We start from the raw sequence: 57,224 nt of genomic DNA, 5'->3' as shown, positions 1-57,224 counted from the left end.
TGGTTTGCGCTGCTGATGCTCGTTCGGGTTGCTCGGGTCCATCGTCTGGAGGGGCTGATAAGCAGGGGCGATGTCGGGTGACCGACCGTTCGACGGCCTGGACCAGGTTGTGCCACAGGTGCCAGCGATCAGCACACTGGGTGGCCTGGGGCGCGCCTTTGACGGCGCCCTCGGCATAGGCGCTGGCCCGGTCCCGGCAGATCACTTCCACGTCGGAGTGAGGTCGGAGCCAGTCGGCCAGGGTGTCGGCCTGGCGATCGGGCAGCAGGTCGATGGGCCGGCGGGTGGTCATGTCGATCAGGACGGTGCCGTAGCTGCTGCCGCGACGCAGGGCGAAGTCGTCCACGCCCACCGCGGTGAGCTGGCCGATCTCGGGATCCGGGAGGGCATGGATCAGCCGGATCAGGGTGGAGCGGCCGACCGCCAGCCCCAGCACGGACGCCAGCCGAGCTCCGGCGCGTCCGGCCAACGCCAGGGCGATGGCCTCCAGCGCGGCACGCAGCAGCGGCGTGCGGCGGGCGTGCCGCTGGGTCAAATCAGGGATCTGCTCGACGAAGGTACGGACGACGCAGGTGGGGTTGTCACAAAAGAACCGGCGGACCTCCAGCTCGATCAGTATGGGCCGACCTGACACTGGAAGATCGTGAAGACGACGGCGGTAGCGGCTGTGCCGTCTGCCTGCCGAGATGCCACATCGCTGACATATCGCGTGGGCGGTCCCGCTCCGAGCCGTGATCAATAATCTCCCCTGATCGTGCTCGACGGCGTCGACATGCACCTGGCTGAGATGCGGGAACAACAGAAGAACGCAACAGGCTTCCTCGCCTGCCTGGGCATGCTGCACAATGACCTCGCGGCCGCTCGTGATGATCAGTTCCGGGATGAACCGGATCATGACGACGCGGCCGCTCTTCTGTGTATCGAGTTACGAAATCGCGATCAACCTGACCATCGCCTGCCCCAGCGACGCGATCACATATCGTCACCGCTTCACGGACATTGAGCCAGATCCTCTGAACTGGCAGCGCTTGCAGGTGAGCTCTGACAGTGCCCGCTCCGCCGTGATCGTGCGGAAGCGGGCACTGGATGGTCTTCGGGTGCCACCGGAATACGGCGGAAACGGGCCGCGGGACGACATAACCGCAGGTCAGCGTTGAGCCAGCGCTTCGTACGCAGTGGAGCGACCGATCTTGAGCGTGCGGGCGGGCCTCAGTGACCGAGTCGCCGTCGGCGACCACGGGGCTGGACTGGAAGCTGCGGACAGCGGTTATCGCTGAGAATGATCTTGGTCGTGGGGTATTGGTGATCCGTCGGTTCATCGCCCGACGGTTCGGCGTCGTCGGGCTGCGCGGATCTCGGCATCGGCGACCTCGTCGGCGAGCAGGGCGTACAGCTGCGTCGTCTCGGCAGAAGCGTGGCCGAGGCGGCGGCGCACGGCCTCGATGGACACGCCGGCGTTGATGAGTTCGGTGGCGTGGGCGTGGCGCAGCTGGTGGATGTCGATCTCGACACCGGCGGCGGCGCAGTAGCTCTGCCAGCGGTGGTGGGCGGCGTTGTAGGACAGGGACCCGCCGCGGCCGTTGATGGAGGCGCGGAACAGCGGCCCGGCGGTGTAGCCGGCGCGGGCCAGGTAGAGCTTGAGCAGGGCGACGTACCCGCGGTCGTCGAGCAAAACCGTACGTACGCTGCCGCCCTTGCCGTGGATGCGGACGTGTTCGTCGTCCAGGCGCAGGTCGAGGTCCTCCACGTACAGGCCGCAGACTTCGGAGGCGCGGGCGCCGCACACGTAGGCCGTCTCGAACAGCACCCGATCCCGCAGCCGGTCCAGCGGCAGATCCTTGCGCGGCCGCCGCGAGCAGATCACCGCCAACACCTTGGCCACGTCGGCGGCCGCCGCCGGACGCGGCAGGCTCTTGGGCACCTTGACGCTGTCGATGCGGTCCATCGGGTTGGCCTGCAGGAGGTCGTGGCGGACGGCCCATTTGGCGAAGGAGGCGACAGCGGCGCGCTTGCGCTTGCGGCTGGCCGGCGACAGGTCGACGAGCTCGGCCAGGTAGGCGCGGATCGGCGCGGCGGTCAGCTCGGCGATCTCCTCGCCATGGTGGGCGGCGAAGGCGATCAGGTCGCCGCGGTAGGCGCGCCGGGTGTGCGCGGAGGCGCCGGCGTTGGCCAGATCGGTGAGGAAGTCGTCGAGGTGCCGGGCGAGCAGGTGGCCGCGTCCGAGTTGCTCGGCGATGACCGGATCCACCGTGTCGACCTCCCTGATCCGCAAGGTTGCCAGATAACCGGGAAACGAAGCGTGCGTGCCGGACAACAGCCGCCCAGCTCGCGTTACGCCTGTGATCGCTATCTTGCCAGATAACGAAGGTTATCCCGCAACAAAATCGGCATCCTATTCCCGAAACCGACCCCCAGCTACAAGTAGTGATGGGGGCGTAGGTCGCCGACGGCGGTCGACAGGTAGCGGCTGTTCCGCAGCGCGACGGACTGGATCAGGCGAGCAGCCGGTCGACCAACCCGTCGAGGTAGTCAGGGGTGAGCGGGCCCGCGCCGAACAGGACGCGCATGTAGATCGGCGCCAGGAGATGGTCCAGCACCTCCAGTACGTCAGGCGGGTCCTCGCCGCGGCCGCGGGCGCGGTCGAGCATGGCCTGCAACTGTCTGGTGCGGTCGGCCAGGAGCTCGTCGCGCGCCTGAAGGCCCTGCTGACCCTCGCCTGACAGCGCGAGGGTCAGCCGCACCAGCGCCAGACCGTCGGGTCCGGTGACCTCGCGGGCCACGTTGGCGGCGTGGGTCCGCAGGTCGCCGGCCAGGCTGCCGGTGTCAGGCATCGGAGACTGCGCGTTGAGCCGGGTCAGCAGCACATCGCCGAGCAGGGCCTGGAGGTTGCCCCACCGGCGGTAGAGGCTGGTGTCGGCCACACCCGCGAGGGCCGCGATGTCGCCGACTGTGAAGTTTCCGTAGCCGCGCTCCCTGACCAACTCGGTAACGGCCTGGTGCACTGCCGCGCGGACCCGGGCGCTGCGCCCGCCGGGCCGCCTGGCCCGCCCCTGCTCATCCATACCCCCACCTTAACGCAGTTGAGACTTGCGTTAGAGCCTCTGAGGGTCTACGTTAACGCAGTCACAAACTGCTTTTAGGAAGGATGCGTGTGAAAGCGTTGCTGACCCTGACCTGCGCAGGTCAGTTCATGGTGCTGCTCGACAACACGATCGTCGGCGCCGCCCTGCCCGATATGCAGCAGCGGCTCCACACCGGGCTGACCGGCCTGCAGTGGATCGTCGACGCCTACGTGCTGCTGGTGGCCATGCTGCTGCTGTCGGGCGGCGTCTTCGCCGACCGGTTCGGCCGCAGGCGGGTGTTCCTGGCCGGGGTGGTGGTGTTCACGGCCGCGTCGGTGGTGTGTTCGCTCGCGCCCTCGATCGGCTGGCTGATCGCCGGGCGGGTGCTGCAGGGCGTCGGGGCCGCGGCGCTGAGCCCCGCCTCGCTGGCGCTGCTCGCCGCCGCGTATCCCGCCCCGAGGGAGCACGTCAGAGCGATCGGGTTGTGGGCCGGGTTCAGCGGCATCGGCCTGGCCGCCGGACCGCTGGCGGGCGGGATCTTGGTGGAGGCCTTCGGCTGGCCCGCCATCTTCCTGGTCAACGTGCCCATCGGGGCGGTCCTGCTGCTGGCCGGGCTGCGTGTGCTGGGGGAGTCCCGCAACCCGAGCGCGCCGCCGATCGACGTCCCCGGCACGGTCCTGTCCGTCGTGGGCGTGGGCGCTGTGACCTACGGCCTGATCGAGGGCGGTTCCCGAGGCTGGACCTCGCCGGTGATCCTGGGCAGCTTCGCCGCCGGACTGGTGTTCCTGGCCGCGTTCGTCGTGGTCGAGGGTCGTGTGTCGATGCCGATGCTGCCGCTGCGGCTGTTTCGTCAGCGGCTGTTCACGGTGTCCAACACGGCGATGGTCGTGGTCGGGTTCGCGCTGATGGGGTCGTCGTTCTTCTTCTCCCAGTTCTTCGTCTACGTCCAGGGCACTTCGATCCTGGTCGCCGGGCTGCGGACCCTGCCCACCTCGCTGGCCATGGTGATCGTCAGCCCGTACGCGGGCCGGTTCGCGGCCAGGTACGGCTTCCGCGTCGTCGTCAGCATCGGCCTGGCGCTGGCCGGGCTGGGGCTGCTGGCGCTGGGCTTCGTCCACGCCGATACCGGCTACGGGAACGTGTGGTGGCGGCTGGCGGTCGTCGGCATCGGGTTCGCTCTCACCATGTCGCCGCTGACCGGGGCCGCCATCCAGGCGGTCAGCCCGCAGGAGGGCGGCCTCGCCTCGGGCGTCAGCAGCACCACCCGGCAGATCGGCGCGGTGCTCGGCGTGGCGGTGCTCGGGGCGATCGTCCACACCCGGGAGACTGGCGGCGCCTCCTTCGAATCCGGCCTCAACAGCGCCTTCCTCGCGGCAGGTGCCGTGACGCTGGCCTGCGCCGTATTCACCGGCCTGTGGCTGACCACGGCCCGGACGCCGCGGGGCGTCCGGGCCGAACGGTCAGGAGGTCAAGCAGTCAGTGAGCCGCCGCTGACAGCTCCTCCCAGTCGGCCCACGTCTTGAGCCGCTCGGCGTAGGCCTGCTGGGACATCCGCAGCCCTTCGGTGCCGAAGAACACCCGCAGCGGCGAGCGAGCCGCCGGTTATGGGGCGAAGAGGACTTGGGACTCGAGGTCGAGTCGGGTGGCGGGGTTGGCGGCCGGCGGGGTCAGGTTGAGGATCCAGTTGCCGAACCGGCGGATGACGTGGGTGATGTAGGGCGAGATGGTGGCCAGGTCATCGAGGTCGACGGGGTGGCCGTCGGCGGCGATGGCGTTGGCCGCGTCCGTGATGTCCTGAGCGGTCGAGTAAATGACGCAGTTGGCCAGCAGTTCGTTGAACTTGATGATCTTCTCTTGGTAGTCGGGGTCGTTGTGGCCGATGAGTTTGCCGCCGAACATCAGCCAGTCGGCGAAGTTGTGGAAGGACTCGTTGCGGTTGGTGACCTGGGTGATCTGCTCGCGAAGGTCTGGGTCCGACAAATACCGCAAGAGCGTGATCGTCCTGACCGCCCGGCCGAGCTCGCGGAAGGCTCGGTAGAGCCGGTTCTTGCGGGAGTGGTTGCCCAGGCGGCGCAGCAAAGTTACTGAGGACAGCCGGTTCTCGCGGATCGAGATCGCGGTGCGGAGCAGGTCCGTCCAGTGGGTCTCGATGAGAGCCCAATCGATCGCCTCGTCGCCGAACAGCGAGTCGATGTGCTGGTACCGGGTGCCCGGGGTGGGCCGATAGAAGATCAGGTCGTGCCAGTTGCGGATACGGGGCAGCAGGTCGAACCCCATGAGCGCGGCGAGACCGAAGACCGGCAGCGACTGGCCCTGAGTGTCCGCATGGATGGTGTCGGGCTGGATCTCCGAGGCGTTCTTCAACAGCCCTTCGATGATGTAGACCGCCTCCCACACGCCACATGGGATGAAATGGGAGAAAAGCGCCACATAGGTATTGGAGATGTGTCTGTAGGCCAGACCTCCATATCCTCCATACCGAATGTGGCTCTCCGCAAGGAGATTGTTCTCCCACGTCTCGATCTGGGAGCCGTCGGCGGCCACGGTCTTGCCATCGCCCCAAACCGAGGCGATGTCGAGCTTGTTGAACTCGTTGATGACATCAGTCGAAGCTTTGGAGATCTTGTCGCTGGTGGAGTGCTTGTTCGCGGTCATGGCGATCTCGGCGGCGCTGACCTTGCCGCGCATGTGCGCGGCAACCTGGGCCGGGCCGAGCAGCGTACCGTAAGTGAACACCATCAGCACGTACCGGCCGAGCGCTTCCTTGATCTTCGGATCAGAGCCTGAGGCCGGGCCGAGGTGCCGGGTCCAGCCTGTCTGGTAGGCGGTGCGGGTGAGAATGTCGAGCAGGTCCCGCTGCGGGAGCCGTTCGTGCACAGCCTCCTCCAACTTGAGCGCTTCCTTGCTCCGCTCGACGCCCTTGCGCCGCTTGAGCACCGGCCGTCCGCCCTCAAGGGTCAGGTCCGTGTTGGCCGGGTACCCGGCGTCGACCCCGGCCGCCGTGTCGGCCAGGAGCTGCCTGTAGTGGCGAGTCAACTCGCGCGGGTCGGTCGGCAGGCCGGCCTCGGCGCAGAACCCCTCCACCAGCGGCTCGCACTCCTCCCAACTCATCAGCTGATCGTGCAGGTTGGCATAAGAGTCCGACCCGGCCACCGCGATGTCCCCCGACTTCAGCTCCGAAGCCAGATAGGAGAACACGCACACCTCCAGGTGACGGCGCACCAGCATGCCCGGCCGGTCCGGATCCTTGAGGATCTTCCGCCACATCCCCGAAGCGAACGCGTCCACATCCACCACCAACTCCACCGAGACCGGGGCGCCGTCCGCGCCCGTGCGCTTCACGCTGATCCGGTCGGGGACGAACGTCGCCCGCGCGTTGCGCTGGGCTTGCAGGTACTCCACCGCGTCCAGCACACTGCGCTCGGCGTTGGTCGACTCCAGGTCGATCGAGTCAACCAGGGTGAACAGCGCCGAGCGGTGGGACCGGTAGTGCTGGTCGAGCAGCGGCAGGTAGTTGTTGCCGTGATAGGCCGACACCGCCTCGTACGCGGCCGCCAAAACGTCCAGGCCGCCGGCCTCCTCCAGCGCCTTCAACACCAGCCGACCCGCCCGCTCGGCCACATCCCCGGATCCGGAGCCCGCGCTCGCAGCAGGATCGGTACTCGCGCCGTCCGGCAGCGGGCCGACCGCGCCGGGCTCCGCGGGTGTGACGGCCTCGCGGACGCCGTCCAGAACATCGCCGAACACGCCCAGCAGGCGTTCGGACTCGGCCCGGTGCGCCTCCCGCAGAGCTTCCAGCTGGTCGCGGCCCTTCTTGTGGATCGTCGCGATCCGCTTGCAGAACATCGTCACCACGTCGTCCCGCACCCCGGTCCGCACCATGTGCAACAGACTCACGATCAACGTGAGGCGCTTGTCCTCATCCAGCACCTTCCGCAGGTCCGCAACGTCGAAGCGTGTGCTGGTGGTGAGATCGCCGGTGTCGACGGTGTCCCAGCCCAGCTGGTCGAGCAAGGTGGTGACGGCGGCTTTGGCTTCGGGGTCGTCGCCGGCGATGGGAAGCGCACTGCGATCGGGTGCACCCGCCGGTCGGGCGAGCAGCTCGATGTGGCGGGCGAAGATGCTGCTGAAGACCTTCACTACCCGTGTCTTCGGCAGATGCCTTTGCAGCAGGAGGGCTGGAGGGTTTTCGGCGTCCACCTGCGCAGCAACCTCAATGTCGCGCCCAGGATCGAAGTTCATCGCATCGAGCAGGATGGCGTCCTCGAAGGCTGACGCAGGAAGCTCGCGATAGCGCCAGAACGGTATCGCCACGAGCACCCCGTCAGCAGCGCCCGCCGCCTGCGCCACCGTACCGGCGCGCGCAAGCTCGCCGAGCTCCGCGTCGCAAGCTGGGCGAGCTGCGCGATCCTCCAGGCGTGGATCTGCTCCATGCCCCTGGCCAGCTTGTCAGCGAGGTCTCTGCCAGACAGATGAATGTACTTCATCGTGGACTCGGTGGACCGGTGGCCGGCGAAGGAGGCGATGGTGTGCAGTTCCCAGCCCATCCGGGCCAGGTCGGTCAGGCAGAGATGCCGAGTCGTGTGCGTCGCGAAGCGGGGCAGGTCAGCGGCCAGGCCCAGACGTCTCACGATCTTCGACCAGCTCCACAACGTCAACGGCTGGCCGTGGTTGCGACGCGATTCCGGCAGGAACAACGGGCCGCGGGCCCGGCTGATGGTCGCCCGGTGCCGCAGGTAACCGGCCAGCAGCGCACCGGTCGAGGCCGAATACGGTACGACGCGCTCGTACCGGGGCATGACGAGCATCCGAACGAAAAGTCCCGTTAGCAGAGCTGGGTTGAGCGGCTTATCGTGACTTTCCGTTCGAATGCGCCCCACAAGAGCGTTTTCGCAGGTCACGATCTGCAGGTGGGCCGGTGGGCTGTGACGTGCCACCTGGGCGGAGCGGACCGACGCGGCACACGGCGACCTCGCCAGCCTGGACTGTGGACGGGGGGCTTACGATCTGGACCGAGCTGCTACGCCTGACCCGCAGCCTGGCCATCCGCTTCGCCACGCTCGATGTGCAGCCCATAACCAGCAGTCAGGGGCAAATCCGTCCGTCCGGCGCCCTGCACAAGACCGAACGCGGTCAGCTGACCGGCTGGATGACGCTGACCATGCGATCGAGCAGGCCGAAGAGATCCTGCGCCGTCCCTGCGGTGTACACGGCAAGCCGTGCCGCGTCCGCCTCGAGCACGGGCTCCTCACTCGCCTGCGTGCCGCGCCGCGCCTTCGTCTCGGTCGTGTCCTTGTGCATGCCGGTGCCTGCTGGCCAGGCCGGCGTCGGGCCCGAGGTCGCGTCCGATGATTCTGCATCGACCCCAATCCCAAATTCGGGTGGAACTCTGGCTAATCACCGCCCGTTCCTCAAAAGGCGACACATCAGCGGGGGACAGTGAAGCAGCGTCAACGACGGCTCAAGCAGCAGCAGCGGCGTCACCACCAGCTCACCACCAAGGGGCCATCGCCACGGCCCTTCAAGCTCCGCGACCTGCGTGCACTGTTCCAAGCGCTGGCACTCGCCGTGTGCGCGCTTGCCATGGTCGGGGTCACCATCTTCTCGTTCTATGAGATGCGGCAGACCCGACAGGCCCTCGCGCGCGGAGTGCGGACCACGGCGACCGTCGTTGAGTCTCAGCATTACCGGAAATTTCCAGATCATGTGGTCGTGGAGTTCACGACGAGCCGCGGAGAAGAGGTCAGTGCCGCTCTGTCGGATTCGGTCGATGCGCGCGATAGCCCCGCTGGCAGCTCACTGGATGTCTTATATGACCCGGAGCGGCCCGATTACGTCATCAACGCGAAGATCACCGACATCAGCCACTACTACTTCATCATCCCCTTCGGGATCGCGATGACGATCGGGTTCGCGTGGGGAGGACTGCACTTCTGGCGCCGCCATCAGAGCCAGGCGCGGTTGCCGTCATCGACGGCCGTACACAAACCGTGATGAGCCGCAGGTGCTCACCATGCCGCCGATGGTGCTGTTTGCGGGCACCCGCCTGGCGTCGTAAGTTGCAGGCGGATTCGGGTTCCGGCGGCATATCCGCCAGGCAACCAACCCCGCTTGGTCGGGCGCCCCGCGGTGGAGGGCGGAGGGCAGACCGTCCGTTCCTGGTGACCGTCACCGGACCCGCAAGCGGCGCCCTGGAGCAGGTCGGCGCCTACGCGGTGGCGCTGAGGTCGGCCGGGATGAGGGTCGATCCGGACTCCGGCGACGACCAGATCCCCTGCAGGTTTGGCTGGTGGCATGAACACGTCGGTCACGCCGCGGCGGGGCGCTCAGCGGGGACTGCGCCGCTGGCCGGGGTCGGCTTCGGCGGTGACACGGGCGGCGTAGGCGCGGTGCGCTTTGCGCTCGGCCGGTCCGGCGCTGTCAGCAAGGGCGGCGCTCTGCTCCAGCGCGGCCCGGTGGAGCGCAAGCGGAGCCGTGAGGCGGACCGAATAGGGGTGCCGTTAACGGACGTGTCACCAACCGCCAAATGCGGGCGGCCCCTTAACTGACCTGCTGTAATGCCCTGCCGCTGGGCGGATCCATAAATATGGAGCGTCCGCCGTTAGACATGGATGAACTGGTCGACCACTGGACGGTGCTCAGCGACGAGGCTGACCTGGTCAACGCCAAGCACGAGAACACCCGGCTGCCGTTCGCGTTGCTGCTGAAGTACTACACCACCCAGCACGGGCGTTTCCCTCGTGGCCGGAGCGACTTCCCTGACGAGGTGGTCGACTACGTCGCGCGCCAGACCAAGACGTCGCCCGGCAGCGTGGGCCTGTATGAGTGGTCGGGCCGGACGATCGAGCGACACCGCCGCGAGATCCGCGATCATCTCGGTTTTCGGGAGTGCTCGGTCGCCGACGCTGACAAGCTGATCGACTGGCTGGCGGTCAACGTCGCGCACGCCGAGCGGCAGTCGGACCGGGTTCGCGAGGAGCTGCTCAAGCAGTGCCGGGCTGACGTGCCAGTCCGGTTCGACTTTGCGCCAGATCGCGTGCCGGAAGGCCAGCGCGGTGGTCAACGCTGAGGGTGCTTCCAGGTTGACGGCGTATCCGTCGATCGCGCGGGAGTGGTCGTCCTCGATGGCGGTCAGCCACGGCCGGGCCGGTCGGCCTTTGTCGTCGAGCACCCAGATGTCCAGCTCGGTGTGGTCGGCCTGCCAGATCTCGTTCGGAGCCTTGGCTTCGCGCCGGTACACCAGGTCGTAGGTCTCCCGGTACTTCTTGGTGCCCTCAAGACCGAGAGTGACCAGCGCGGGGTCCAGGTCGGCGACGATACGGGCCACGGTTCGGTAGGCGGGCGACGGCCAGCCGTGCGCCTTGGCGATGCTTTCGGCCTGCCGGTGAATGGTGGCCGCGCTGGGGCGAGGCTTGCGCAGGGCCAGCCCTTCGATGAACGCCACGAGCTCGTCGGGGAACCGACGCAGCCCCTTGTCGCGGCGGCCCGGCCGCGACAGGGCGTCCAGACCACCTTGCCGGTAGTCGGCCAGCCACCGCTGCAGCGTTCGATAGGAGACGCCGCCCTCGCCCTGGGCAGCGGCCAGCTGCGCCAGCGGCACTTCCTCGTGCAGGTGCGGCGCAAGCATCTCGTACCGGCTCTTGGCCAGGGCGCGCCCGGCCAAGCCGCCGGACACGCGGCCGGAGCTCCCGCTGCCCGGTCTGGCCTGTGCGTGTTGTTCGCTCGCGGTGCTCACCCCGTTATCGTCCGTCCCCACGATGACCGCCCACCACACTCGCGGGCGCCACGGTTGCGACTACCTTCACATAGCGGGACCCGCTCAGTCCGCCGCTGCAACGGGTTGCTGATCAGCCCAGTCCTGGTCGCGCTACCAGGCACACGTCGAGGTGTTCAGCGGTCCCCCCAGCTTGAACCCGACTCCGGTTGTCGCAGCTGTGGTCGACGGGGACGTTCTGCCCCGCCGCCACATCCGCATCCGTCGGGTGCCGCGGTGATGTCGTGGCGCTTGCTCACGGCCTCGAGTTCCGGCGCGATTTCATGCCGAGCCTGGTCGAGGGCGGGGAGCCGGCTGTAGCCCTGTGTGTCAGCCGGCCCATGTGTCATGGCTACCGGGGCAGGACTTATTCCTTGATGACGTTGTCGCGTGGACCAGCGTAGACAGGGTTCCTGTCGAAGCGCTTGTCGGTGACGAGCAGGCGGATCAGTTCCGGGTTGCGGATGGACTCCTGCGCCTCCCAGACGATCCAGTTGTCGCCGACGGGTTTGGTTTGCGTGCGAAGCTCGCCGAAGCCGCCCGGGTTGTCCGGCGCGACCGCCATGATCAGGTACTCGACCTTCAAACCGCGCCTCTTGAGCTCGGGCAGGACCTCGCCGACGGTCTTCTCATCCACCCGGAAGCCGGCGAGTGAGCGGCCCTTCGTGGTTGCCAGCCGGTAGTCGGACTTGACCCCCGCCTTCGGCTCGTGTGACGTGTCGGGCACGAGAACGCAAGGGGCGACCGGGCCGCTCATAAGGATCGTGCTGGTGCTGTGGTCGCTGATCGTCCAGACGAACGTCTGGCCGGGCTTGAAGAGCTTGGTGTCGATCCGCATCTGCCAGCCCTGGCTGTGTTCCTCCCCGGGGATGTTTTCCGGCACGGAGTACAGGCCGCGGGGAATGTCCTGCACCAAGGTTCCGCGCGGTTCCTGGCACCACTTGCCCGGGGGTGCGTAGTCGACGGTGGCCGGGACGTTGAGTTCCTTCAACCGCTTCGCCAGCCCCGCCTTGTCGCGGAAATCCCGGATCTGGACGTACACGACACCGTCGGGTTCCTCGGTGACCGCGTAGGAGGGGGTGCCGCTCTCCTTCAGCAGGCTCGGCCCCACCACGATGCCCACGGCGAGCAGCCCCGCGCCCGCCAGCCCCAAGGCCAGCCGCCGGGCAGGGCGCCGACGGGGGCGGACGCTGGACGGGTCGCGCTGCTCGGCGGCGATTGAGGCGAGCAGCTTCCGCGCCCCCACATCAGAGGCGCGCCCTCCCGGCTTGCCCGGTTCCACTCGGGCCAGCGCACGCGTGATCTCGTCGATGTTGTCGATGTTCTTCATCACAGATGTCCCTCCGCGGGGACCAACCGGCCTTCCGATGTGAAGTGCACGTCCGCCTCGGCGAGCGCGCGGGCGAAGCGCCTGCGGGCGCGGTGGAGTCTGATGCGTACGGCGTTGCGCGACATACCGAGCACGGTGGCGATCTGCTGTCGGTCCAGTCCCTCCCAGGCGACCAGGGACAACAGCTCCCGATCGGTGTCCGGTAGGGCCCGGAAGATCTGCGCGATCGCCGTCAGCTCGACCCCGCTGTCGGGCGCGGCCTGGTAGAGGTCGGCCATTTCGGCGTCGAGCTCCACGCTGAGGGCCTGGCGGCGCGCCTCGACCCGATAGTGGTTGGCCAGCACCTTGCGTGCCACGCCATACAGCCACAGGGTGGCCTGCTCTCCATCCGGCACTTCGCCCATCCGCCGCCAGGCGATGGCAAAGGTTTCCGCCACGACGTCCGCCGCATCCTGCGGCGAGTGGCAGCGGCGGGCCGCGTATGCCGTGATCTGGCCATACGTCTCCTGGTACATGGACTCGAACCTGGCCAGCTCACTACCCACGGGCTGGTCCCGCGTCCGGTCTCCTCGGCATCCCCATGGCCGCCTCCTTCATAGCTTTGATTTGCGGACATCTGTGCCTATGTAGAGAGTCGGGCCATCATTTCGTTCCAGGGCGGAGAAAATTGCGCGGCTATCCCGCCGCAGCGAATAGGGGCCGTACCTCGGATGGTCCCGTCGGCGCCCCCTGCCGGGAGGTCGGTTCACTTCAGGAAATGGCCCTTCCGTGAAGTAATGTGGCTGCGTGCTGTCCTCCACCCACAGCTCGGCGTCCCTGCCGACCGGGCAGGATCACGCCGAAATCACTTCACGAAAGGTGGTCAGGCTTCCCGAACGCCTCGATCCGGCCGACGACAGTCTCCCAGTCTGGACGGAGCGCTACCTCGATCTCGCCGTGCGCGGAGTCCGCTCAGTTGAGGTCACCGCCAAGATCTCCCGGCATCTGAAGCGCTTCGGCGCCTGGATCACGGGCGGCCTGGGACATGACCGGCTCTCGGCCGTCACCTCGCGCGAGATCATCGCCTGGCGCGACCATCTGGCCGCCGCCGGCAACCGCGGCCGCGACAACACGCCCGCGCCGATGGCGCCGGCGACCGTCAACAACCACCTCGCGCACCTGTCAGCGCTGTTCACCTGGATCACCGCGCACGCCCCCGAAGGGCTGCTGCGCCACGGCGACCCGACTAAGAAAGTCGCCCCGCTACCACTGCCCGCCCCGCAGCCGCGAGCGCTGGCCGCCGCCCAGGTTCGCACCGTCAAGAACGTCGTGGACCGGATCGAGACCTTCCACAAGCTCAAGGGCCGCCGTCACCGCGGCGCCCGCCCGCGCACCCATGCCCACGCCCGCCCGCTGCGCGACCGGGCCATCATCTACCTGCTGTTCGGCACCGGACTGCGCCGCGCGGAGTTGGTCGGCCTGAACCTGGACCAACTGGAGCCGGCCGACCCCGAGCGGCTACGCCAGGTTAAGAAGGCCCGCCTGACCGGCGTGCGCGGCAAGGGCCGCACCAGCCGCACCGTGTTCCTGGGCCGCGACGCCCGCCAGGCGCTGGCCGACTGCCTCGACCAGGAGCGGCCCGGCGACGCCGCCGCCAGCACCGGCCCGGTCGCGCTGCTGCTGTCGGCCGCCTCTCGGCCCGCTCCATCAACACCATCGTCGGCGAGATCGGCCGCCTGCACGACGCCCAGATGCCCGACCCCGACCGCAAGCTCGGCACCCTGCGCCCGCACGACGCCCGGCACACCTTCGCCTACGGTCTGTCGCAGGCCTCCGGCCACAACCGCGCCGAACTCGAACGCCGCCTCGGCCACGCCAACGACCGCTACCTGCGCCTCTACACCAACCCACCCGACGACATCGCCGCCGACTACGTCGAAGACCTATGACCGCCAGACCTGGACACCCCAACACGACGAAAGCGTGGCAGGAATAGCGACGCTAACTGTGGCACGTCACACCACCAGGACCGGGATCTCCTCCCGCTCGGGGTGCGACAGCGGCAGATGGGATCGCCGGAACTTCTCGACGATCATCGACTTGCCGTTGTTCGTCGGACCGATCAGCAGCAGATTCGGCATCCGCTGCCGATCCGGCCAGGTCAGCAGGTTCTCCAGCTTGGCGAGCGCCTGCTCGGCGCGGGTATAGCCGATCCACCGATCCGCCCGCACATACCGCAGCCGTTCAGACGTCGGCAGCCGCGCCGCCCGTCGCGCGGCCTCGGTCAGATGCGACAGCTCCTCCGGCACACCCACCTCAACGGTCACCACTGCTCGATCACCTCAAACGGCTTGGCCACCGGCCCCGCGGCCATATCCCCGCCCACGATCGGGGGTGGCGGCACGACCGCGGCCCGCCGGGGCTACGGCGTGGCGGACCTGCGCTCCAAAGAGCGGCGGGCCTTGCGAGTCTTGACCGCGGCGTCCTCGGTGATCTGCCGCATCTGCTCCACCATCGCGAACAGCGAGTTCTCATCGACCTGCTCGCGGCCCAGCTCCCGGATGCGGGCCACGGCCGCGCGCTGCTCCCACAGGCTGATCGGCGGCCGCGACATCGTCCGGTACGGCACCTCCAGGTAGGAGGTGCCGTCGGGATCCAGCGCCCAGATCCGGGAGATGTCGCGCGGGTCGCGCCGCAGCACGAACTTCCCCCACTCACCACGGTGAGCGATCCACGGCTTGAGCCCGTCACAGAAGTACTGGACATGATCGAGGGTGAAACCCGCGCGGGTCAGCGTCCGCCGCTCCACCGGCAGGAAGTCGACCAGGAACGCCGTCTCATTGGCCACCGTCGCGGGACGGCCTGCCTCGGCGACGCCCTGCTCCCACCTGCCAGCCGGCGTCTGCTTCAGCGTGCCGTGCACCTGGCCGTGGTAGACCCCCACCGCCAGCGCCAGCCACTTGTTCAGCTCAGCCAAGGTCAGGACCGCGGCCGCCTGGCTGTCGTGCCGGCCACGCTCGGCGGGGCTGGAGAACGTGGTGCCCGGCAGCTCGTGCACCATCTCCATCATCGTGCCGATCAGCCGCTCCACGATCCCGCCGAACTGCGGCTGCCCCAGCGGCCGCCAGCTCTGCTTGATCCCATGCTGTTCACACCCCCGCTGCAGCGCCTCGCTCTTGAACTCCTGGGCGTTATCCACGAAGATCTCGCGCGGCTTGCCCGACATCGGCCACGCCATGCGCGCACCGAGCCGCTCCAACCACGGCCGCTTGTCCGTCGCCATGTGCGCCAAACACGGCCCCACCGACAACGCCGACGGCGCCTCCAACGTCACCACCAGCCCGCACACACACCGCGACGCCACATCGATCGCCACCGTGACATACGGCCGGCCGATCGGCCGCCGGTGCCGCTCGTCCACCAGCTCCAGATCAACCACCGTGTGGTCGATCTGCACCTGCTCCAGCAACCCCTCGATCACCGGCGGCTCCCCACCCGCCGACGACAGCACCCCCGCCGCGTCCACGCCCTGTCGCGCCGTCACCGATGCGGCCCTCAGAGTGTCGAGGAACGGAAACGTACGCTAAGCCGGTTCGCCCAGCTCGGCGATGGTGTGCGTGATCATCTTCCGGGAAAGGACTGGCGTACGTTTTCGTTCCATCGCACCAGCAAGTAGGGCCTTGGCTCCCCAACAGATGAGAGCTGCGGCGTTGTAAACGTTGTGGCTATTGGGACGTCCATTCAGGGCCTCCTGGGCACGTGCGTGAACGGTGGTTTGCCGGGCAGACGGACCGCCCCGTTTCCGCATGATTCACGCCCGCCTGCGGTTGCCCCGCCGGAGAGGGTCGCGCGCGGCAACGTGGGCGGCAACGGCGTCGACGCCGGGCTTGGCATAGCGCTCCAGGGAGCGGACCGAGGCGTGCCGGGATCGGGCCAGCAGGGTGGGAGTGTTGGTGCCGTCCTCGGCCTCGTGGGTCAGCGCCGAGTGGCGCAGCTGGTGCAGCGTCCACCCGCCGCATGCCTCGAGCTCGACCGGGTCAGTGATGCCAGGGTTGGCCAGCGGTCGGGTGAGCGTTTCGAACAGCTCGGCGGCGCGCCGGTACGACAGCCGGACCCGCCCGGTCACCGGGCAGACATCGTCGCTTGGGGTGCGTGCGGGCGCGCGGCGGTCGGTGAGGAAGACGGGGCCGCGGGCGCGCCCCTTCAGCAGCCGGGGCAACAACTGGGCGGTGCCGGACTGCCAGTGCACCCATTCGATGGTGCCGCCCTTGGAGGTGACGCGGCCGCGCTTGTCGGCCAGGAGTAGGTCCTCGATGTCGAGGCAGAGGATTTCCTCGGCCCGCGCGCAGGTCTCATACAGGGCCTTCCAGAGCGTCCGTTCGCGTAACGGAGCTTTGAGGTCGAACAGGTCGGTGATCTGGTCGCGCGACAGTGCCCGGGTCCGGTCCGGCGGCGCAGGCCGCCGCTCGATGCCGATGATCGGGTTGCCGGCCAGCCAGCCGCGATCACGCCACCAGGCGACGGCGGCCTTCATGACCGACAGCTCGCGGTTGACGGTGTCGGCGTCGACCAGCCGGGCCCGCTGTGCGAAGGCCTCGGCGAGCACGTCAGCGGCCGGCGTCGTGCCGTCCGTCTCGCCAAGCGCGGCGAACGCCACGACGGGCGGGACGGCACCGCGCCGGGCGCGGCCAAGAGGCGGCTGCTGTCCGGCGGCCAGCCACGCCCAGGTGAGTAGCGAGATGCGGTAAATCCGCTTGGAGGAGGCGGCGATCCCGGCCGAGCGGAGATAGGCATCGACGGCGTCGGCGTAGGTGGCCGGGCGATCGGCGTGCAACGGGATGACGGCGCCGGGCGTCGGGCTGGTCTGGCTCATGGTCACACCTGCGGGAGGGCGCCGTCGGGTTGGCTGCACCAGCGCTGCACGCGCCAAGTCTCCTCGCCGCAGCCGTTGGCGGCAGCGTTGCGGATAGCCCAGGTGTCGGCCGCGTCGACTGCCTCGGAGGCGCCGAGCAGAACCCGGGCGGGCTCGTTCTCCCATGGGTCGGCCAGCAGGTCGACGCCCGCCCGGCGGGCGATGTCCTCGGCAGCGCGCAGATGCAACAATGCCGCCTTGACATGCCGGGCGAGCTGCCGGGCCTGGACCCTCGTCATGACGGCCGCGGCCGGGACCTGCTCGTCGGCGAGTCGGCGCAGTTCGTGCCCGGCATCCTCGCCGCCCAGCCGAAGGCCGATCGCGGCGATCAGCGTTTTGCCGAGGTCGCCGGTGGCCATCGCCTTCAGCCCGGCGGCCGCGCGGTCGCGGCCGGAGGTGACGCAGGCATCGACGTACTGTCTCGGCGTCGGGTCGTCCATGACGATCAGCTTTCTGTTTGCCGCAGTAAATGCGTACACCTCGACCATGATCACCGGTACGGGTGATCCAGCTCAGGATGACACGGCTCGGGCGGCTGCCGCAGTAAATCCGGTATTTACCGCGGCAGGGTTCCCGGCTGTCGTTCGGCGGCGGCAGCGAGTTGATCCGCCAGGTCCTTGAGGGCTTGGCGGAGCTCGTCAGGGCTGTGGATAGTGAAGGGCCACTGGAGTGAGGCGAGCAGGTGTGCCATGCCGTCAAGGCGTTCCGCCCGTGCTTGCATCAGCACGCCGATGGGTTGGGCGGTGAGCGTGACAGCCGTGTGCGGAAGCCTTCGGGCGATCTCGTCAAGAGGGCCGTGGATCGTCACTTCGACCTGCCAGCGGTATAGCCCCTGAGCGAGGGTCGAAGTGAGGTGGGCGACCGGGTCGAAGCCATCAGGGGTGGCGAAGGTCCGTGGCCGGGGGGTGATGGAGGCGATCCGGTCGATACGGAAGGTCCGCAGGTCGTCGCGGAGGTGGTCGTGGCCGACGAGATACCAACGGCCGGTGTGGAAGACCACGCCATAGGGGTCGATGTCGCGCTCGGTCTGGTCCTGCCGCCAGGACAGGTAGGCGATGCCGACGGTCGTCTTGGCACGCGAGGCCTGGGCCAGGGCCAGCAGGACACCGCTTCCGGGTGCCTGCGCGCTCACAGCATTAGCGGTGAAGTGCAGAGTCTCCTGCATGGCGGCGAGCGGTTCTCGCAGAGCCTGCGGAAGTACTCTCTCGATCTTGGCCCGGGCGCCCGCGCCGGCCAGCACCCTCGTACCCATCCCGAGCCGTTCGGCCGCAAGGAGTCCAAGAACGACGGCGAGGGCCTCGTCATTGGTGAGCACCAGGGGCGGCATCCGGTAGCCACGGGCCAGCCGGTAGCCGCCATGGCGACCGCGCTCGGCCTGCACAGGGATGCCCAGGTCGCGCAGGTGGGCGACGTACCGACGGACCGTACGCACATCGGTGTCCAGCCGGACGGCCAGCTCACTCCCGGCGAGTCCGGCGTTCGACTGGAGCAGTTCCAGCAGGGTCAGCACACGGGTCAGGGGATGTGACACGGATCACTCGACATTTCAGGGCTGATTCTGTCCTGTATGCACTCTACGCTCCCCGCAGCACCTCGATTTCAGGGAGATCACATGACCACCTTCGTACTCGTTCCCGGCGCCTGGCTCGGCTCATGGGCCTGGCAACACGCCGTCGACGCGCTGCAGGAGCACGGCCACACGACGCTGACGCTGACATTGACCGGCCTGGCCGAGCGCGCGGAGGAGGGCGGGCCCCAGACGAACCTGGACACACACATCGTGGACATCACCGACTTCGTCGAGAAGAACGATCTGCACGACGTCACCCTGGTCGCCCACAGCTACGCGGCCGCCCCCGTCACCGGGGCAGCCGGGCGACTCGGCGACCGTCTGGAGCGCGTGGTCTATGTGGACAGCGCCCCGTTCGCTGCGGGCATGCGCATGCTCGACCTCATGCCACCGGAGGCAGCGGACCAGTTGAGCCAGCAGGTCGCGGCCCATGGCGACGGCTGTCGGCTCCCGATGCCTCCGTTTGAGATCCTGGGCCTGTCCAACAGCCTCGACGGCCTCGACGAGGATCAGCGGAGCGTGCTGAGCGCACGTGCCACCCCTCAACCCTTCGGCACCTACACCCAGCGACTGGCCGGTCCGGTCGAGCCCGGCCCCGGTGTGGACCGTGTCCTGGTCGCCTGCCGCGACTTCCAGGGCCTGCTGGACGGCGGGGTGGCGATGCTGGCCTTTCTCAACCACGCGCCGTGGCGGCGCTTCGACCTGTCCACCGGACACTGGCCGATGCTGTCGGCGCCCGCCGATCTCGCCAACATCCTGCACACGGCCGTCTCCTGACCGAGATTGATCGCCAAGCCCATGCTTGACCACGAGATCGTCCGCGGGCTGCGGGCCCGCGCGCAGGCTCTGGCCGACGGAGTGCGGGAAGCCTCCGCCGCGGCGGTCGTCGGCCGAGTCTTCGCGATCCAGTCCCAGGACGCCGTAGCCGCCGACCTGGGCATCCGAGTGCGAGGGCGGGACATCACGGGCTCCGGCATCCGCGCGGCATACGAGGACGAGCGAAGCATCGTGCGCGGCTGGTTCATGCGGGGCACCCTGCACACCATCCCCAGCTCGGATGCCCGCTGGGTGCTGCGGCTGCTCGCTCCCCGTATCCTCGCCGCAACCGTCCGCCGCTACCACCAACTCAGCCTGGACGACGACCTGCGCCAGCGATGCGACCGTCTCATCCGGCGTGCCCTCGCCACCCACGGACCGCTCACCCGGCCCGAACTGACGGAGCACCTGGCCACTGCCGGAGTTCAGCCGGACGGGCAGGTGCCCTTCCATCTGATCCGCCACGCGGCACTCACCGGAGTCCTCTGCCACGGTCCTCGCCGCGGCGATAAGGCCACGTATGTCCTGCTCGACGACTGGCTGCCGGCTGGCGCTGGGGACTCACCGTGGCAGGAGGACGCGGCCATCGCCGAGCTCGCCCGCCGCTACGTTCGCGCCCATGCGCCCGTAGGGATGGACGACTTCGCCACTTGGTCGGGTCTGCCGGTCACCCTGGCCCGCAGGGCCTGGAAGACGCTGGCGCAAACCGGCTCGATTACCAAGTACGGCGCGCTGAGCGTGCCGACCGAGCTGGAGGAACTGCGGGACAGCCCCGGCATCCTTGATGTGCGGATGCTCCCTGCCTACGACAACTACCTCATCGGCTCCCGCAGCCGAGAATTATCCGTTCCCGCCGCTCACCAAGGCCGGGTCTGGCCGGGCGGCGGCGTCATCCGTCCCACGGTTGTCGCCGATGGCCTGGCGATCGGAACGTGGGCCCGTCAAGATGCCGGCCGTGTTGTCCAGATGGACGCGTTCGAACCCTTGTCGTCGCAGGTCCAGGCGCTGGTCAATACGGAAGCGTCAGCAGTCACCGCTTTCTGCGGCCACTCGCCGGCACGCCAGGGGCCTCCCGATAGGCGCACATAACGCAAGAACTGTGCATACCCAGCTCAAGCGGGCGTGTAGTGGGGAACATGAGCTCACCAGCCCGCCCCGCTCCGCGGCTGCCGGGCTTGGCCATAAAGCGTCGGGAAGTTCCGGCCATTCACCTGCGGAACTTACAGCCTTCGGCCGGCGCGGAGAAGGAGATGGAGTAGCGGCCCAGGACGTTGAGGTGGGCGTGGCCGAGCGGGGACAGCCGGGCGGCGTCCTCGTCCTTGTCGCTGCGAGTCTGGCCTGCTCCGGGCGTGCTCGCGATCGACTTCGATGTCGACCTTCGTGAACTGCAAGGTCAAGAAGGGGTCGACACACTCTGCGACTTCCTCCGGACGATCGGGAGCGAACTCGGCAAGCCGGTGCTGATGACCCCGGAAGGCGGAAGCCAAGAACACCCGGTCCTCGGCTTCGATCCCGTTGTCAGCAAGGTCGTCCTGCTCGGAGATCCGGCACCCTACTGACCAGACTGATCGACGCGGCTTGACAAAACAGATTCCACATAATCGCCCGCTACTTACGCGATCGCGACCTGCAACGGGAGATCGAGGAAGGGCTGAACGTGGTCGAGGCGTGGAATCGCGCCAACGCGGTGCTGTGCTACGGCCGCGGTGGCGAGATCTCGACCAACCGGCGCGATGAGGTGGAGATGACCGCGCTGTGCCTTCGCATCTTGCAGGCCTCGCTCGTCTACGTGATTGTCCTGATGCTTCAAGACGTCCTGGCCGAACCCGAGTGGGCCGTCCTGCTCACGCCGGTCGACCGGCGCGGCCTGACCCCGCTGTTCTGGCTACACGTTCGCCCCTACGGCGAGGTACGCCTCGACCTGAACGCCCGCCTGAGCATCGGCGATCTCGCCTTGCTGGGCGGCGGGGGTAGACCGAACGGCCAGTAGCGTTAAGGAGCCCGCGGGGCTCGTGTTTTATTTGTGGTTCGAGAACGACGTGCGCAACCGAGGCCGGCCGCTCCCTCATTCCCACCCCTGGTCGTTCACCGCCTTCCCCCTGGCGAACGGTGACGAGGAACACAGGTACCATCGTTCGGCCGACGGGACGATCGACCTGGAAGTCCTCGACCACCAGATCGGCGGCGGCAATCACCTGCCCCGCGAGACCCACCACGAGGTCACCGCCCTGCACGGCGTCCCCGGCACGCTGACGGCGCTGATGGCCGAAACGGCGGCGGACGGCCTGTACGCGGTCGGCTCCGGCTGTACCCGTTGGCGGGTCAGTGCGCGAGCACGTCCGGGAAGCCGAACGTCGTGACCAGCGCGGGATCGTGGAACTTGATCACGCGTGAGACGCCGGTGGCGGTGGGGGCCAGCACCACGGCGCCGTCGGCTCGGAGCGCGCCGTCCGAGTCCCGGTGGTACACGACGGCGGCGGGTTGGCCGTTGGCGGTGGTCGCGATCATCCGCCAGTCGCCCGGTGTGCCCAGCACGTACGCGTCGAGCATGTGGATGCACATCGCCCGGCCCGACTGCCAGTCGCGGAATGGCGTCGCCTCCAGCGTGGCGTCCGTGCGCAGCACCTGTTCCAGCAGGCCGACGTCGGAGCGCTCGAAGGCCGCGATGTAGCCGTCGAGCAGCGCGCGTGCCCGTTGGTCGGTCGGCTCGAGCAGTTCCGCGGGCTCGGGCTCCAGTTCGTCGAGCCGGGCGCGGGCGCGCTGCAGACCGCTCTTGACCGCCGCTGTGGTGGTGTCGAGGATCTCTGCGGTCTCGGCCGCCGAGAATGCCAGCACCTCGCGCAGGATGAGGATCGCACGTTGGCGGGCGGGCAGGTGCTGGAGGCTGGCGATGAGCGCCAGCCGCAGCGACTCGCGTTCGACCACCACCGCGGCCGGATCGTCGGCGGGCGGGGCGATCCATGCGTCCGGCAGCGGTTCCAGCCACGAGACCTCGCCCGGCGCGACGGGACTCGGCGGGCGATCGGGTCCGTCGTACGGGCCTGCCAGACCCGAGGGCAGCACCCGGATCGGGCGCGGCTTCAACGCCGTCAGGCAGACGTTGGTGGCGATCTTGTAGAGCCAGGACCGAATCGACGCCCGGCCCTCGAATCCGGAGTAGGACCGCCACGCCCGCAGATACGTCTCCTGAACCAAGTCCTCGGCGTCGTGCGCCGAGCCGACCATGCGGTAGCAGTGCGCCAACAGCTCCCGGCGGAACCGCTCAGTCTCGGCGGTGAACCGGTCTTGATTTGGTGCCGCCCGCAGATGCGATGTCACGCCGAGAGCCTAGTACTGCAACACGCCTGGGCGTGTTCCACGTGCCGACGCCGCCGACAACGCCAGGCCCGCCTCAGCCACCATCGCCGACGCGGGCACCCTCTCGCAGAGGTGGCGTCCGCGATCAGACCTCGTCGAGTTGCAGGATCATGCCGCGGAAGGTCGCGTAGCGGGCCAGGTTCGCTGCGGCATCCTCGGCGGTGCGCTGGCCGATCTCGGACCCGAGCGCCGCTTCCAGCGCAGCCATGTCGTCCCAGTCCAGCATCACGAACATATAGCACGGCTCGCCGATCACGGCTGCCGGCTCATGACTGCGCGTGTAACGACGCAGGCCCGGATACTGTTTCGCCAACGGGATGTGGACATCGTTGTAGTGACGTTCGAACGCGTCGACGTCGGAGGGGGTGTCGTACATCACGACGAATCGCGCCATCTGCTTAGCGGCCAGGTCCACGGTTGCGGTCATCTGTTTCAACTCCTGTCATGGGCACCTCCGGTGTGCGGCGTCACCGGCTCGGTACAAGGGGGCTTTCTCAGGGCAGCAGGGCCAGTTTGCCGACGGTGGCCCTGGCTTCCAGTTCCGTTAGCGCTTTCGGGCCGTCGGCCAGTTCGTACACGGTGGGCAGGCTTGGGGCGAGCACGCCAGCCGCGATCAGCGCGGACAGCTCACCCATGAGCTCGCCGAAGATCTGCGGTGCAGCCTGGATCAGCACGCCGATATTGAGGCCGATGATGTGGACCTGGTGCTTGTACACCAGGTCCCAGTTGGTGATCGGGGCTTCGCCGCCTGCCACGCCGTAGACGACGACACGGCCGGTGACCCGCTTGGCCGCGGCCAGGCTGGCGTCGAAGGTGGCGCCGCCAGCCGACTCCAGCACAATGTCGGCGCCGGAACCGCCGGTCAGCCGCAGCACCTCGGCGGCGAGGTCGCCGCCGAGAGAGTCCAGGACGTGGTCGGCTCCCAGTGCCCGCACTGTCTCGTGCTTGCCCGGCGAGGCGGTGGCGATGGCCGTCGCACCGTAGTGCTTGGCTATTCTCACCGCGGCCTGGCCAGTTCCGCCCGCCGCGGCGTGGATCAGCACAACGTGCCCGGCAGCGATGCCGCCGAGAGGCTTGAGCGCGGCCAGCGCGGTGGGCCAGTTCACGACGAGACCCAGCGCCTGCTGCTCCGTCCAGCCCGAAGGCACAGGCACCGCCGCAGCCGCGGGCAGGACCATGTACTCGGCGAAAGCGCCGTCTCCGACGCCGACGACGCGGACCCCCGGTTGGGGGTCGGTCACCGCCTCGCCCACCGCGACGACCTCACCGGCGGCCTCGAAACCTGCCAGGTACGGTGGCCGCGGGCCGTCCAGGAACGTGCCGTGGGCCTTCGAGATGTCGGCGAAGTTGACCCCGGCGGCGGTGACGCGGATCAGGACCTCGCCCTGGCCGGGGCTCGGCACCGGCGCGTCAATGATCAGGCGCATGTCCTGTGGGCCGTTGAGGGAAGTCTGCTGCAGCGCGCGCATGGTCGCGGGAATGCTCATTGGCGATCAGCTTTCTTTCTCGGCGTACATGAGAGATCGGCCCGCGCGCGGGCCGATCTCTCATGTAGACCCCGGCCACCACAAAAAGGAATCGGCCGCTCCCGAACGGCACGGGGTTCAGCTTGCTGATCACGTCCAGCAAACGATCGATTCTCGACACCACAGCCCGACGGGCTCCGGACCGTCCCTTCCCGCCTTCGCGACTGTTGAAAAACGTGTTGAGAAATCTGGGTGTTCAGCAAGTACGTCAGCACCCTTTTCTCTACGCTTTCGGGTCATCGAGCCCTTCGCCGGGCCCGTGCTGCCCTACCCCCACGCCCGTAACGACTGCATCTTGTGCCGGGAGATGGACGCCGACTTCGAGATCGTGGAGGAGGCGCTGGAACCACCGCCCTGGACGCCGGGCCGCCCACCTCGCCGGTTCTGCCAGGGGTGCATCGGCCGATGGATGGTCACCCAGGCCGCCTACGGCCGCAGCAGCCAGCCCCCCGGTGAGCCGCTTACGGTGACCATCACCATGCCGGCTCCCGGCGGCGGCTCGTGGTGAACACCGGGGTTGAGGAACCTGCGGACAGCCGTTGGCGGTACCCGCAAGTAACTTAGCGGGATGCCTCGGCAGGGCCCTCGGTCGGGATGAGCGCGGGCGGGCCCGACTGGCCGGGCAGTAGCCCGATCAGCGCGGTTCGGATGGCGGCCCGGCTCACTCCATGCGCACGTGCGAGAGCCGCGATCGAGGTGCCGTGCTCGGTGAACGTCGATCGCACCTCTTCAAGCCGGGTGCCGGTGAGCGCGGGCGGGCGGCCGCGATAGCGACCTTCGGCCTCGGCGGCGGCGATCCCCTCGACGGTGAGCTCGTTCTGGATGTCACGTTGGAACTGGCCGACTGCGGTGATCACGTTGATGATGACGGCGGTGGTGGCGTCGCCTGCGGCCAGATCGTGGAAGTTCGACAGCGGCCCGGACAGGACTCGCAGGGCGACGCCGCGGGCCTGGCACCAGTTGCGGACGGCGTGGATGTCGAGAAGGTCGCGGCAGAGCCGGAACAGCTCCGAGACCGTCAGGGTGTCGCCGGGGTGCGCCTTGGCGGCGATCTTGCCGAACGCGGGCCGGTCGAGGGCGGGGATCTTGGAGGTGGTGGCGGGGTCCTCGAAGAGCAGGACGCCGTCGGCAGGCCGGAATCCCTCGGCGACGCCTTCGGTGCGCACAAGAAGGCCGACCTCGGTGAGGATGTGGCGCTGCCGCAGCAGGGACTGGGTCGCGGTGGAGACGCGGGAATAGACGATCTGCACCGGGCTCTCCTCGGGAAGGGACGGAGCCCCGATTTTCCTGTCGGAAAATCCTGTCGTCAATTCGGGAGCCGAATCGACCGCGCGACGCCCTGATTCGTCCCTTGGTGCCCGATTCTCCGAGGGGTCGCCGGTGCTGGTTCGATGCCTGTCGGGAAACCGTCTAATCCCGACACTCCGGCGAGGACCCCGAACGCCCTCAAGGGGTGCGGCCGGAATACGCCGCAAACAGGCCGCGTGGGTTACGGTGCATCCTCTGACCTGGGGTTTCGCCTCGCGTCAGGGGAGAGCTACTCTCGTCCATCCGAGCAAGCAGCAGTTCTCATGGCGGATCTCGAGATGGTCAATCAGACTCAGAGGATGAGCGCGGAAGGTAGTCAGTATGCCTTCGTGATCCAGACGAGGGACGACCTCGACCGATCGTGGTCATGGATCATGGATTACGGCAACGGGGACAACCTGGTGGCGGGACGCGGCATGGTGGACGATGTCTCGGGAACCCCGCAAGACTTCTGAACCGACTCCGTGGGCACGCACCTCTGCGCCCCCGCTGTCATGGGCGGGCGACAGGCGGGGTCGCGTTACGAGTTCAGATTCTCGGTGGTGCCGTACTCTTGCGGACGGTGAGAACGGTGGCGATCTCCACCCCGGCCTGGCGAACCGGTTCACCGCGGCCGAGGGTGAGCGCCAGGTCGATGGCGGCGCTCGCCATCTCGAACAACGGCTGGTGGACCGTCGTCAGAGGTGGGTCGGCCCAGTCTGAGACGACGATGTCGTCGAAGCCCACCACGCTCAATTCGCCCGGGATCGACAAGCCCAGCTCCCGAGCGGCGCGATAGACCCCGAACGCCTGCATGTCGTTGGAGGCGAAGATCGCAGTCGGCCGGTCAGGGCGGGAAAGCAGTTCGAGGGCCGCGGTGTAGCCGTGCTCGCGGGTGAGGAGGGTGCGGACCACCAGCGAAGAATCCGCGGCGACGTCGGCTTCGGCCATCGCCGAGAAATATCCGGCCATGCGCGCCTGGCAGAACGGATAGTCCGGCCCATTGATCATCGCGATGCGCCGGTGCCCCAGGTCGAGCAGGTGCCGGGTGGCCGAGTGGCCGCCCCGCCAGTTGGTGGTGCCCACGAAGGGGACGTCATCCGGCAGTTCGCCGGCCGGGTTGATGACGACGAACGGGATGTCCTTTGCCTTCAGCTTCGCCTGCTCGGGCGCCGAGATCTCGGAGACGAACAGGACGCAGCCGGGGCGGCGGCCGATCGTCTCGTCGATGGAGGTGGCGGGTGAGGAGTCGGGGCCCAGCTGCGACACCAGGACGCCGATCCGGTTCTGGCGCGCCACCCGTTCGACCCCGCGGATGACGTCCACGGCCCACGTGCCTTCCATCTCGCGGAAGACGATCTCCACGGTGCTGCCCCGGCTGCCGGAAGGGCGGCGGTAGCCGTACTTGTTGATCAGACCTTCGACTCGGGTACGGGTCTCCTTCGAGACGCCCGAGCGGCCGTTGAGCACCTTCGACACGGTGGGGATCGAGACGCCCGCGGATTCAGCGATGAACGCGATGGTGACCGCGGGCGGCCCCGATGGGTTGTCGGTCACGTTCGCCTTTCCGCCGCCATGGTGTGTCCATGGAAACTATAGAGCAACTCCGAGGAAACTTTCTCAGCCCGTCCGGCCTGCCAAAGGCCGAGCGTAGAGCCGGTTCCGTGCCTTGCCGCAACATGCGTTCGATACTACGGTTTCGCGCGAAACTTTATCACTGGAAGAGGAAAGCGCGTGTACCTTGAAGACTTCTCCCCAGGTTATGGCAAGCTCGCGCCGCGAGCCGTCCTCGCTTCTGACGCCCCGCGGCTCGACCTGAACGGTGACTGGGCATTCCGCTTCTCTCCCATCGGCCTCGGCGAGCCGGACGGCTTCCCATGTCCCGACTTCGACGACGAGGAGTGGGATCGGCTCGCCGTCCCCTCACACTGGCAGCTCCACGGGTACGGCAAGCCCGCCTACCTGAACATCCCCTACCCGATCCCGATAGATCCGCCGTTCGTCCCGGACGAGAACCAGACCGGCGACTATCGCCGCGTCTTCGAGCTGCCCGAAGAGTGGGGTGACACCCCTGCCGTGCTCCGCTTCGAGGGCGTGGACTCGTGCGCGCGGGTCTGGCTCAACGGAGTGGAGCTGGGGGTGACCACGGGCAGCCGCCTGCCGACGGAGTTCGACGCCACGAAGGCGCTGTGCCCGGGCCGCAACGTCCTGGCCGTCCGGGTCCACCAGTATTCCTCTGGCACCTATCTGGAGGATCAGGACACCTGGCGGCTGTCCGGGATCTTCCGGGACGTAGCGCTGCTTGCGCGGCCCGTCGGCGGAATCCGGGACGTCTTCGTGCACGCCGACTACTCCGACGGAGGCGGGCGGGTGCGATTCGACGTGGCGGCGGACGGACCTGCCGAGGTCAGCATCCCCCTGCTCGGGGTGGAGGCCGCCGCCGCCACGCAGACGTTCGTCTTCGACCGGGTACGGCCCTGGAGCGCGGAGGATCCCTTCCTCTACGAGGCCGTCATCGCCACCCCGAGCGAGCGGGTACGCGTGCGGTTCGGCTTCCGCACGGTCGAGATCAACGGGGACGGCGTGCTGACGGTGAACGGCCGGCGGATCGTGCTGCGCGGTGTCAACCGGCATGAATTCGACCCCGATCACGGGCGCGCGGTGAGCAAGGAGCTGATGCGCCGCGACGTGGAGCTGATGAAGCAGCACAACGTCAACGCCGTCCGGACCTCGCACTACCCGCCCCACCCCGCTTTCCTGGACATCTGTGACGAGCTGGGCCTGTGGGTCGTGCTGGAGTGCGACCTGGAGACGCACGGGTTCGAGCAGCCGCGGCCGGAGCCCTGGACCGGCAACCCCTCAGACGATCCGCGGTGGCGCGCGGCCTACCTGGACCGCATCCAGCGAACCGTCGAACGCGACAAGAACCACCCCAGCGTCATCATCTGGTCGCTCGGCAACGAGGCGGGCGACGGGGACAACCTCAAGGCCATGGCCGACTGGATCCACGAGCGCGACCCGTCGCGGCCGGTCCACTACGAGGCCGACCGGCTGGCCCGATACGTCGATGTCTATGGCGAGATGTATCGCACCCCCGCCGTCGTGCGCCGCATCGGCCAGGGCGCGCTGCGGCCAGGGGAGCTGTTCTGTCCGCTCACCGAGGGGGCGGGTGACCCGGCGGATGACCGGCGCAACCGCATGCCGTTCATCTACACGGAGTTCGCGCACGCGATGGGCAACGGCCCGGGCGGCCTGGCGGAGTACATGCGGCTGTGCGAGGAGTTCCCGCGGGTCCAGGGCGGGTTCGTGTGGGAGTGGATCGATCAGGGTCTGCGCACCACCGACGCTCAGGGCCGGGAGTTCTTCGCCTACGGCGGCGACTTCGGTGAGGAGCTGCACGACGCGAACTACATCTGCGACGGCCTCATGTTCCCCGACCGCACACCGTCCCCGGGCATGCTGGAATACCAGAAGGTCAACGAGCCCGTCGTCATCGAGCCCGGCCGCCCCGGACACGTCACGATCCGCAACCGCTACGCCTTCCTGGACCTGTCCCACCTGCGCTTCACCCATTCCCAGGGTGAGCTCGCGGTGCCGCCCGTCGGACCGGGGGAACGCGTCGAGGTCCCTGTCCCTGACGGCGTGACCATCCAGGCCGAACTGGCGGAATCCACCGCTTGGGCGCCCAAGGGCCACGTCGTGGCCTGGGGTCAGCTCCCGCCTGCCGCGCCCGCCCCGGCTGTTCTCGCCGAGGTACGGCGGGCCGCCAGGCAGTCCGCCGAGCACATCCACCTCGGCTCCGCGCGTTTCGACCGGCGAACGGGGAGCCTGGTCGGCCTCGGCGACCGGCCGCTGCACGGCCCGCGGCTGGCACTGTGGCGCGCGCCCACGGACAACGACCGCTCATGGGGGCAGGGCGACGCCGAGTACTGGAAGGCCCGCGGCCTGGATCGGCTGCTGCACAGGACCGTCTCCGTCGAGGCAGGCGACGTGGGCCTGACCGTCGTGGTCCGCAGTTCGGCGGCCAATTCCACCTGCGGCTACCTCAGCACGTACCGCTGGGACAGCGACGGGGAGCGCCTGAGGCTGCGGGTGCACGCCGAGCCGCTCGGCTACTGGCCGGAGAGGAGGTTCTACTTCGCCGAGGACATGGTGGACCACGACCTGCCGGAGGAGGAGCGCGAGGAGCTCCTCCGGCGCCACAGAGCGCCATCCCTGGCGCGGATCGGCCTCGTGTGGCACCTTCCGGAGGAATGGTCGCAGGTCCGGTGGTGCGGCGCCGGGCCCGGCGAGGCGTACCCCGACTCCCGGAAGGCGGCGCGGATCGGCCGCTTCCACGCCACGGTCGACGAGCTGCAGACCCCGTACGTCCGCCCGCAGGACAACGGCACTCGCGCCGACGTGCGGTGGGCCGAGATCACCGACCTGGCGGGCGCGGGAATCCGCATCGAGGGTGAGCCGCTGTTCAGCCTCGCCGCCCGGCGCTGGAGCGACCGGCATCTCGCGGCGGCCCGGCACCAGACCGATTTGGTCCCCGAGCCGCTGATCTACCTGTACACCGACCATGTCGTCCACGGCGTCGGATCCGGGGCGGTCGGTCCCGGCGTCCTCCCCCGGTACCGGCTCGACGTCAGGGCCGCCGACTTCTCCTTCATCCTGTCGACGACGTCCTGAGCAAAGAGCCACCGCCCCGCACATGCGCGGGGCGGTGACCTCGGATCACAAGAGTCAGGACGCGGTGCCGGTGACCGTGTCGCCGGACTTGGTCACCTGGTAGGTGACCTTGGCGCCACTCCAGAAGTGGAAGGTGAGCGTCAGCGGCGTGCCCTCGCGCATGACGCCGAGGAAGTCCTTGAGGAGGCGGATGGAGTTGCCGGCGTAGTCGGGAGAGTAGGTCCTGCCGTACTCCTTGTAGGACGTCCAGTCGTGGGGTGCGGCGTTGGTGCCGTCGGCGTACTTGGCCTCCATCGTGGCGACCCGGTCACCGTTGAACTGCGTGGGGATGGTCAGCGACTCCGTGGTGCCGGTCGCGTTCGACAAGACCGGTGTGTCGTAGCTGATCACATAGATCTTCCACGGGATTCCCGAGGAGAACCGGGCCTGGATCGTCGCGTTGACGCCGTGGGACCGGTCGCCTGCCAGCCGGGTGAGGGCCGCCGCCGTGAGCGTGAGCTTGTCGCCGGAGACCGTGTAGTCCCGGCCCGGGTAAAGCCTGGTGGAGCCGTGCCAGAGCCCGCGGAACGAGGTCCCGTTCAGGTTCAGGGTGAGCGTCCTGGCCTCGATCGCGCCCGACTTCGGCAAGAAGATCGAGTCACTGGAAGTGGTGCCGGAACGGGTGGTGAAGCTCGACTTGATCTGGGCGAACAGGCCGGGGTCCTTCCACTCCTGCAGGGTCTGCCGGTTGAGGTGCTGGCCGTTGTCCCACCACATCGTGGTGAGCTTCTTGGTCCGCGCCTGGTGACCCAGCAGCTCGAAGAACTTCAGCTTCTCGCCCTGCTGGACGGCGTTCCAGTCCACGTCGAAGCTGAGCAGGCCGTACTCACCGACGATCACCGGGATGCCGCGGTCGACGAAGGTCTTGGCCGACCTGTCGAAGTAGCCGATCAGGTCCTGCTGGGTCTCCTCGTTGAAGGTGGTGACTCCGGCGATGTTCACGCTGAACGGCCAGTAGCCGTAGAAGTGGACGGTCGCGGCCAGGTTCTTGTCGTTCAGCGCGGTGATCTCGTTGGAGAGTCCGTCCAGGTACTTCTGGTCCGCGCTGGTGTGAACGGTGGGCAGGACCAGGATCCGATCGGCGTTGCGGCCGCCCGAGCCGCGGACGATGCCGTGGAAGGAGCGGTTGAGCTCGGCGAGGAGGCTCATCTTCGCCTCGTCGGTGGCGTTGTCGAACTGCGGCTCGTTGACGCTCTCGAAGAGCACCTTGCTCGGCGCGTCACGGAACGCGCCGGCGATCTGGGTCCACGAGGCGTTGAAGCGGGCCACCACCTCGTCGTGGTTGGTGGGCATCTTGGAGATCCACTGCCACGAGTCGTGGTGGACGTTGATCAGGACGTAGAGGTCGGAGGCGAGCGCCAGGTCGACGACCTCCTTGACCCGGTTCATCCACTTCGCGTCAATGGTGTACGGCGCGGTGGCGGACTGGTGGTCGGTCCAGGTGACGGGGATGCGGACGCTACGGAAGCCCTGGGCACGGACGGTTTCGAACAGAGCCTTGGTGGCCGGCGGGTTGCCCCATGAGGTCTCGTCGGGGAACGCGTCCAGCGTGTTGCCCAGGTTCCAGCCGGGCTGCATCGCCGCCACGACATCCATCGCGCTGCGGACGCCCTTGTCGGTCGAGGCCGCGGTGGGGCTGCTGACCAGCCCCACCACGGTGATCAGCGCGATGAGGAGGCTCGCCGCGCGTGAGAGGGGGGGTTTCCTCATTTCTTCCCTTCCATGAGTCGCCACTGCGTCTGCTGCGCCGTGGGGTGGATGCGGTGGTGAGCAGCTTCGGATCCTGGTTCGGCGCCGCCCATTCATGGCCTGCCCTCGTAGTCAAACCAGTCGAAATGCACGGCGCCGGTCGCGGCGTACATGCCGACCACCCGGCCGGTGAAGCCGCCCGCCACCTCGGTGGACAGGTAGCGGCCGTCAAGCGTGGCGAGCGCTGGCAAACCCTCGATACCGAACGCCAGCGTGTCGGGCCCGGAGCACGGATCACCCGGCCGCCGCGGCTCGCCGGTCTGGACGGAGAGCACCATCGGACCCGCCGGAACCTGCTGCTCAGCCACCACGGTCCACACCGAGCCGATGCGCGCGATCACCCGGACCCGGCCCTCGCCCGCTTCGATCTCGTAGTGGTGGTCCTCGTCCAGCCGGACCGCCAGCCCGCCGAGGCCCTGCGAGGGGTCGATCAGGGTGCGGGCGTGCCACCGCAGGTGCTGCGCGCGGCGGCCGAGGAAGGTCACGTCCCGCTCGTCCAGCGAGGCGCCGCGAGCGTGGAGGGTGAGCCATCCGGCGCGCTCTTTCGTGGTGGCTTGGCGGCTGCGCACCGAGATCCATGAGGTGTCGAACCCGGGCAGGTCGAAGTCGTCCATGAATGGTCCCGCCGGAGTACCGGAGACGATCTCGCCGACGACCGGCCAGCCGCCCTCCCAGGTCACCGGGGCGAGGAAGGTCTCGCGGCCCAGGACGTGCCAGCCGGGGGTGCCCCCGCCGGGCCGTACCCCGAGAAAGACCATCCACCAGGCCCCGTCAGGGGCCTGGACGAGATCGGCGTGGCCGGTGTTCTGGACCGGGTGGTGGGTGCCGCGGTGGGTCAGGATCGGGTTGGCCGGGCACGGCTCGAACGGCCCGTCGGGCGCGGGTCCGCGGGCGATCGAGACGGCGTGACCCCGCTCGGTGCCGCCCTCGGCGATCATCAGGTACCAGTGACCGCCGATCTTGTAGAGGTGCGGCGCTTCCGGCGCGAGCGCCCCCCGCGTTCCTGACCAGACCTGATGCGGCTCGCCGAGAGTCTGTCCCGTCCGCGGTTCCAGGCGTACCTGCGCGCCTCCGGCTGTCGTGACCCAGCAGGTACCGTCGTCGTCCCAGGCCAGGTCGGGGTCGATGCCGTGGACGCCGGGCAGCGGGATCGGGTCGGACCAGGGCCCGGCCGGGTCGGTGGCGGTGAACAGCACGTTGCCGCCTGCGGCCACGACGGTGACGATCAGCCAGAACTGGCCGTCGTGATGGCGGAGCGTGGGCGCGTAGACCCCGCCCGACGAGGGGATTTCCGTGGTGAGGGGTAGCTGGCTCGACCGCTCCAAGGCGTTGCCGAGCTGAGTCCACCGCACGAGATCGCGGCTGTGGAAGATCGGTATGCCCGGGAAGTACTCGAAGCTGGAGCAGGCGAGGTAGTAGTCATCGCCGACCCGGCAGATGCTGGGGTCGGGGTGGAAGCCGGGGACGATGGGATGGTGTGACACCCCTCGGGGTCCTTTCATCGGAGACGGAGCAGCACCGCTGATGGGGCGGTGGGCAGGGTCAAGGTGTGCTCTGTCAGGCGGGCCTTGCTGTCGGCGGGATAGAGCAGCTCCGCGCGAGGCACGTGGATCGTTTCTTCGCCGCCCCGCCGCCAGAGGGCGAGATAGGTGGCCGCCGGGGTGCGCAGGGACAGCGCGATCCAGGGGTCGTCCCAGGCAGGGAGGCCGAGCGGCCACGAGGGCACGGCCCGCGGCAGATCGGCCCGGATGTGCTTGTAGACCGCCACGGCCTCGTGGACGAGGGCGCGGGCACCTGAATCGAGCTCCGGAACCGGACCTGAGAGGTGGATCCGCCCGAGGAGCGCGCTGACCATGGTGAAGGCCACCTCGTCCGGGGAGTTCTCCGGCTGCGGGTAGGCCCAGACCGCTCCCTGTTCGGGCGGGACCGCGGTGGGAGCGGAGGCGGCGATGGGCGCGTAGAGCCGGAGGTTCTGCTGGTCGCTGGTCGACTGCAGCTGCAAGCGGGAGAGCAGGGCGTAGTCGGAGCGCATGCCTCCCGAGGCGCAGTTCTCGATCACCAGGTGCGGGTACCGGTCCAGGACGCCGTCGAGCCAGTCGAGGTGGGCACGGTTGTGACCGAGCAGCCCGGCCGCGGGAGCCTCGCCGGGGTGGCTGCTCGTGCCGGAGCCGGGATCGATGTTGTGATCCAGCTTGAGGTAGCCGACGCCCCACTGTCCGACGAGACGGTCGACGACCCCGTCGAGGTGGGCGCGGGCGGCCGGGTGGCGCAGATCCAGGTGGTGGCGGTGGTTCTCGACGACGCGGATGCCGTCGCGGCGGAAGAACGCCTCGTCGGGCAGGGAGGCGGCCAGGGGGTTGCGGGTTCCGATCACTTCCGGTTCCAGCCACAGGCCGGGGATCATGCCGCGCTCCCGGATCCGGTCCAGGACTTCGCCGATGCCTCCGGGGAAGCGCGTGGCGGACGGCTCCCAGGCGCCGACGGTGTCCCACCAGCTCGCGTCGAGGTCGGCGTACCAGCCCGCGTCGATGACGAAGTACTCCGCCCCGGCCTCCGCCGCCGCGTCGATCAGGGGAAGCAGCTTCTCCGTGGTCGGGTCCCCCATCAGGCAGTTCATGTAGTCGTTGAAGATGACCGGCAGCCGCTCGTGGTCGTGGTGCGGGCGGCGGATGGTACGGCGGTAACGGGTCAGCACGGCGAACGCCTCGTCGTGCTCGCCCACCGCGAGCGCGACGGGCACGGTGCGGAAGGTCTCGCCGGGGTTGAGGCGATGACGCCAGCCGTGCCGGCCGTCGCTGGGTCCGGACAGCGCCACGTAGGCCGTGCCTTCGCGCTCGCCGCACTCCCAGCGCCAGCCGCCGCCGTTGTGCTCGATCTGCCACAGCCACGTTCGGCCACTCTCGCGATCGGACAGGCCGCCCATCGGCAGGTGGCCGCAGCTCGACCAGACGCCCTGCCCGGCCAGGGTGAAGCAGTCCTTGCCGTTGCCGTACCTGACCCGGTCGCTGAGCTGGGGGGAGGTGAGCCGCAGCGGGCTGCGCCGCCACCTGTATTCGGCCAGCCAGTCGTTCTCGGCCCACATCAGGTCCGCGCCGCCTGCCGGGAAGCCGCCGGCCACGAGCGAGGTGACCGACTCCAGGATCAGCGGGTGCTCGCCTTCGTTGCGGAGAAGCACCTCGCTGCGGAGCACGGGCAGACCGTCCGGCGACCGGTACCGCACCTCCGCGGCGAGGCCGGTCTCCGGGTCGTGGAGTTCGACGGTGAGCTCGTCGTCGGTGACATGCTGCCGCCGGCGGAGCATCCGCGCGCCGATGCTGGTGTCGATGAGCCGATGGCTCGACCAGTGGTGGCCGTGCCCGGTCGCGGTCACCTCGACGAGAGGCAGTCCCGACTCGAGCAGCTCGAGTCGCAGGGCGTCGATCACGGTGTTCTCCTTTTCCGCAGTACGGCACAGCCGCCCGCCGGCAGCTCGGACACGTTGGCTCCCGTCAGCAGGTCGAGGCCGGGCTCGGGCAGGCTCACGGGATCGACGTCGTGGTTGAGGAAGAACTGCCACCGCGTGCCGTCCTGGGCGTGCCGGGTGACTGATTCGAGGCCGGGCGTCCCGGAGCCGACGATCCGGGCGATCAGGGCGGCGTAACCGGAATCGTCGAGCCGCGTGGAGAGGTACCAGCCCTCCCCGGCGCCGAAGCGGTGCCGGGTGAGCGCGGGTTTCCCGGCGAGCATGCCGTGGGTGTAGGTGACGAGCGCTTCACCGTCGGCGCGCAGGGACTCGCTCCAGACTGTGGCCCGCGAGCCGTCCGACAGGGCGATCATCTCGTCCGGGCGGAGCGGCCGGTGTTCCTCGACGCGGATGCCAAGCGCTTCGCGCAGCGGCAGCGCCGGGTAGCCGCCGAGCCGGGCGTGGAGGCGGTCGTCGACGACGCCGCTGTAGTACTGGACGAGCAGCCTCCCACCGCCGGCGACGTAGTCGCGCAGGTTCTCCGCCCCGGCGTCGGAGAGCAGGAACAGGGACGGAGCCACCACGAACCGGTAGCGGCTCAGGTCGTGCTCGGGGTGGGCGAAGTCGGCCGTGATCCCGGCATCCCACAGCGCGCGATGGGCCCGGCGGAGCGCATCGTGGTAGTCGAGGTCCTTCGAGGGCAGGCCGTCGACCTCCATGGCCCACCAGGCGTCCGCGTCGTGCAGCACGGCCACCTTCGCGGTGACCGTCGAACCCGCGATCTCACCCAGCCGCGCGACGATCTCGCCGGCCTGCTGGACCTCGCGGAAGATCCGGCTGTCGGCACCCGCGTGCGGGACCATCGCCGAGTGCCAGGTCTCGGATCCGGCCCGGGACTGCCGCCACTGGAAGAACAGGGCGCCCTCCGAACCGCGGGCGATGTGGCCGAGGGCGTGGCGCAGGATCTCCCCGGGCTCTTTGCCCAGGACCCGGCCGCCGGAGTAGACGGTGTTCGTGCCCTGCTCCATCAGCAGCCAGGGGCGTCCGCCGGCGAACGAGCGGGCGCGGTCGGCGGCGAAGGCGGTGTCGGCGGCGGCGTCCAGGCCGGGCGCGTCCGGGTAGTGGTCGATGGCGACCAGATCGACCTCCCGGCCCAGGGCCCACAGGTCCACGTTCTGGTAGCCGGGAAGCATCATGTTGGTGGTCACCGGCCGGTCGCTGTGCGCGCGGATGGCGTCGCGCTGCTCCCGGTACGCGGCCAAGACCGTGTCCGACCAGAAGCGCCGGAAGTCCAGGTGCTGGCCCGGGTTCTTGTGCCATTGGGTGGCCCGCGGCGGCAGCACCTGCTCCCAGGCGCCGTAACGCTGGCTCCAGAACTCCGTGCCCCAGGCCTCGTTGAGCGCCTCCAGCGAGCCGTGGCGCTGCTGGAGCCACTCCCGGAACGCGGCCGCGGTGTGATCACACCAGCAGAGCGTCGTGTACTCGTTGTGCACGTGCCACATCGCCACGCCCGGATGCGCGCTGTACCTCTCGGCCAGAGCTGTGGCGATGTTCCGTGCGGCGGTGCGGTAGGCGGGGGCGGCCAGGCAGTAGGTGTCGCGGCTGCCGTGGACGAGCCGGGTGCCGTCCGGCCCGACCGGGAGAGCGTCCGGGTGGGCCAGGGTGAACCACGGCGGTGGGGAGGCGGTGGGGGTGGCCAGGTCCACCGCAACGCCGTTGGCGTGCAGCCGGTCGAGGTGGGCATCCAGCCAGGCGAAATCGTAGCGGCCCTCCTCCGGCTCCAGCAGCGCCCAGGAGAAGACGCCGACGGTCGCCAGGTTGACGTGAGCGCGGCGCATCAGCGCGTCGTCTTCCTTCCAGACGGCCTCGTCCCACTGCTCGGGGTTATAGTCGCCGCCGAAGAACAACATCACACCTCCAGGTGAGCGTCGTCGCGCAGGAAGGTGAGCCGCCCGGCGGCATACGGGAGTTCGGGGGTGAGCCGCCCCGCGCTGTCGGCGTCGATGCGGACGGTCAGGGCGCCGTTGACCATGGTCGCGTGGTGCTCGGCGATGTTGATCTGCGCCTTCGCCCCTGGAGGCGGCGCGTCGAGCAGCGCTCCCGGCAGGTCGTCGAGCAGGGGCCCGCCTGGCGTGGCCCTGACCCGGACGGCGTCCGGGCCCCACGGCTCGACGCGCAAGGTCTCGCCCTTGGCGCGCCATTCCAGTGCGTCGCCGAGGTCGCGAAAGTACATGGAGGTGCTCCTAGATGGGGCCGGTGCTCTCACGGATGGTCAGGGTGGGGGTGAGCAGCACGAGTTCGTTGGCGGGCTGCTCACCGCGCGCGGATGCGGAGATCCGGGAAACGACCTGCTCGACCGCGATACGGCCGAGCTCCATCGCCGAGCCGGTGACCGCGGTGAGGGCCGGGGTGTACTGCTCGGCCACGCGCTCGGGGCACAGGGCGATCACCGAGGCGTCCTCGGGGACCGTCCGTCCGCTGGTGCGCAGGAGGCTGAGGAGCGGCCCGATGGCTCCTTCGTTCTGCACGACGAAGCCGGTGGTGTCGGGTCTGTCGGACAGGATGCGGCCGAGCGCGCCCGCCGTACCCTCATAGGTTCCCTCGCACGGGCGGTGCAGGAAACGCAGACCGCGCTCCTTCGCCCGCGCGGCGAAGCCCGCGAGGGTGCGCTCGGCGTATGCGGCGTGGCGCTGGTAGGTGCCGGGGGCGTAGCCGATGAAGGCGATCTCCCGGTGCCCCAGGTCGGCCAGGTGATCCGCGCAGAGCGCGCCCGCGGCCTGGAAGTCGTTGTCGACGCAGGACAGCCCGCGGGGATCGCGAGGCATGCCGATCAGGGCCGCCTGGAGATCTCCCAGTGTCGGGATGCGCCTGTCGTCGAGTTCGACGTCCATGAGGATGACGCCGTCGGCCAGGCCGCTCGCGGCCAGCCGGCGGATTCCGTCCGGGCCCTCGTCGTTGGTGATCAGCAGGACGTCGTAGCCCTGCTTGCGGGCGGCCACGGCGACGGAGGTGGCGATGTCCATCATGACCGGCACGTACACGTCGGTGCGGAGCGGCACGGCCAGCGCGAGGATGTGCGATCGCCTGCCGGCCAGGGCGCGGGCGCCCGCGTTGGGGTGATAGCCGAGCGCGGCCACCGCCTGCTCGACCCGCCGCCGGGTCTCGGCGGATACGGGGCGTTTGCGGCTGAGCGTGTAGCTGACCGTGCTCGGGGAGACGCCCGCGGCCTTCGCCACGTCTGCGATGGTCGCCAGCCCTCCTCCGTCGTGTCGGCGACCAGGTCGCTGTGCTGATTGGGCGCCCTCGCTGCGCTCGGTCGCCATGCCTCAGCCCTTGATGGCGCCGGTCAGGACGCCGGTGCGGAAGTGTTTCTGGACGAACGGGTAGACGATCACGAGCGGCACCAGGGTCAGGACCACCACGGCCATCTGCAGCGAAAGCGGGGCGGTCTGCGCGTGCTCCATGCCGAAGCCGGCGTTGACCGAGCCGGGCATGCCGACGCCGCGGTTGACGTAGGTCAGCAGCACATACTGCAGCGGCCACTTCTCACTCTCGGTCGGCATGTAGAGCATGACGTTGAAGAATGAGTTCCAGTAGCCGACCGCGTAGAACAGGGAGATCACCGCGGTCACCGCCCGCGAGGTGGGCAGGACGATCGACCAGAGGATCCGCCACTCGCTGCCGCCGTCGATCCGGGCCGCGTCGATCAGCTCGGCCGCGGTGCTGGAGTAGAAGGAACGCAGGATCAGGATGTTGAAGACCGAGACCGCGCCAGGCAGGATCAGCGCCCACCACTGGCCATACCCGCCCAGCCCGGTCACCACCAGGAAGGTCGGGATGAGGCCGCCGCTGACGAACATCGTGATGATCAGCAGGACCAGGATGAACCGGTGCCCGAACGAGTCCGACCGCGACAGGCCGTAGGCGCACAGGATCGAGACCACCATCGAGATCGCCGTGCCGACAATAGTGATGCCGAAGCTCACCAGCAGGGCGGTGCGGACAGTGGAGTCGGTCAGCATCTCCTCGTAGGCCTCGAAGGTGATCCCGTCGGGCCAGATCACCAGGCCGCCGGCCCGGTTGATGGCGCCCTTGGTCGACAGGCTGGTCAGCACGACGATCCAGAGCGGGACCAGCACCATGAGCAGCACCCCGCCGAGGGTGAGGCCCTTGGCCGACTGGCCGGCCAGGGTCGGTGGCTCCTGCCAACTTGGTCGTTGCGTCATTTCCGGTACAACCCGTCCTCGCCGAAGGAGTGCGCCAGCTTGTTGGCGCCCCAGATGAGCAGGAGCGAGATCACGCTCTTGAAGAGCCCCGCCGCCGCGCCGAAGCTGTAGTTCGTCGTGGCGATGCCGTAGTAGAAGGCGTAGGTGTCGAGCACCTCGGCGGCGTCGTGGCCGACCGCCTCACGCTGGATGAGGAACTGCTCGAAGCCGACGGACAGCGCTCCGCCCAGGCGGAGCACCAGCATGAGCACGATCACCCCGCGCAGGCCCGGCAGGGTGATGTGCCACATCCGCCGGAAGGGTCCGGCGCCGTCGGCGGCCGCCGCCTCGTACAGGCCGGGGTTGATGGCGGCCAGCGCGGCCAGGAAGACGATGATCCCCCAGCCCGCCTCCTTCCACACGCCCTGGAAGGTGACCAGGAGCGCGAAGGTGTCCGGATTGGTCATCACGTCCCAGGTACCGAGGTTGTGCGAGCGCAGGAACTGGTTGAGCGCGCCCGCGCCGCCCAGCATCTGCTGGAAGATCGTGATGACCAGCACCCACGAGAAGAAGTGCGGCAGGTAGACCACGGACTGGACGAAGTTGCGCACCCGCTCGCTGAGCACCGAGTTGAGCAGCATCGCCAGCGCGATCGGGATCGGGAAGAACAGGATGAGCTGCACGAAGCTCAGGTAGAGCGTGTTGGTCAGCGAGTCCCAGAAGCGCGAGTCGGCGAAAAGCTGCTGGAACTGGTCCAGGCCGGCCCAGTCGCTGTCCCAGATCCCGATCAGCGGGTCGTAGTACTGGAAGGCGGTGATGACGCCGACCATCGGGACGTAGTTGAAGATCAGCAGCAGGACGACTGCCGGCACGACCATGATCAGCAGTGATCGGTCGCGGAGAAGTCTCTCTTTCACTGGCCCGTGCCGTACTTGTTGAGCACGTTCTCGGTCATCCACCCCTTGAGCCGGTCGAGTCCGCTCTTCTTCCAGGAGTCGATGACCGACTTGACCTCGGCGACCGTCTTCTTGCCGCGAACGCAGCTGACGATGGCGTCGTCGATGGCCTGCGAGGTGTTCAGCAGGGCGATCTGCTGCGGCATGCTGATGTTCATGCTCCAGAACGCCGGCTTGTAGAGCGCGTTGACATTGGCGGCCTGCCAGGCGGCGTAGTCCTTGGTGACCTGGTCGGCTCCGAGGTTGCTGATCACCCCGGTGGGTCCGGTGAGGAAGGGGAAGGTCGCCGCCTGGACGAACTTCTTGCCGTCCTCCGTGGCCGCCGGCACCCCGTTCTTCATCGTGTAGTGGACGCCCTCCACCCCGAAGGTGATCAGCTTGTACTCCGCCGAGCCGTACGGCGCCGCCAGGTAGTTGGCGATCGCCAGGCATTCCTCGATCTGCTCCGGCTTCAGCTTGATGTTGAGATAGCTCACGATGCTGGTCGTGGGGCCCAGGAACATCCGCGCGGGGCTCTGACCGTCGTGGGAGATGTAGTTGAACGCGCCGCGCCGGTAGTTCTTCTCGGCCGCGACCCCCGACTGGTAGTCGCCCAGGTTCCAAGCGCCGGTGCCGCCGCCCTGGATCAGCTCCTTGCCCGAGTAGAAGCGGGCGTTGCTGTTGGCGTTCTGGCCGGCCAGGGCGTCCGGGTGCACGTAGCCCGACTTGGCCAGCTGGTAGTGCCATTCGAGCGCCTCCAGCAGCTGCGGCAGCTCGTACTTGTGCAGCAGCTTGCCGCCCTCGACCTTCCAGTTGGGCGGCAGGTCCCAGGAGAAGGCGAGGTAGGTGTAGACGTCGCCGAAGGCCCACACGCCACGCTTGGCGTCGGTCAGCTCCTTGCCCAGGCTCAGGTAGTCGGCCACGGATTTGACCTGGTCTGCGGTGATGCCCTTGGCCTCCAGGATGTCGCGCCGGTAGAAGATGGCGCCGGCGACGGCGAAGTTGTAGGCCGAGCCGGGGATGCCGTAGAGCTTGTCGCCCCACACGCCGGCCTGCCAGGCGCCGGTGGGGATGGCGGCGAGGTTGGGATACTTCTTGACCTTGTCACCGGCCAGGTACGGAGTCAGGTCGGCGAGCTGGGTGCCGACCAGCCGGTCGGTACCGAACTTGGCGTTCCACCAGCTGGGGAGCTGGATCCAGTCGGGCAGCTTCTTGGCCGCCGCCATCGGCGTGACGATGGTGTCGTAGTTGGCGCCGTCCGCCGGCTTCATGGTGAGGGTGGCGCCCAGCGCCTTGTTCATGGCCTGGTAGAAGGAGTTGTTCGCGGGCGGAACCGTGCCCCAGAGCGGGGTGATCGCGGTGTAGCTGCCGCCCTTGCCCGGCACGCCGGTGACGGTGGCGACCGGGTTGGCCGGGTAGCTCAGGAAGCCCGGATCGGTCATGGCCCCGCCCGAGCCGGCGACGGAGGCGATGTCCGGCTTGACGGCGGTGCTCGGCACGTGGGCGGGGAGCGCGGCCTTGAGCCCGGCCTTGGAGTTCGTGCCGACCTTCTGTGCCGACCGGGGAGTGTTGCTGCTGCAGGCGACGAGCAGGGGGGTCATCGCGGCTGCGCCGAGGAAGCCTCTGCGGTTCAACATGGGGGGTTGCCCTTCGAAGCGCTTCAATGTTGCCGCGAGACTAATGACCTGTTTCGGAAGACGCAAGGGCAAGCGTTAAGAGAAACTTTCCATTTTGTTAGCGTTGACATTGTGTCGCGGGCGTGTCAGCGTCGATGCGCTTCGATCTCTTCGACCTTTCTGTCTGTGAGCATGCCCTGTGAGCGATACGTTTCCTCTAAACGATCCGGCGCTGCCGGTTGGCAAGCGCGTCGACGACCTGCTCGGGCGGTTGACGCTCGACGAAAGAATCGCGATGCTGCATCAGTACGCGCCCGCCCTACCGCGTCTGGGCGTGGCCCCCTTCCGCACCGGCACCGAAACCCTGCACGGCGTGGGATGGCTGGGTGTGGCGACGGTGTTCCCGCAGGCGGTGGGCCTGGGGGCGACGTGGGATGAGGATCTGGTACGGCTGGTCGCCGAGGCCGTCTCCGTCGAGCTGCGCGCCTTCCACCGGCACCGCCCGCCCGCGATCGGTTCCGGCGCCAACAGTCTGCAGGCGTGGGCGCCCGTGGTGAACCTGCTGCGCGACCCGCGCTGGGGACGTAACGAGGAGGGCTACTCCGAGGACCCGGTGCACACCGCGCGGCTCGGTGCTGCCTACTGCCGGGGACTGGTCGGCGACCACCCGTCCTACCTGCGCGCCGCGCCGGTGCTCAAGCACTTCCTGGCCTACAACAACGAGGACGACCGGTGCGTCACCTCCTCCGGCGTGCGCCCCCGGGTGCTGCGGGAATACGACCTGGCGGCATTCCTGCCGATCGTCGCCGGGGGCCTGGCCACCGGCGTGATGGCCGCCTACAACCTGGTCAACGGGCGTCCCTGCCACGTCAGCCCGCTTATCGAGACCGAGCTGCGGCGGCTGAACCCGGACCTCTTCGTGGTCAGCGACGCCGAGGCGCCCTCCAACCTGGTCGAGCTGGAGCACTACTTCGACGACCACGCCGAATCCCACGCCGCCGCGCTCAAGGCCGGCATCGACAGCTTCACCGACCACGGCGAGGAGAGCGAGGTGGTGATCGGACGGCTGCGGGAGGCGCTGGAACGCGGGCTGATCGACGAGGACGACGTCGACCGCGCCGTGCGGCGGCAACTTGCGCTGCGAGTCCGGCTCGGGGAGTTCGACCCCGATCTCGACCCGTATGCGGACATCGGCCCCGAGGTGATCGACTGCGCCGAGCACCGGGCTCTGGCCCTGCGCGCCGCGACCGAGTCGGTGGTGCTGCTCAAGAACGACGGTCTGCTGCCCTTGGCCGGCACCCCTCGCGTGGCCGTCATCGGGCCTCTGGGAGACACCCTGTTCGAGGACTGGTACAGCGGCACCATGCCGTACCAGATCAGCGTCGCCGCCGGGCTGGAGGAGGCGCTCGGCGAGGTCGTCCGCGTGGAGGGCTGCGACCGGATCGCGCTGCGCTCGCGCTCGGGTGCCGAGCTGGTCGCCGATGTCACCGACTGGGGCGCCGGGATGCTGACGTTGCGCAATCCCGACACCGGCCGCTACTACAGCCTCCAGGAGGACGGCTCCCTGGCCGCCGACCGGGAGGTGATCAAGAGCTGGTTCGTCAACGAGACCTTCCACCTCGAACCCGCTCCAGGCGGCGTGCTGCTCCGCAACGTCCGCACCGGCCGCTACGCCGCGGCCGACGGCCGCTTCACCGCCTCATCCGCCGCCGACGCCGAGTGCTACGAGCGCGAACTGCTCCACGACGGTACGGCCCAGGCCCGCGCCGCCGCCGTTGCCGCGGACGTGGCCGTCGTGGTGCTGGGCAATCACCCGCTGATCAACGGCCGCGAGACCGAGGACCGCCGGGACCTCGCGCTGCCCGAGGGGCAGGAGGCTCTGCTGCGCGCGGTCGCCGAGGTCCGCCCCGAGACCGCGCTCGTGGTCATGAGCAGCTACCCCTACGCCCTGGACTGGGCCGATGAGCACCTGCCCGCCGTGGTGTGGACCTCACACGGCGGGCAGGAGACCGGCAGGGCGCTGGCCGCCGTGCTGCTCGGCGCGGCCGACCCGGGCGGGCGGCTGCCGCAGACGTGGTACCGAGGCGAGCTTCCCGATCCCCTGGACTACGACATCATCAAGGCAGGCTGGACCTACCAGTACCACCGGGCCAACCCGCTGTATCCCTTCGGCCACGGGCTCTCCTACACCGAGTTCGCCTACAGCGACCTGCGGGTCTCCTCCGAGGAGGTCTCGGTGAGGCTGACGAACACAGGGAGCAGGCCGGGATCGGAAGTGGCGCAGCTCTACGTCCGCGCGTTGAACGCCCGCTACGAAGCGCCCCGGCTGCGGCTCGCCGACTTCCGCAAGGTCTCGCTGTCTCCCGGCGAGAGCCGCGAACTCATCTTCCGGCTGTCAGCCGAGCACCTGGCTCATTGGGACGTGGCCACCGGCGATTTCGCCGTGGACCCCGGCGACTACGAAGTGCTGGTGGGCCGCTCCGCCGGTGAGCTGGTTCTCGGGACGACGATCGCCGTGGACGGTTCCGTCCCCGGGCCCCGCGCTGTCGTCGACCGGCGCACCTCGGCCGCGGACTTCGACGACTACACGGGCATCACCCTGGTCGACGCCGGCCGTACCACCGGAGACGCGGTCGCGCCCGCACGCCACGACCATCCCGCGACGCTGCTGTTCCGCTCCTGCGATCTGACGGGCGCGGTCCGGGTCGAAACCGAGGTCGCCGCCCTGGGCGAGGGGCGGCTGGAGGTCTGGGCCGGCGAGGTGCTGCTGGCGGAGATCCTGCTCCCGCCGACCGGGGGCCGGTACGCCTGGGTGAGCGTCGCAGGCGACCTGGGCTCACCCCTGGCGGGCGTCCACGACCTGCGGATCACGCTGCGGGGCGACGTCCGCCTCGCGACCTTCCTCTTCACCTGAACAGGGGGCACGCGCATGGAAACGATCACCTGGAAGCGACGCGAAGACGGCGTCACCCTGACGGCCGACGGGTCAGCCGTGCGACGGTCATCACCGAGTCCGACTGTCTGCTGTCCGGACTCATCCGCTGTCAGCACTGCGGCAAGGCCCGCATCGGCGCCGCCACCCACGGCTGGACCGAACGATACCGCTACCACGTGGGCTTATCCCGCCAGCGCTTTAGCAAGGCGACCTGCGCCGCCGACCGCATCCCCGCTGACCAGGCCGAAGGCGGCATCCTCGACGCCCTGCCGGCCAGCTACGAAGACAGCAACCTGGTCATCCGCGCCGCTGAAGCCGCCGCCCGCGCCAACGAAGGCCTGAGCGGCAAGGAACTGCCGCCAGGTCGGCCCAGCCCGACGGGGCGCCGGATCGATACCGCCGCGTGCAGAATCTCCCACACCGTGGAGGCCGCGATCGTGTAGCCCAGACGGGCCAACTCGCCCTGGATCCGCCGATGACCCCAGGTCGGGTTCTCCCGCGCCATCCGCACGATCAGCGCCTTGACCGGCCGGCGAGCGCGACGGCGTCCCGGCCGTGGTCTATCGGTGAAGGTCCATTCATCTAGGCCGTGCCAGGCGATGGTCGTGTGCCGCGCAAGTCGAAGACCAACCTCTCGTACCTGTCGTATGCATCGCAAAGGAGAACATCATGCGACGACGTACGTTCATCGCCTCCCTCGGCGCGGCCGCGGTCGCGGCCGGTGCCCTGCCCGTCCCGGCCTTAGCCAAGCCCGGCCGGCAACCCAAGGACGCATACATCTGGAAGAACGCCGTCGTCAACGGCGGCGGGTTCGTACCTGGCATCATCTTCAACGAGACCAAGCCGAACCTGATCTACGCCCGCACCGATGTCGGCGGCTGCTACCGGTGGCAGGAGGACTCTCGGAGCTGGAAGCAACTGCTCGACTGGGTCGGCCGCGACAACTGGGGCTACTACTACGTGGTCTCCATGGCCACCGACCCGGTCGAGACCAACCGCGTCTACGCCGCGGTCGGCGCATACACCACCGACTGGGACCCCAACAACGGCGCCGTCCTCTACTCCGACGACTACGGCGACACCTGGGGCATCGCCGAACTCCCCTTCAAGCAGGGCGGCAACATGCCCGGCCGCGGCATGGGCGAGCGCCTGGCCGTCAACCCGGCCGACAACGCGACCGTGTACCTGGGCGCCCCCAGCGGGAACGGGCTGTGGCGCTCGACCGACTACGGCCGCACCTGGTCCGCGGTCGCGAACTTCCCCAACCCCGGCAACTTCGTCATCAACCCCAACGACCCCTACCACGCCGACAACCAGGGCGTGATCTGGATCGACTTCGACCAGATCGGCGGCAAGATCTACGTGGGCGTGGCCGACCCGGACGACCCGCTCTACGTGTCCAAGGACGGCGGCGCGACCTGGCAGCCCGTCCCCGGAGCGGCCGCAGCGCTCGGCGACTGCGACGGCAACCGCACCATCCCCAAGCAGTCCGCAGTGGATAACACAAACGGCTACCTGTACATCATCACCAGCCATGACCCCGGCCCGTACAACGGCGCGCCCTCCTCGGGCAACGGCGGCAAGATCCAGAGGCTGGCGACCCAGACCGGCGAATGGATCGACATCACCCCCGCCTATAACCCGAAAGGCCCGATCCCCGGCTTCGGCGGTGTGACCGTCGACCGCCAGAACCCCGGCACGCTCATGGCGTCCACGTGCAACAACTGGTACCCCGACGAGATCCTCTACCGCTCCACCGACTCCGGGCAGACCTGGCAGCTCAGCTGGGACTACGCCGAAGGCACCGACCGCACCGACCGCTTCGTCATGGACAGCACCAACGCCCCGTGGCTGTCGTGGAACGGCACCGACCAGGGACCCGCATACGCGGTCAAGCACGGGTGGATGATCGAGGCCCTCGCGATCGACCCGCACAACTCCGACCGCATCATGTGGGGCACCGGCGCCATGATCTGGGGCACCGAGGAGCTGACGCGGTGGGACACCCACGGCGAGCTGATCGGCCATAACGAGGCCGGCGAGCGGATCGCCCTGCCCATCGAGCGGTTCACCGTCGGCGTGCGGGCCCAAGGCGTCGAAGAGACCTGGGTCCGCGACATCGCCGCCCTCGGCGGCACCCTCGTCTCCGCCATGGGCGACGTCAGCGGCTTCGTCCACACCGACCTCGACCGGGCCGGGCCGATGATCCGCTCCGGCTGGGCCGGCAGCAGCCTCGACTACGCCCAGTCCAACCCGGACGTCATCGTCGGCAGCGGCGAAGTCAACGCGGACGTGGACGCTCACGTCATCGTCTCCACCGACCGCGGCAAGACCTGGAAGTCCGCAGCGCGACTCGAAGGCGTCCCGGGCGGCGGCTCCGGCGTCGTCGCGATCACCGCCGACGCAGCCGCAGTCCTGTGGTCCCCAGCAACACCGACATCACCCCGGTCTACAGCACCGACCTGGGCGCGACCTGGAACCCGGTCCAGGGCCTCCGGGCAGGGGCCCGGATCCGGTCCGACCGTGTCAACCCGTCGGTCCTGTACGCCTTCTCCGGCGGCACGTTCTACCGCAGCACCGACGCTGGCGCGACGTTCTCCGACACCGGAGCGACCGGCCTGCCCGCCGAAGGCGTCGACGACTTCAGAGTCGTCCCCGGCCGCGAGGGCCACGTCTGGCTCGCCGGGCGCAGCGACAAAGCGGAGATCGCAACCGGCTTGTGGCGCTCCGAGGACGGCGGCGTGACCTGGGAGCGCATCAGCGCGATCGACTTGGCGATCGGGGTCGGCTTCGGCAAGGCCGCGCGCGGTTCACGGCATGAGGCGAAGCGCGGGGGCTACCCGGCGATCTACACCTCGGCCACGGTCGCAGGCCAGGACGGCATCTTCCGCTCGACCGACGGCGGCGCCACTTGGGTGCGCATCAACGACGACGACCACCAGTGGGCCTTCGCGGGGTCCGCTATCACCGGCGACCCGCACATCTTTGGCCGCGTCTATCTGTCAGCACGCGGCGTGATCTACGGTGACATCGCTGACTGACGAAGCAGGCCGCCCCGCGCGACGCGGGGCGGCCTCCAAGCCGAAGGCCGGCGCCAGCGGCCACATTCGGCCTGACTGGATTGAATACCACGTTAGGGAGAGCTGATCATGACCGGAACCCGCCGCGAGAGCCTGCCCGGATGGGCGAAGGAGGCGAGCCTGGGCATTTTCATCCACTGGGGACCGTACGCGGTTCCCGCCTGGGCCGAGCCGGAACACGTGGCAGGCGAGCCCGAGCCCGAAGGCGGGTGGTTCAAGCACTCCTCCTATGCCGAGTGGTACGCGAACACGATCCGCATCGAAGGGTCGCCGGCGGCGGCGCACCATGCCGAGGTCTACGGGTCGGCGCCTTACGAGGACTTCCTCGACCAGTGGAAGGCCGAAGCTTACGACCCCGCCGCATGGGCGCGGTTGTTCCGGGCACTCGGGGCGCACTACGTCGTGCCCGTCACGAAGCACCACGACGGGGTGACACTGTGGGACGCCCCCGGCAGCGAGGGCTTCAACACCGTCGACCGCGGCCCGAAGCGCGACCTGCTCGGCCCGCTCGCGGAGGCCGTGCGTGCGGAGGGTATGCGCTTCGGCGTCTACTACTCCGGCGGCCTCGACTGGTCGATCACCGACAACCCGCCGATCGTGGAGGTCGACGACATCTGGCGATTCCGCCCCAACGACGCAGCCTACGCCGCCTACGCCACCGCGCACGTCCGGGACCTGATCGACCGCTACGCGCCCTCCGTGCTCTGGAACGACATCGAATGGCCCGAGGCGGGCAAGGAAGACGGCTCGCTCGTCGACCTGATCGCCTACTACCGCGACGCGGTCCCCGACGGGATCGTGAACGACCGATGGGGCGCCGACGTCTGGGACTACCGCACGAGCGAGTACTCGATGCACGCCGACCACGAGACCGGCACCGGCTGGGAGCATAACCGCGGACTCGGATCCTCCTTCGGCTACAACCGTGTTGAGGACGAATCGCTCACCCTCAGCCCCCGCGAGCTGGCGAAGCACTACGCGGACGTGGTCTCCCGTGGTGGCCGGCTGCTGCTCAACGTCGGACCCGATGCCTCCGGCCGCATCCCCGACGTCCAGCTCCGCACTCTCGAAGGCGCGGCCGCATGGATGACCGGGGTGATGCCGTACACCACCGACCGGCGGTTCCCGAGTGACGCTGAAGTCACCGTGTCCGGCGAGGCTGACAACTGGTACCGGACCTGGGCGAGCGGCGACAAGCTCGTCGTGATCGCCGACCGGCCCGAAGCCGTCCGCGTCACCGCGCCAGGCTACGAGACCGTGGCCATCGCCCTGCCCGAATAGGAGCGGTGAATAGGGCCGCCCGCTGCGACGCGCTCCGCGTTTCCGGCCTCGCCAGTCAGACCCCGGTCCGTCGGCGGGGCTCTACGCCCCGGGTGGGGACCGGTCCCGCATCCGCGCTCATCCCGGAAGGACACCATGAAACGCTCACTTGCGTGCTATCAGGTGGCGATGCCAGCGCAAGCTTGTCGCCGGGGCGACCGAAAACACCTCCACCCATCGGCGGCGACGCCCCTGACCCCCATTCAACGCAACAAAACCACGACACACCGATGAAGCGCCGACAGACCGCGTGAACGGCTTGCCCAGGTCAACGAGATTCCTGAGTCAACCTCTCTCTGCTAGGGATGACGTTTTGTGGTCGTTTGGTGGGTTTCGGCTTTGTAGGGTGTGCCGTCGCGCCAGCAGGCCCAGATGACGCGGATCCAGGCCCGGGCAAGGATGCGGACGGCGTGCGGGTGGCGCTTGCCACGGGCGCGTGCGGCGGCGTAGATCTCGGCTGCCCATGTGCTGCTGTGGCGGCTGTTGTCGGCGAAGGTGGTCAGTGCTTGGCGGGCGTTGCGGTTGACCGCGACGCGGAAGCTGACGGTGCGGCTCTTGCCGGAGGCTCGGGTGACTGGGGCGCAGCCGGTTTCAGCTGCCAGGTGGTCGGCGGAGTCGGCGCGTTCGAGCATGGGGCCGATTTCGCGAATGATCTGGGCCAGGTTGACCATCCCGACGCGTGGCAGCTCGTGGAACAACTCCGCGTACGGATGCTCGTCCAGAGCCTCGGAGATCGCCTTCTCCAGATCGGTGACCCTCTCATGATGGCGCGCAGCAGGGCAACCTGGGATAGCACCAGCTGACGGACGACCGGCTGGCCTACCCGGCTGGCTGGCTTGGGCACCTGGCGCATCCGCTCCAGCAGTTCGACGGCGGGTCGACGACCGGAGTAGGCGTTGCGGCGGCAGAAAGCGGCCATTTTGGCAGGGGTGAGCTTCACGCCGTCGTTGTAGGTGGGGAAGCGCTCCAGGAAGGCCAGCGCGATCGGTGTCGCGAGCTGGGCGAAGACAGCTTTGCCGCCCGGCCAGTGCGCATCAAGGATGGCGGCGAGCTGATTGGCCGCGGTGATCCTGGCTTCGATGTGGTCGGCACGAGTCCGGATCAAGGCTTGCAGCTCGAGCGTGGCCTGGTTGGTCGGGGCCAGGACGCGCAGTTGGTGGCCGTCGGTGCGTAGGTAGTCGGCGAGTTCGAAGCTGTCACCGGCGTCGGTCTTGGCCCGAGCGGCACCCCAGCGGGGGCGGATCGCGTTGAAGGCGTTGGGGTGGATCGGCACGACCGGATGCCCCGCGGCCAGCAGCCGGTCGACGACCAGCCCTCGGGTGGTCTCGATCGCGACCGGCAACGACTCGGGGGTGCCGTGGCGCCTCAACCTGGCCAATGCCGAGGTGAGGCTGTGTTCGGTGTGTTCCAGCGCCCACCGGTCGGTTTTGGCCCCATCCGGCGCTAATACCGTGACGTCGTGACCGATATTGCCCCAGTCCCATCCCACAAACACCGGCGCTGCATCCCTTCCTACCGCAGGTCACAGACCATCTCGGTAGTGAGGGCTGCTCCCGAAACCTCGTTGGTCGGCCCTCGCTGGGGCATGTCCCTGACGCCGGTCTGCTGCCCTCGGTTCGGAGAGGCCGGCGTGATCTCACGTTGGCCGTCGAGCGGCCCGGTCGTATGGCCGTACCTCACCGGAACCGAGAGGGTCACAACCCCACCAATTAGGGCTGCGAGATCAAGGGTGCCGCAACGAGGTCGTACGCGACTCGCCAGATGAGGTCGCACCCGGACAACGGCCAACCCGTCACCTTCATCGCCGTCGCCCACCTCACCGGGCTAGGCCGCACCACCCCTCTACCGCAGCCCCAGCCTCCGCGCCGTCATCGAGGAAAACCGCCGCCGCGCCGCCACCAACGGCACCCTCACCGGCCTCCTCGAGGAAATACGAAACCTCCACACCGCCCTGGAAGCCGTCGCTGCACGCGTCCGGCGCCACGAAGAGCAACTCCGCCGACTTACTACCCGGGTCAGCTGAAAGCGTTAACCGGCCAACGCCCAGAATCAGCGTCATTAGCCGGATAATCGGCCGATAACGCCCTCGCGGAGTCGTTCAGCGCCACGCTCAAACGCGAAGTCCTGCAAGGACGCCGAACCTTCGCAACCGCGCGGGAGGCTCGGTTCCAGGTCGAACCCTGGATCCGCGGCTACAACACGACCCGGAGACACTCGTCTCTGGACTTCCGTCCGGACACGCCCGGATCGACAAGAGGCGGGTGCGCCCGCAGTGTCGGCCGCACCGGCTTCCTACTCGATCAGCTGATGGGCATCCAGACCCTCATGGCGGCCGCGCCTCTCGTGTCCCTCGACCGGAACGGCACCAGCGATATCTCGACGGGTTCGCCCTCGGGTCGAGGCGCGGCCGTCCCGTACGGCCACTCGGCAGCGCGGTCGTTGATGCGGCCGCGGACTTTGACGCGTCCGTCGCGCACTGTCAGCGGCGCAGTGGTGTTGACGGCAAGGTCCGCGAAGTCGGCTCCTTCGGGGAGGTCGACGCCCTCGACGCACCACACCTCGGGCCCGCGTTCGACTGCGGCACAGCCGCGCAAACCGTCGATGCGCGGGTCCGGATAGGTCCAGCGCGGCGCGAGCGGCAGGTCGAGGCGGATCTCGTCGCCGTGAGCGAATGCGGCGGTGACGTCGGCGAGCTCGCCAGCAGCCGCGGGGCGGGCCGTGCCGTCTGGGCTGGTTACCGTGGCGCCTTCGGCCCAGTGCGGCACTCGGAACGACACGGTGCGCTCGCCGCCGTCGTTGGCCTCCACTCGGACGATGACCGTCCCGTCGTCCGGGTAGGCGGTCGTCATGGTGAGCGCGAAGCGCGAGCCGGCCACGACCGTGTCGATCGCGGCAGGGGCGTACTGGTGGAGTTGGACGCCGCGGTCGTCGGCGGTGGCGATGTAGGCGGCGAACTGGGCGAAGGTGCGAGCGAGGTTGGTCGGGCAGCAGGAGACTTCGAACCAGTGTCCGCGGCGGCCGCCCGCGCTGAGGTGCGGGAGGGCGCCGTCGCGCGGCGGTTCGGGGTCGGCGGTGACCTGGTGGAGCGGGTTGGCGTAGAAGAACGACTTCCCGTCGGGGTCGACCGCGCCGGAGAGGACGTTCCAGGCGATCCGCTCGATCATGTCGCCGTGGCGGGTGTCGCCGGTGGCGAGGAGCAGGCGCCATGCGGTCATGACCGCGGCGACGCCGGCGCACGACTCGGAGTAGGCCTCGGCGGGGTTGAGCGCGAAGTCGCGGCCAAATGCCTCGTCCGCGTACTGGGAACCCATGCCGCCGGTGAGGTGCGTTCGGCGGGCGACGGCGCGGTCCCATTGGCCCCGCACGGCATCGAGGAGGTCGGCGTCGCCAGCCTCGATGGCTACGTCGATCGCGCCCGAGGCGAGGTAGAGGGCCCGCACGGCGTGGCCGCGCAGCACTTCGGCCTCGCGCACCGGCACGTCGTCCTGGTAGAAAACGCCCTTCTCCGGGAGAGTCTTCCGGCCGTGGCGCTCGATGAAGAGCCGGGCCTGCTCGAGGTAGCGGGCTTCGCCGGTGGCGCGCCCGAATTCGGCCAGGGCCACTTCGATTTCGGCGTGGCCGCAGATGCGTTCGTCGCCGCCGGGCCCGAACACATTGCACACGTGGTCGGCGGCGCGGCGGGCAATCGCCGTGAACGCGTCTTCACCGTGGTTGCGCAGCCGTGCGACGGCGGCCTGGAGAAGGTGGCCGAAGCAGTACAGCTCGTGGCCCCATTCGAGGTCCGAGTAGCGGGGCGGTTGGCCGGGGTTGCCGAAGGCGGTGTTGAGGTAGCCGTCCTCGTGCTGCGCAGCGCTGATGCGTGCTGTCAGCTTGACGAACCGCGCTTCGAGGCCCGCGTCTCCGGTGCGCCCGATCTCCCAGGCCATGGCCTCGGCGAGCTTATAGACCTCGGAGTCGGAGAATTGGGGGCCGGTCCGCTCGAACTCCTTCCCTTCGGCGGCGCGGTCGAAGTTGGCGGTCCAGCCGAGCGCCTCGAGCCAGTGCAGGCAGTGCTGAATGGTTCCTTCGCCGTTGACCGTCTGCCGCTTGCTCCAATGGCCGCCGTTTATTCGGACTTCGTCCATTCCCAACGGCTGCAGGGTACCGGTCGAGGGCATGACGGGTGTTCTCACTGCTTGTGCCTTACGAGGGGAGTGTGTTGATCAGGGGTTCGATGCCGCGTGTGGTGGCGCCTTCAGGAGTCCACTGGCGCAGCAGCCGGGTGTCGTGGGCCGGGTCGCACAGGCTGACTGCGACGTCTTCGGCGGGCACGTCGGTGCCCGCCACGGTCGCGGGGGCTGGTGCGGCCCGCAGCGACCGGCCGAGTGGACGGAAGTCCGCGGGCTCGGCGTCGGCCCTGTCTGGCCGGAGCCGATCCTGTGGATAGGAGGTGCACCGATTTTCTTTGATGAGGTGGAAAAACTAAAACGAAGCGTCACGCGTGTTGATCGGCAAAAGTACCGATCGAGGCGCCCGCCGTCAAGTTCTTCGGTCGCACCCTTGTCGTCGTCGACGACCAGGACCTTCACGCCGTTCCCGGTCGAGAGCCCCTCCCAGACCGCGGAGCGCACCTTGGCGCGCACCGCAGCGTCATCCCACCTCGCGCGGGAGAGCAGGTGCTGGAACCGGTACGGGTTCGGCTCCCCCGCTGCCTCGGCGAGCGTCCAGCAGTTCCGGCGCGTCGCGTGCGCCATCATCGCCTCCACCAACGATTTCGCCCGCAGACGGGACTCGATCCTGCGGAAGTGCGGTGCGCACCGCCCCAGCAGCGCATCCAGCCCTGCGCGCCACCGTTCGACCGATACCATGGCCTCGACGGCCGCCGTGTTCTCTTGTTGCGTCACAACAACAATGATCAACGGCGGCCGTCGCTCGTCCCGACCCGGTATCACCGCAGCTCACGAAGCGAACTCCAACTGGAGTACTAACTCGGCCCGGGGCTACCGGTAGTCCGTTGAATCAAGGTGGGCGGTAGAGGTGTAAGCCTTGGCCTGCGGTAACGGCGTCGATGAGGGCCTGTAACTCAGGCGGTGAGGGCGCTTTCGACCATGCTTTCCACCAGTGTGTGAGCGTGATGGCGGGGGTCAGCCAGCTGCGGACGTTGCGCAGGGTGTGGGGCCAGCTGGGTGTGGGTGGTGCCGATGGGGCGGTTTGCGGTGGCTGGGATGTCGGGCGGGTGCCCCCTCTCAAGGTTGTGGTCCGGGTCGGGGCCCCTGTCACCAAGGCGGCCCGTTTCCGGCGTATTCCGGCCGCACCCCCTCAAGCCCCCTTCGCTCAGGGCGGCCGTCGCAGCTGCCACTTCACCGGTCGAATTGACGCCGCATTGGCGCGCCTGATATTACTCCACCAACTGGTTGGTGGAGTAATGGAGGCGGACATGACGGCGACGCGGCGAGGCAGGCCACCGGCCGGTCCGGAGCGTTCGAACGCGCTGGTACAGGCGGCGTACCAATGCCTGGCCGAAGGTGGATTCGAGCGGTTTCGGATGCGGAACGTGGCCGCCCAAGTGGGCATTGACCACTCCTCGATCCATCACCACTTCCCCACCAAGCAGGATCTGGTGGTGGCGGTCGTCGACTACGCCACCCGGCAGTTCTGGTCGACCACGCCGCTCGACGGCGGCCCCGTCGAGCGCCTGCGGCACCACCTAGCCGCGCTTCGCCAGAAGGTCATCGACGAGCCCGAGCTTCACATCGTCTTGCGCGAGCTGGATCTGCGGGCCCGGCGCGACCCGCAGTTGCGAAAGATCATCGCCAGTCGGGAGGAAGGCTGGCGGAACTCGCTGCGCACTTTGCTGGGTGATGCCGCCGCTGCCGAAGCGCTGGCCCCGGGCGTCGATCCGGCGACGGGAGCGGAGTTGGTCATCGCCACCGTCAAGGGGGCGAGCCTGGCTTCCGGCCGCGCCGGCGACGTCCTCGAACTTCTCGACCAGCTACTGATCCGCGTCTGACACCCTCTGCCCCTCAGGAGGAACACCTCATGCCCACACCTACGCTCCGGGTCGTCATCGTCGGCGGCGGTATCGGCGGCCTGTGCCTGGCGCAGGGCCTGCACGCCGCCGGGATCGACGTCGAAGTTTTCGAACGCGATGCCGCACCCGATGCCCGGTTGCAGGGATACCGGCTCAACATCGAACCGGTCGGCAGCCAGGCGCTGCACGACTGCCTTCCCGCGCACCTCTGGCGCATCCTGGTGGCCACCGCCGGTGACCCGGGGCCCGGCATGGGGGTGTTCACCGAGCGGATGCGCCTGCTGATGCGCGAGGACGCCCCGCCCACAGAGCGCGACTCATCCGAACAGGCCCACGCGGTCAGCCGCGTCACGTTGCGGCGCCTGCTGCTCGCCGGTCTGGACGACATCGTCCATTTCGGCAAGGAGTTCACCAGCTACCGGCAGAACGCCGACGGCACCGTTACCGCACTTTTCGCCGACGGCACCTCGGCCACCGGCGACCTGCTGGTCGGCGCGGATGGCGCCAACTCGCGCGTGCGGCGGCAACTGCTGCCGCACGCCCGGCGATCCCCCGTACCCGGCGTCGGGATCGGCGGCAAACTCCCACTCGGCGACGGGAAGGCATGGCTGCCCAAGGAGATGACCAGCACCAAGAACATGTTCCTGCCCAAGCGGGACTTCCTGTTCACCGCGGTGTTCCGCCGCCGGGAGGCCGGCAGCGCAACCTTCGAGCGCGTCGGCGACCAGATGCGGGCCGCCGACCTGGACCCCGACCTCCTCACCCAGGACGCCAAGGACGACGACTACGTCATGTGGGCCTACGTCGCCCACCGGCGCGCGCTGCCCGCCAACCTGCTCGACACCCCGGCGGGCGGGCGCGGGCAACGGCTGCGCGAACTGGTCACCTCTCGCTTGATCGACTGGCATCCCGGCCTGCGCGAGCTGATCGCCCAGACGCCCGCCGACACCGTCGAGCGATTCGACTTCGCCACCGCCGAGCCGGTGAAGCCATGGCCAACCACCAACGTGACCGTGCTGGGCGATGCCATCCACTCCATGCCGCCGGTCGGCGGTCTTGGCGGCAATGCCGCGCTGTACGACGCCGACGCGCTGCGCCGCGCGTTGATCGCGGTCAGCCAGGGTGAAGCCGACCTGCTGCCCGCCATCGCCGAGTACGAGCGCGCGATGCTGAAGAACGGCTTCGCCGCCGTGCGAGCTGCGACCATGTACCTGCGCCTGGCCACCCTGCCCAACCGCGCGGTCCGGATCATCGCCCGGACGTTCTTCCGGCTGTGCGGCGTGCTCCCCCCGCTGCGCCGCGCGATCTTCTCGGACTGAGCATTCACGGGGCTACTTGGCGGCTCGGACACGCTCAACCGGTCAACTTGCTCAGGGGATATGTCATCCAGCAGGTTAATAGCCGCCGGCGCCGCGAAGCCGAGGGTCTACACGCCCTCCTCCTCCACCGCGTCCTCTCCATCGGGCAGGTCGGGGATCTCGCCGAGCTGGCGCAGGCCCTCGGCCGGGGCGGAGGAGGCGATGGCATAGCGGCCCAGGACGTTGAGGTGGGCGTGACCGAGCGGGCTGAGTCGGGCGGCGTCCTCGTCTTTGACCGGCACGCCGTGGGCGCGTAGCTGGTCGACCGC

51 protein-coding genes and 6 pseudogenes (1 of these 57 running past the window's edge) are annotated in these 57,224 nt (G+C 68.7%); 21 read left to right on the top strand and 36 right to left on the bottom strand.

The annotated features are described in order from the left end of the window. Positions 1-895 carry the 5' portion of an ISL3 family transposase gene (locus ABN273_RS49735; protein WP_349456665.1) on the bottom strand. Its footprint begins 758 nt before the window's first position, so the window shows 895 of its 1,653 coding nt (coding positions 1-895); the start codon lies at positions 893-895; the stop codon falls past the left edge of the window. Between ABN273_RS49735 and ABN273_RS49730 the strand changes: the two genes are divergently transcribed. Next, positions 882-1,157, top strand: coding sequence for a hypothetical protein (locus ABN273_RS49730; protein WP_349456664.1), 276 nt, complete (start codon positions 882-884; stop codon positions 1,155-1,157). The two genes, ABN273_RS49735 and ABN273_RS49730, sit on opposite strands and share 14 nt — an antisense overlap. Positions 1,158-1,315: 158 nt before the next feature. Here ABN273_RS49730 and ABN273_RS49725 read toward each other — a convergent pair whose 3' ends face one another. Together ABN273_RS49725 and ABN273_RS49720 are read right to left on the bottom strand one after the other, a co-directional pair. Next, positions 1,316-2,272, bottom strand: coding sequence for a tyrosine-type recombinase/integrase (locus ABN273_RS49725; RefSeq protein WP_349456663.1), 957 nt, complete (start codon positions 2,270-2,272; stop codon positions 1,316-1,318). Positions 2,273-2,492: 220 nt separating this feature from the next. Continuing rightward, the gene (locus ABN273_RS49720; protein ID WP_349456662.1) at positions 2,493-3,062 is read right to left on the bottom strand and encodes a TetR/AcrR family transcriptional regulator; all 570 of its coding nucleotides are present in this window, start codon (positions 3,060-3,062) and stop codon (positions 2,493-2,495) included. Between the two features lie 89 nt (positions 3,063-3,151). Between ABN273_RS49720 and ABN273_RS49715 the strand changes: the two genes are divergently transcribed. Continuing rightward, on the top strand, positions 3,152-4,585 hold the full coding sequence (locus ABN273_RS49715) for a DHA2 family efflux MFS transporter permease subunit (protein WP_349456661.1): 1,434 nt from the start codon (positions 3,152-3,154) through the stop codon (positions 4,583-4,585). A 79-nt stretch (positions 4,586-4,664) separates the two neighbouring features. Here the strand turns inward: ABN273_RS49715 and ABN273_RS49710 are convergent, their stop codons facing one another. The 3 genes from ABN273_RS49710 to ABN273_RS49700 form a co-directional block, all read right to left on the bottom strand. Continuing rightward, a complete protein-coding gene (locus tag ABN273_RS49710) occupies positions 4,665-7,304 on the bottom strand; it encodes a Tn3 family transposase (protein WP_349456660.1) in 2,640 nt (879 codons plus the stop codon). Further along, complete coding sequence (locus ABN273_RS49705; protein ID WP_349456658.1) at positions 7,301-7,861, bottom strand: tyrosine-type recombinase/integrase; 561 nt, start codon at positions 7,859-7,861, stop codon at positions 7,301-7,303. Before ABN273_RS49705 ends, ABN273_RS49710 begins: the two co-directional genes overlap by 4 nt. 334 nt (positions 7,862-8,195) lie before the next feature. Continuing rightward, positions 8,196-8,363 (bottom strand): hypothetical protein, encoded by a 168-nt coding sequence (locus tag ABN273_RS49700; protein ID WP_349456657.1) that lies wholly within the window; start codon positions 8,361-8,363, stop codon positions 8,196-8,198. Positions 8,364-8,501: 138 nt separating this feature from the next. On the opposite strand from ABN273_RS49700, the gene ABN273_RS49695 reads away from it, so the two are divergent. Both ABN273_RS49695 and ABN273_RS59990 read left to right on the top strand, forming a co-directional pair. Then, a complete protein-coding gene (locus ABN273_RS49695) occupies positions 8,502-9,056 on the top strand; it encodes a DUF3592 domain-containing protein (protein WP_349456656.1) in 555 nt (184 codons plus the stop codon). A 592-nt stretch (positions 9,057-9,648) separates the two neighbouring features. Beyond that, positions 9,649-10,131 carry a DUF4158 domain-containing protein gene (locus ABN273_RS59990; RefSeq protein WP_502911275.1) on the top strand — a complete coding sequence of 161 codons (483 nt, stop codon included), beginning with the start codon at positions 9,649-9,651 and terminating at the stop codon, positions 10,129-10,131. On the opposite strand, the pseudogene ABN273_RS59985 reads toward ABN273_RS59990, so the two are convergent. From ABN273_RS59985 to ABN273_RS49680, 3 genes and pseudogenes are all read right to left on the bottom strand, one after another. Beyond that, positions 10,090-10,689, bottom strand: a pseudogene (locus ABN273_RS59985) (TnsB C-terminal domain-containing protein); the annotation flags it as partial. The gene ABN273_RS59990 and the pseudogene ABN273_RS59985 overlap by 42 nt on opposite strands. Positions 10,690-11,182: 493 nt before the next feature. Further along, on the bottom strand, positions 11,183-12,145 hold the full coding sequence (locus ABN273_RS49685) for a hypothetical protein (protein ID WP_349456654.1): 963 nt from the start codon (positions 12,143-12,145) through the stop codon (positions 11,183-11,185). Next, on the bottom strand, positions 12,145-12,690 hold the full coding sequence (locus ABN273_RS49680) for an RNA polymerase sigma factor (protein ID WP_349456653.1): 546 nt from the start codon (positions 12,688-12,690) through the stop codon (positions 12,145-12,147). Before ABN273_RS49680 ends, ABN273_RS49685 begins: the two co-directional genes overlap by 1 nt. A 577-nt stretch (positions 12,691-13,267) precedes the next feature. On the opposite strand from ABN273_RS49680, the pseudogene ABN273_RS49675 reads away from it, so the two are divergent. Then, positions 13,268-13,756: pseudogene (locus ABN273_RS49675) on the top strand (tyrosine-type recombinase/integrase); the annotation flags it as partial. A gap of 383 nt (positions 13,757-14,139) precedes the next feature. Here the strand turns inward: ABN273_RS49675 and ABN273_RS49670 are convergent. From ABN273_RS49670 to ABN273_RS49650, 5 genes are all read right to left on the bottom strand, one after another. Continuing rightward, positions 14,140-14,355 carry a TniB family NTP-binding protein gene (locus ABN273_RS49670; RefSeq protein ID WP_502911274.1) on the bottom strand — a complete coding sequence of 72 codons (216 nt, stop codon included), beginning with the start codon at positions 14,353-14,355 and terminating at the stop codon, positions 14,140-14,142. 191 nt (positions 14,356-14,546) lie between these two features. After that, positions 14,547-15,668: a transposase gene (locus tag ABN273_RS49665; protein ID WP_502911272.1), complete on the bottom strand. Its 1,122-nt coding sequence runs from the start codon at positions 15,666-15,668 to the stop codon at positions 14,547-14,549. 267 nt (positions 15,669-15,935) lie between these two features. Next, positions 15,936-16,997: a tyrosine-type recombinase/integrase gene (locus ABN273_RS49660; protein ID WP_349456652.1), complete on the bottom strand. Its 1,062-nt coding sequence runs from the start codon at positions 16,995-16,997 to the stop codon at positions 15,936-15,938. Between the two features lie 2 nt (positions 16,998-16,999). After that, on the bottom strand, positions 17,000-17,530 hold the full coding sequence (locus ABN273_RS49655) for a hypothetical protein (protein ID WP_349456651.1): 531 nt from the start codon (positions 17,528-17,530) through the stop codon (positions 17,000-17,002). Between the two features lie 62 nt (positions 17,531-17,592). Then, the gene (locus ABN273_RS49650) at positions 17,593-18,567 is read right to left on the bottom strand and encodes a helix-turn-helix transcriptional regulator (RefSeq protein ID WP_349456650.1); all 975 of its coding nucleotides are present in this window, start codon (positions 18,565-18,567) and stop codon (positions 17,593-17,595) included. An 81-nt stretch (positions 18,568-18,648) separates the two neighbouring features. On the opposite strand from ABN273_RS49650, the gene ABN273_RS49645 reads away from it, so the two are divergent. The 5 genes from ABN273_RS49645 to ABN273_RS49625 all read left to right on the top strand — a co-directional run bounded on the left by ABN273_RS49645 (position 18,649) and on the right by ABN273_RS49625 (position 21,782). Further along, positions 18,649-19,383, top strand: a complete 735-nt coding sequence (locus tag ABN273_RS49645) for an alpha/beta fold hydrolase (RefSeq protein WP_349456649.1) — start codon at positions 18,649-18,651, stop codon at positions 19,381-19,383. Between the two features lie 21 nt (positions 19,384-19,404). Continuing rightward, positions 19,405-20,511, top strand: coding sequence for a winged helix DNA-binding domain-containing protein (locus ABN273_RS49640; RefSeq protein WP_349456648.1), 1,107 nt, complete (start codon positions 19,405-19,407; stop codon positions 20,509-20,511). A gap of 260 nt (positions 20,512-20,771) precedes the next feature. Beyond that, on the top strand, positions 20,772-20,981 hold the full coding sequence (locus tag ABN273_RS49635) for a hypothetical protein (RefSeq protein WP_349456647.1): 210 nt from the start codon (positions 20,772-20,774) through the stop codon (positions 20,979-20,981). Positions 20,982-21,019: 38 nt separating this feature from the next. Beyond that, positions 21,020-21,412, top strand: coding sequence for a Tn3 family transposase (locus ABN273_RS49630; RefSeq protein ID WP_349456683.1), 393 nt, complete (start codon positions 21,020-21,022; stop codon positions 21,410-21,412). A 22-nt stretch (positions 21,413-21,434) separates the two neighbouring features. Further along, positions 21,435-21,782: a hypothetical protein gene (locus tag ABN273_RS49625; protein WP_349456646.1), complete on the top strand. Its 348-nt coding sequence runs from the start codon at positions 21,435-21,437 to the stop codon at positions 21,780-21,782. On the opposite strand, the gene ABN273_RS49620 is transcribed toward ABN273_RS49625, so the two are convergent. The 3 genes from ABN273_RS49620 to ABN273_RS49610 form a co-directional block, all read right to left on the bottom strand. Then, entirely contained in the window at positions 21,745-22,740 is a 996-nt protein-coding gene (locus ABN273_RS49620) for a sigma-70 family RNA polymerase sigma factor (protein WP_349456645.1), read from the bottom strand. The two genes, ABN273_RS49625 and ABN273_RS49620, sit on opposite strands and share 38 nt — an antisense overlap. A gap of 124 nt (positions 22,741-22,864) precedes the next feature. After that, on the bottom strand, positions 22,865-23,206 hold the full coding sequence (locus tag ABN273_RS49615) for an EthD family reductase (protein ID WP_349456644.1): 342 nt from the start codon (positions 23,204-23,206) through the stop codon (positions 22,865-22,867). 67 nt (positions 23,207-23,273) lie between these two features. Beyond that, entirely contained in the window at positions 23,274-24,266 is a 993-nt protein-coding gene (locus tag ABN273_RS49610) for a zinc-binding dehydrogenase (RefSeq protein ID WP_349456643.1), read from the bottom strand. A 298-nt stretch (positions 24,267-24,564) separates the two neighbouring features. On the opposite strand from ABN273_RS49610, the gene ABN273_RS49605 reads away from it, so the two are divergent. Then, the gene (locus ABN273_RS49605; RefSeq protein ID WP_349456642.1) at positions 24,565-24,813 is read left to right on the top strand and encodes a hypothetical protein; all 249 of its coding nucleotides are present in this window, start codon (positions 24,565-24,567) and stop codon (positions 24,811-24,813) included. 52 nt (positions 24,814-24,865) lie between these two features. On the opposite strand, the gene ABN273_RS49600 is transcribed toward ABN273_RS49605, so the two are convergent. Further along, positions 24,866-25,555 (bottom strand): recombinase family protein, encoded by a 690-nt coding sequence (locus ABN273_RS49600; RefSeq protein ID WP_349456641.1) that lies wholly within the window; start codon positions 25,553-25,555, stop codon positions 24,866-24,868. A 321-nt stretch (positions 25,556-25,876) separates the two neighbouring features. Here ABN273_RS49600 and ABN273_RS49595 point away from each other — a divergent pair, with 321 nt between their 5' ends. Further along, positions 25,877-26,068, top strand: a complete 192-nt coding sequence (locus ABN273_RS49595) for a hypothetical protein (protein WP_349456640.1) — start codon at positions 25,877-25,879, stop codon at positions 26,066-26,068. 73 nt (positions 26,069-26,141) lie between these two features. Here ABN273_RS49595 and ABN273_RS49590 read toward each other — a convergent pair whose 3' ends face one another. Continuing rightward, a complete protein-coding gene (locus ABN273_RS49590) occupies positions 26,142-27,149 on the bottom strand; it encodes a LacI family DNA-binding transcriptional regulator (RefSeq protein WP_349456638.1) in 1,008 nt (335 codons plus the stop codon). 177 nt (positions 27,150-27,326) lie between these two features. Here ABN273_RS49590 and ABN273_RS49585 point away from each other — a divergent pair, with 177 nt between their 5' ends. Further along, on the top strand, positions 27,327-30,266 hold the full coding sequence (locus tag ABN273_RS49585; protein WP_349456637.1) for a glycoside hydrolase family 2 TIM barrel-domain containing protein: 2,940 nt from the start codon (positions 27,327-27,329) through the stop codon (positions 30,264-30,266). A 54-nt stretch (positions 30,267-30,320) separates the two neighbouring features. Here the strand turns inward: ABN273_RS49585 and ABN273_RS49580 are convergent, their stop codons facing one another. The 9 genes from ABN273_RS49580 to ABN273_RS49540 all read right to left on the bottom strand — a co-directional run bounded on the left by ABN273_RS49580 (position 30,321) and on the right by ABN273_RS49540 (position 42,273). Then, a complete protein-coding gene (locus ABN273_RS49580; RefSeq protein ID WP_349456636.1) occupies positions 30,321-32,015 on the bottom strand; it encodes a cellulase family glycosylhydrolase in 1,695 nt (564 codons plus the stop codon). 92 nt (positions 32,016-32,107) lie between these two features. After that, the gene (locus ABN273_RS49575; RefSeq protein WP_349456635.1) at positions 32,108-33,538 is read right to left on the bottom strand and encodes a glycoside hydrolase family 43 protein; all 1,431 of its coding nucleotides are present in this window, start codon (positions 33,536-33,538) and stop codon (positions 32,108-32,110) included. A gap of 14 nt (positions 33,539-33,552) precedes the next feature. After that, a complete protein-coding gene (locus ABN273_RS49570) occupies positions 33,553-35,478 on the bottom strand; it encodes an alpha-galactosidase (protein ID WP_349456634.1) in 1,926 nt (641 codons plus the stop codon). Continuing rightward, entirely contained in the window at positions 35,475-37,406 is a 1,932-nt protein-coding gene (locus ABN273_RS49565) for a beta-galactosidase (protein WP_349456633.1), read from the bottom strand. Before ABN273_RS49565 ends, ABN273_RS49570 begins: the two co-directional genes overlap by 4 nt. Beyond that, positions 37,406-37,729 (bottom strand): hypothetical protein, encoded by a 324-nt coding sequence (locus tag ABN273_RS49560; RefSeq protein ID WP_349456632.1) that lies wholly within the window; start codon positions 37,727-37,729, stop codon positions 37,406-37,408. The genes ABN273_RS49565 and ABN273_RS49560 overlap by 1 nt, the downstream gene beginning before the upstream one ends. A gap of 10 nt (positions 37,730-37,739) precedes the next feature. Beyond that, positions 37,740-38,732: a LacI family DNA-binding transcriptional regulator gene (locus ABN273_RS49555; RefSeq protein WP_349456631.1), complete on the bottom strand. Its 993-nt coding sequence runs from the start codon at positions 38,730-38,732 to the stop codon at positions 37,740-37,742. A 90-nt stretch (positions 38,733-38,822) separates the two neighbouring features. After that, complete coding sequence (locus ABN273_RS49550) at positions 38,823-39,722, bottom strand: carbohydrate ABC transporter permease (protein WP_349456630.1); 900 nt, start codon at positions 39,720-39,722, stop codon at positions 38,823-38,825. Further along, a complete protein-coding gene (locus ABN273_RS49545) occupies positions 39,719-40,618 on the bottom strand; it encodes an ABC transporter permease (protein WP_349456629.1) in 900 nt (299 codons plus the stop codon). Before ABN273_RS49545 ends, ABN273_RS49550 begins: the two co-directional genes overlap by 4 nt. Further along, on the bottom strand, positions 40,615-42,273 hold the full coding sequence (locus ABN273_RS49540) for a type 2 periplasmic-binding domain-containing protein (protein ID WP_349456628.1): 1,659 nt from the start codon (positions 42,271-42,273) through the stop codon (positions 40,615-40,617). Before ABN273_RS49540 ends, ABN273_RS49545 begins: the two co-directional genes overlap by 4 nt. Before the next feature lie 178 nt (positions 42,274-42,451). Here ABN273_RS49540 and ABN273_RS49535 point away from each other — a divergent pair, with 178 nt between their 5' ends. Both ABN273_RS49535 and ABN273_RS49530 read left to right on the top strand, forming a co-directional pair. Continuing rightward, complete coding sequence (locus tag ABN273_RS49535; protein WP_349456627.1) at positions 42,452-45,166, top strand: glycoside hydrolase family 3 C-terminal domain-containing protein; 2,715 nt, start codon at positions 42,452-42,454, stop codon at positions 45,164-45,166. Then, positions 45,061-45,444 (top strand): annotated as a pseudogene (locus tag ABN273_RS49530) (recombinase zinc ribbon domain-containing protein); the annotation flags it as partial. The gene ABN273_RS49535 and the pseudogene ABN273_RS49530, both read left to right, overlap by 106 nt. Before the next feature lie 20 nt (positions 45,445-45,464). Here the strand turns inward: ABN273_RS49530 and ABN273_RS59980 are convergent. After that, on the bottom strand, positions 45,465-45,845 hold the full coding sequence (locus ABN273_RS59980; protein ID WP_502911271.1) for a helix-turn-helix domain-containing protein: 381 nt from the start codon (positions 45,843-45,845) through the stop codon (positions 45,465-45,467). Positions 45,846-45,856: 11 nt separating this feature from the next. Between ABN273_RS59980 and ABN273_RS49525 the strand changes: the two genes are divergently transcribed. The 3 genes from ABN273_RS49525 (at position 45,857) to ABN273_RS49515 (ending at position 49,548) form a co-directional block, all read left to right on the top strand. After that, complete coding sequence (locus ABN273_RS49525) at positions 45,857-47,932, top strand: hypothetical protein (RefSeq protein ID WP_349456625.1); 2,076 nt, start codon at positions 45,857-45,859, stop codon at positions 47,930-47,932. Then, complete coding sequence (locus tag ABN273_RS49520; RefSeq protein ID WP_349456624.1) at positions 47,929-48,228, top strand: beta propeller repeat protein; 300 nt, start codon at positions 47,929-47,931, stop codon at positions 48,226-48,228. Before ABN273_RS49525 ends, ABN273_RS49520 begins: the two co-directional genes overlap by 4 nt. Before the next feature lie 108 nt (positions 48,229-48,336). Continuing rightward, on the top strand, positions 48,337-49,548 hold the full coding sequence (locus ABN273_RS49515; RefSeq protein WP_349456623.1) for an alpha-L-fucosidase: 1,212 nt from the start codon (positions 48,337-48,339) through the stop codon (positions 49,546-49,548). Between the two features lie 338 nt (positions 49,549-49,886). Here ABN273_RS49515 and ABN273_RS59975 read toward each other — a convergent pair whose 3' ends face one another. The 3 genes and pseudogenes from ABN273_RS59975 to ABN273_RS49505 all read right to left on the bottom strand — a co-directional run bounded on the left by ABN273_RS59975 (position 49,887) and on the right by ABN273_RS49505 (position 51,646). After that, complete coding sequence (locus ABN273_RS59975) at positions 49,887-50,258, bottom strand: transposase (protein ID WP_502911270.1); 372 nt, start codon at positions 50,256-50,258, stop codon at positions 49,887-49,889. A gap of 362 nt (positions 50,259-50,620) precedes the next feature. After that, positions 50,621-51,076: pseudogene (locus ABN273_RS59970) on the bottom strand (IS110 family transposase); the annotation flags it as partial. A gap of 327 nt (positions 51,077-51,403) precedes the next feature. Next, a complete protein-coding gene (locus ABN273_RS49505) occupies positions 51,404-51,646 on the bottom strand; it encodes a hypothetical protein (RefSeq protein WP_349456620.1) in 243 nt (80 codons plus the stop codon). Between the two features lie 11 nt (positions 51,647-51,657). Between ABN273_RS49505 and ABN273_RS49500 the strand changes: the two are divergent. Further along, positions 51,658-51,810: pseudogene (locus ABN273_RS49500) on the top strand (integrase core domain-containing protein); the annotation flags it as partial. 77 nt (positions 51,811-51,887) lie between these two features. Here ABN273_RS49500 and ABN273_RS49495 read toward each other — a convergent pair. From ABN273_RS49495 to ABN273_RS49485, 3 genes and pseudogenes are all read right to left on the bottom strand, one after another. Next, the gene (locus ABN273_RS49495; protein WP_349456619.1) at positions 51,888-53,711 is read right to left on the bottom strand and encodes a glycoside hydrolase family 127 protein; all 1,824 of its coding nucleotides are present in this window, start codon (positions 53,709-53,711) and stop codon (positions 51,888-51,890) included. Between the two features lie 58 nt (positions 53,712-53,769). Beyond that, entirely contained in the window at positions 53,770-53,913 is a 144-nt protein-coding gene (locus ABN273_RS49490; RefSeq protein WP_349456684.1) for a hypothetical protein, read from the bottom strand. A 230-nt stretch (positions 53,914-54,143) separates the two neighbouring features. Continuing rightward, positions 54,144-54,434: pseudogene (locus ABN273_RS49485) on the bottom strand (IS701 family transposase); the annotation flags it as partial. Positions 54,435-55,003: 569 nt separating this feature from the next. Here ABN273_RS49485 and ABN273_RS49480 point away from each other — a divergent pair. Together ABN273_RS49480 and ABN273_RS49475 are read left to right on the top strand one after the other, a co-directional pair. Beyond that, a complete protein-coding gene (locus ABN273_RS49480; RefSeq protein WP_349456618.1) occupies positions 55,004-55,576 on the top strand; it encodes a TetR/AcrR family transcriptional regulator in 573 nt (190 codons plus the stop codon). Between the two features lie 29 nt (positions 55,577-55,605). Further along, a complete protein-coding gene (locus ABN273_RS49475) occupies positions 55,606-56,916 on the top strand; it encodes an FAD-dependent oxidoreductase (protein ID WP_349456617.1) in 1,311 nt (436 codons plus the stop codon). A 107-nt stretch (positions 56,917-57,023) separates the two neighbouring features. Here ABN273_RS49475 and ABN273_RS49470 read toward each other — a convergent pair. After that, positions 57,024-57,224: Tn3 family transposase (locus ABN273_RS49470; protein WP_349456616.1), on the bottom strand; the 201-nt coding region annotated here is incomplete at its 5' end.

The sequence above is a fragment of the Nonomuraea sp. B19D2 genome, from assembly GCF_040137845.1.
Lineage (GTDB): Bacteria > Actinomycetota > Actinomycetes > Streptosporangiales > Streptosporangiaceae > Nonomuraea.
Note: the sequence above shows the minus strand (reverse complement) of the source record. Positions and strands in the feature narration are given on the sequence as shown.

What these genes read in the sequence shown, in the direction of transcription:
- ABN273_RS49730 (WP_349456664.1), top strand. Translation starts at nt 882, where the DNA reads ATGAACCGGATCATGACGACGCGGCCGCTCTTCTGTGTATCGAGTTAC.
- ABN273_RS49720 (WP_349456662.1), bottom strand. Translation starts at nt 3,062, where the DNA reads ATGGATGAGCAGGGGCGGGCCAGGCGGCCCGGCGGGCGCAGCGCCCGG.
- ABN273_RS49710 (WP_349456660.1), bottom strand. Translation starts at nt 7,304, where the DNA reads ATGAACTTCGATCCTGGGCGCGACATTGAGGTTGCTGCGCAGGTGGAC.
- ABN273_RS49705 (WP_349456658.1), bottom strand. Translation starts at nt 7,861, where the DNA reads ATGCCCCGGTACGAGCGCGTCGTACCGTATTCGGCCTCGACCGGTGCG.
- ABN273_RS49700 (WP_349456657.1), bottom strand. Translation starts at nt 8,363, where the DNA reads ATGCACAAGGACACGACCGAGACGAAGGCGCGGCGCGGCACGCAGGCG.
- ABN273_RS59990 (WP_502911275.1), top strand. Translation starts at nt 9,649, where the DNA reads ATGGAGCGTCCGCCGTTAGACATGGATGAACTGGTCGACCACTGGACG.
- ABN273_RS49685 (WP_349456654.1), bottom strand. Translation starts at nt 12,145, where the DNA reads ATGAAGAACATCGACAACATCGACGAGATCACGCGTGCGCTGGCCCGA.
- ABN273_RS49660 (WP_349456652.1), bottom strand. Translation starts at nt 16,997, where the DNA reads ATGAGCCAGACCAGCCCGACGCCCGGCGCCGTCATCCCGTTGCACGCC.
- ABN273_RS49645 (WP_349456649.1), top strand. Translation starts at nt 18,649, where the DNA reads ATGACCACCTTCGTACTCGTTCCCGGCGCCTGGCTCGGCTCATGGGCC.
- ABN273_RS49640 (WP_349456648.1), top strand. Translation starts at nt 19,405, where the DNA reads ATGCTTGACCACGAGATCGTCCGCGGGCTGCGGGCCCGCGCGCAGGCT.
- ABN273_RS49615 (WP_349456644.1), bottom strand. Translation starts at nt 23,206, where the DNA reads ATGACCGCAACCGTGGACCTGGCCGCTAAGCAGATGGCGCGATTCGTC.
- ABN273_RS49610 (WP_349456643.1), bottom strand. Translation starts at nt 24,266, where the DNA reads ATGAGCATTCCCGCGACCATGCGCGCGCTGCAGCAGACTTCCCTCAAC.
- ABN273_RS49595 (WP_349456640.1), top strand. Translation starts at nt 25,877, where the DNA reads ATGGCGGATCTCGAGATGGTCAATCAGACTCAGAGGATGAGCGCGGAA.
- ABN273_RS49580 (WP_349456636.1), bottom strand. Translation starts at nt 32,015, where the DNA reads ATGAGGAAACCCCCCCTCTCACGCGCGGCGAGCCTCCTCATCGCGCTG.
- ABN273_RS49565 (WP_349456633.1), bottom strand. Translation starts at nt 37,406, where the DNA reads ATGTTGTTCTTCGGCGGCGACTATAACCCCGAGCAGTGGGACGAGGCC.
- ABN273_RS49560 (WP_349456632.1), bottom strand. Translation starts at nt 37,729, where the DNA reads ATGTACTTTCGCGACCTCGGCGACGCACTGGAATGGCGCGCCAAGGGC.
- ABN273_RS49550 (WP_349456630.1), bottom strand. Translation starts at nt 39,722, where the DNA reads ATGACGCAACGACCAAGTTGGCAGGAGCCACCGACCCTGGCCGGCCAG.
- ABN273_RS49540 (WP_349456628.1), bottom strand. Translation starts at nt 42,273, where the DNA reads ATGTTGAACCGCAGAGGCTTCCTCGGCGCAGCCGCGATGACCCCCCTG.
- ABN273_RS49525 (WP_349456625.1), top strand. Translation starts at nt 45,857, where the DNA reads ATGCGACGACGTACGTTCATCGCCTCCCTCGGCGCGGCCGCGGTCGCG.
- ABN273_RS49515 (WP_349456623.1), top strand. Translation starts at nt 48,337, where the DNA reads ATGACCGGAACCCGCCGCGAGAGCCTGCCCGGATGGGCGAAGGAGGCG.
- ABN273_RS59975 (WP_502911270.1), bottom strand. Translation starts at nt 50,258, where the DNA reads ATGGTCAACCTGGCCCAGATCATTCGCGAAATCGGCCCCATGCTCGAA.
- ABN273_RS49505 (WP_349456620.1), bottom strand. Translation starts at nt 51,646, where the DNA reads ATGACGCTGATTCTGGGCGTTGGCCGGTTAACGCTTTCAGCTGACCCG.
- ABN273_RS49495 (WP_349456619.1), bottom strand. Translation starts at nt 53,711, where the DNA reads ATGGACGAAGTCCGAATAAACGGCGGCCATTGGAGCAAGCGGCAGACG.
- ABN273_RS49480 (WP_349456618.1), top strand. Translation starts at nt 55,004, where the DNA reads ATGACGGCGACGCGGCGAGGCAGGCCACCGGCCGGTCCGGAGCGTTCG.
- ABN273_RS49475 (WP_349456617.1), top strand. Translation starts at nt 55,606, where the DNA reads ATGCCCACACCTACGCTCCGGGTCGTCATCGTCGGCGGCGGTATCGGC.